The organism is Leeuwenhoekiella aestuarii, from assembly GCF_004104055.1.
In the GTDB taxonomy this organism is placed as follows: Bacteria; Bacteroidota; Bacteroidia; order Flavobacteriales; family Flavobacteriaceae; genus Leeuwenhoekiella; species Leeuwenhoekiella aestuarii.
Genome location: NZ_QOVJ01000005.1, coordinates 1 through 57,671, shown reverse-complemented (window position 1 = coordinate 57,671; position 57,671 = coordinate 1). Strand labels below are relative to the sequence as shown.

56 protein-coding genes, 2 tRNA genes and 1 riboswitch (1 of these 59 running past the window's edge) are annotated in these 57,671 nt (G+C 36.8%); of the genes, 22 read left to right on the top strand and 36 right to left on the bottom strand.

The window, feature by feature from the left end:
- The 3 genes in view from ffh to DSM03_RS13270 are tightly spaced (at most 45 nt apart) and all read left to right on the top strand, a layout consistent with a single transcriptional unit that may run on beyond the window.
- Positions 1–299 carry the end of a signal recognition particle protein gene (ffh, locus tag DSM03_RS13280; protein ID WP_128762252.1) on the top strand. Its footprint begins 1,030 nt before the window's first position, so only the last 299 of its 1,329 coding nucleotides appear in the window; its start codon lies off the left edge, out of view; it ends in the stop codon at positions 297–299.
- 45 nt (positions 300–344) lie between these two features.
- A complete protein-coding gene (locus tag DSM03_RS13275; protein WP_128762251.1) occupies positions 345–710 on the top strand; it encodes a four helix bundle protein in 366 nt (121 codons plus the stop codon).
- Between the two features lie 34 nt (positions 711–744).
- The gene (locus DSM03_RS13270) at positions 745–1,632 is read left to right on the top strand and encodes a bifunctional 5,10-methylenetetrahydrofolate dehydrogenase/5,10-methenyltetrahydrofolate cyclohydrolase (RefSeq protein WP_128762250.1); all 888 of its coding nucleotides are present in this window, start codon (positions 745–747) and stop codon (positions 1,630–1,632) included.
- 61 nt (positions 1,633–1,693) lie between these two features.
- Here DSM03_RS13270 and ppgK read toward each other — a convergent pair whose 3' ends face one another.
- The 11 genes from ppgK to DSM03_RS13215 form a co-directional block, all read right to left on the bottom strand.
- On the bottom strand, positions 1,694–2,434 hold the full coding sequence (gene ppgK / locus DSM03_RS13265) for a polyphosphate--glucose phosphotransferase (RefSeq protein WP_128762249.1): 741 nt from the start codon (positions 2,432–2,434) through the stop codon (positions 1,694–1,696).
- 80 nt (positions 2,435–2,514) lie between these two features.
- Positions 2,515–2,994, bottom strand: a complete 480-nt coding sequence (locus DSM03_RS13260; protein ID WP_128762248.1) for a thiol-disulfide oxidoreductase DCC family protein — start codon at positions 2,992–2,994, stop codon at positions 2,515–2,517.
- Entirely contained in the window at positions 2,969–4,027 is a 1,059-nt protein-coding gene (locus tag DSM03_RS13255; protein ID WP_128762247.1) for an AI-2E family transporter, read from the bottom strand. Before DSM03_RS13255 ends, DSM03_RS13260 begins: the two co-directional genes overlap by 26 nt.
- Complete coding sequence (locus tag DSM03_RS13250; RefSeq protein WP_128762246.1) at positions 4,027–4,446, bottom strand: VOC family protein; 420 nt, start codon at positions 4,444–4,446, stop codon at positions 4,027–4,029. The genes DSM03_RS13255 and DSM03_RS13250 overlap by 1 nt, the downstream gene beginning before the upstream one ends.
- Positions 4,447–4,470: 24 nt before the next feature.
- On the bottom strand, positions 4,471–4,716 hold the full coding sequence (locus DSM03_RS13245; RefSeq protein ID WP_128762245.1) for a DUF7218 family protein: 246 nt from the start codon (positions 4,714–4,716) through the stop codon (positions 4,471–4,473).
- 132 nt (positions 4,717–4,848) lie between these two features.
- Positions 4,849–5,643, bottom strand: coding sequence for a 23S rRNA pseudouridine(2604) synthase RluF (rluF, locus tag DSM03_RS13240; protein WP_128762244.1), 795 nt, complete (start codon positions 5,641–5,643; stop codon positions 4,849–4,851).
- 28 nt (positions 5,644–5,671) lie between these two features.
- Positions 5,672–6,511, bottom strand: coding sequence for an alpha/beta hydrolase (locus DSM03_RS13235; protein ID WP_128762243.1), 840 nt, complete (start codon positions 6,509–6,511; stop codon positions 5,672–5,674).
- A 48-nt stretch (positions 6,512–6,559) separates the two neighbouring features.
- Positions 6,560–6,763, bottom strand: coding sequence for a hypothetical protein (locus DSM03_RS13230; protein WP_128762242.1), 204 nt, complete (start codon positions 6,761–6,763; stop codon positions 6,560–6,562).
- Between the two features lie 147 nt (positions 6,764–6,910).
- Complete coding sequence (locus DSM03_RS13225) at positions 6,911–7,279, bottom strand: cupin domain-containing protein (protein ID WP_128762241.1); 369 nt, start codon at positions 7,277–7,279, stop codon at positions 6,911–6,913.
- A 10-nt stretch (positions 7,280–7,289) separates the two neighbouring features.
- On the bottom strand, positions 7,290–7,835 hold the full coding sequence (locus DSM03_RS13220) for a hypothetical protein (protein ID WP_128762240.1): 546 nt from the start codon (positions 7,833–7,835) through the stop codon (positions 7,290–7,292).
- Between the two features lie 26 nt (positions 7,836–7,861).
- Complete coding sequence (locus DSM03_RS13215; RefSeq protein WP_128762239.1) at positions 7,862–9,385, bottom strand: helicase HerA-like domain-containing protein; 1,524 nt, start codon at positions 9,383–9,385, stop codon at positions 7,862–7,864.
- 175 nt (positions 9,386–9,560) lie between these two features.
- Between DSM03_RS13215 and DSM03_RS13210 the strand changes: the two genes are divergently transcribed.
- Positions 9,561–10,193 carry a 7-carboxy-7-deazaguanine synthase QueE gene (locus DSM03_RS13210; protein ID WP_128762238.1) on the top strand — a complete coding sequence of 211 codons (633 nt, stop codon included), beginning with the start codon at positions 9,561–9,563 and terminating at the stop codon, positions 10,191–10,193.
- A gap of 51 nt (positions 10,194–10,244) precedes the next feature.
- Here DSM03_RS13210 and DSM03_RS13205 read toward each other — a convergent pair whose 3' ends face one another.
- A complete protein-coding gene (locus tag DSM03_RS13205; RefSeq protein ID WP_128762237.1) occupies positions 10,245–10,799 on the bottom strand; it encodes a DUF2911 domain-containing protein in 555 nt (184 codons plus the stop codon).
- A 256-nt stretch (positions 10,800–11,055) separates the two neighbouring features.
- Between DSM03_RS13205 and asnB the strand changes: the two genes are divergently transcribed.
- From asnB to DSM03_RS13185, 4 genes are all read left to right on the top strand, one after another.
- Complete coding sequence (gene asnB, locus DSM03_RS13200; protein ID WP_128762236.1) at positions 11,056–12,738, top strand: asparagine synthase B; 1,683 nt, start codon at positions 11,056–11,058, stop codon at positions 12,736–12,738.
- 374 nt (positions 12,739–13,112) lie between these two features.
- Positions 13,113–15,053, top strand: a complete 1,941-nt coding sequence (gene gyrB, locus DSM03_RS13195; protein WP_128762235.1) for a DNA topoisomerase (ATP-hydrolyzing) subunit B — start codon at positions 13,113–13,115, stop codon at positions 15,051–15,053.
- A 117-nt stretch (positions 15,054–15,170) separates the two neighbouring features.
- Complete coding sequence (locus tag DSM03_RS13190; protein WP_128762234.1) at positions 15,171–16,175, top strand: DUF6588 family protein; 1,005 nt, start codon at positions 15,171–15,173, stop codon at positions 16,173–16,175.
- 240 nt (positions 16,176–16,415) lie between these two features.
- Complete coding sequence (locus tag DSM03_RS13185) at positions 16,416–17,342, top strand: malate dehydrogenase (protein WP_128762233.1); 927 nt, start codon at positions 16,416–16,418, stop codon at positions 17,340–17,342.
- 70 nt (positions 17,343–17,412) lie between these two features.
- Here the strand turns inward: DSM03_RS13185 and DSM03_RS13180 are convergent, their stop codons facing one another.
- Positions 17,413–19,968, bottom strand: a complete 2,556-nt coding sequence (locus DSM03_RS13180; protein WP_128762232.1) for an adenosylcobalamin-dependent ribonucleoside-diphosphate reductase — start codon at positions 19,966–19,968, stop codon at positions 17,413–17,415.
- Between the two features lie 588 nt (positions 19,969–20,556).
- Between DSM03_RS13180 and secDF the strand changes: the two genes are divergently transcribed.
- Complete coding sequence (gene secDF, locus DSM03_RS13175) at positions 20,557–23,565, top strand: protein translocase subunit SecDF (protein ID WP_128762231.1); 3,009 nt, start codon at positions 20,557–20,559, stop codon at positions 23,563–23,565.
- A 169-nt stretch (positions 23,566–23,734) separates the two neighbouring features.
- Here secDF and DSM03_RS13170 read toward each other — a convergent pair whose 3' ends face one another.
- The 8 genes from DSM03_RS13170 to DSM03_RS13135 all read right to left on the bottom strand — a co-directional run bounded on the left by DSM03_RS13170 (position 23,735) and on the right by DSM03_RS13135 (position 31,508).
- Positions 23,735–24,652 (bottom strand): glutaminase, encoded by a 918-nt coding sequence (locus DSM03_RS13170; RefSeq protein WP_128762230.1) that lies wholly within the window; start codon positions 24,650–24,652, stop codon positions 23,735–23,737.
- Positions 24,652–25,134: a DUF192 domain-containing protein gene (locus DSM03_RS13165; protein WP_128762229.1), complete on the bottom strand. Its 483-nt coding sequence runs from the start codon at positions 25,132–25,134 to the stop codon at positions 24,652–24,654. Before DSM03_RS13165 ends, DSM03_RS13170 begins: the two co-directional genes overlap by 1 nt.
- Positions 25,135–25,140: 6 nt before the next feature.
- A complete protein-coding gene (gene lgt / locus DSM03_RS13160; RefSeq protein WP_128762228.1) occupies positions 25,141–26,076 on the bottom strand; it encodes a prolipoprotein diacylglyceryl transferase in 936 nt (311 codons plus the stop codon).
- Positions 26,077–26,124: 48 nt separating this feature from the next.
- Positions 26,125–26,388, bottom strand: coding sequence for a membrane protein insertion efficiency factor YidD (gene yidD, locus DSM03_RS13155; protein ID WP_128762227.1), 264 nt, complete (start codon positions 26,386–26,388; stop codon positions 26,125–26,127).
- Positions 26,389–26,400: 12 nt separating this feature from the next.
- On the bottom strand, positions 26,401–27,888 hold the full coding sequence (gene cysS, locus DSM03_RS13150) for a cysteine--tRNA ligase (RefSeq protein ID WP_128762226.1): 1,488 nt from the start codon (positions 27,886–27,888) through the stop codon (positions 26,401–26,403).
- 67 nt (positions 27,889–27,955) lie between these two features.
- A complete protein-coding gene (gene folE, locus DSM03_RS13145; RefSeq protein ID WP_420813143.1) occupies positions 27,956–28,636 on the bottom strand; it encodes a GTP cyclohydrolase I FolE in 681 nt (226 codons plus the stop codon).
- 172 nt (positions 28,637–28,808) lie between these two features.
- Positions 28,809–30,305 carry an OmpP1/FadL family transporter gene (locus tag DSM03_RS13140; protein WP_236638902.1) on the bottom strand — a complete coding sequence of 499 codons (1,497 nt, stop codon included), beginning with the start codon at positions 30,303–30,305 and terminating at the stop codon, positions 28,809–28,811.
- Positions 30,306–30,338: 33 nt separating this feature from the next.
- Complete coding sequence (locus DSM03_RS13135) at positions 30,339–31,508, bottom strand: hypothetical protein (protein WP_128762224.1); 1,170 nt, start codon at positions 31,506–31,508, stop codon at positions 30,339–30,341.
- A gap of 130 nt (positions 31,509–31,638) precedes the next feature.
- Here DSM03_RS13135 and proS point away from each other — a divergent pair, with 130 nt between their 5' ends.
- From proS to rpsT, 4 genes are all read left to right on the top strand, one after another.
- Complete coding sequence (proS, locus tag DSM03_RS13130; protein ID WP_128762223.1) at positions 31,639–33,111, top strand: proline--tRNA ligase; 1,473 nt, start codon at positions 31,639–31,641, stop codon at positions 33,109–33,111.
- Positions 33,112–33,187: 76 nt separating this feature from the next.
- Positions 33,188–33,259: transfer RNA gene (locus tag DSM03_RS13125), tRNA-Glu, on the top strand.
- Positions 33,260–33,304: 45 nt separating this feature from the next.
- A tRNA-Glu gene (locus DSM03_RS13120) sits at positions 33,305–33,376 on the top strand.
- Positions 33,377–33,398: 22 nt separating this feature from the next.
- On the top strand, positions 33,399–33,647 hold the full coding sequence (rpsT, locus tag DSM03_RS13115; protein ID WP_128762222.1) for a 30S ribosomal protein S20: 249 nt from the start codon (positions 33,399–33,401) through the stop codon (positions 33,645–33,647).
- A gap of 377 nt (positions 33,648–34,024) precedes the next feature.
- Here rpsT and DSM03_RS19350 read toward each other — a convergent pair whose 3' ends face one another.
- Both DSM03_RS19350 and rho read right to left on the bottom strand, forming a co-directional pair.
- Positions 34,025–34,177 carry a hypothetical protein gene (locus DSM03_RS19350; protein WP_476703243.1) on the bottom strand — a complete coding sequence of 51 codons (153 nt, stop codon included), beginning with the start codon at positions 34,175–34,177 and terminating at the stop codon, positions 34,025–34,027.
- Positions 34,178–34,765: 588 nt separating this feature from the next.
- Positions 34,766–36,508, bottom strand: coding sequence for a transcription termination factor Rho (gene rho, locus DSM03_RS13105; RefSeq protein ID WP_128762221.1), 1,743 nt, complete (start codon positions 36,506–36,508; stop codon positions 34,766–34,768).
- Between the two features lie 206 nt (positions 36,509–36,714).
- On the opposite strand from rho, the gene DSM03_RS13100 reads away from it, so the two are divergent.
- Positions 36,715–37,125 (top strand): DUF4293 domain-containing protein, encoded by a 411-nt coding sequence (locus tag DSM03_RS13100; protein WP_128762220.1) that lies wholly within the window; start codon positions 36,715–36,717, stop codon positions 37,123–37,125.
- Positions 37,126–37,200: 75 nt separating this feature from the next.
- Here DSM03_RS13100 and DSM03_RS13095 read toward each other — a convergent pair whose 3' ends face one another.
- The gene (locus DSM03_RS13095) at positions 37,201–37,692 is read right to left on the bottom strand and encodes a metallophosphoesterase family protein (RefSeq protein WP_128762219.1); all 492 of its coding nucleotides are present in this window, start codon (positions 37,690–37,692) and stop codon (positions 37,201–37,203) included.
- 50 nt (positions 37,693–37,742) lie between these two features.
- Between DSM03_RS13095 and truA the strand changes: the two genes are divergently transcribed.
- Together truA and DSM03_RS13085 are read left to right on the top strand one after the other, a co-directional pair.
- Positions 37,743–38,534, top strand: coding sequence for a tRNA pseudouridine(38-40) synthase TruA (gene truA, locus DSM03_RS13090; protein WP_128762218.1), 792 nt, complete (start codon positions 37,743–37,745; stop codon positions 38,532–38,534).
- On the top strand, positions 38,524–40,293 hold the full coding sequence (locus DSM03_RS13085; RefSeq protein ID WP_128762217.1) for an ABC transporter ATP-binding protein: 1,770 nt from the start codon (positions 38,524–38,526) through the stop codon (positions 40,291–40,293). The genes truA and DSM03_RS13085 overlap by 11 nt, the downstream gene beginning before the upstream one ends.
- Here the strand turns inward: DSM03_RS13085 and DSM03_RS13080 are convergent.
- The gene (locus DSM03_RS13080) at positions 40,290–41,144 is read right to left on the bottom strand and encodes a DUF3667 domain-containing protein (RefSeq protein ID WP_128762216.1); all 855 of its coding nucleotides are present in this window, start codon (positions 41,142–41,144) and stop codon (positions 40,290–40,292) included. The genes DSM03_RS13085 and DSM03_RS13080 overlap by 4 nt on opposite strands.
- 5 nt (positions 41,145–41,149) lie before the next feature.
- The gene (cdaA, locus tag DSM03_RS13075) at positions 41,150–41,932 is read right to left on the bottom strand and encodes a diadenylate cyclase CdaA (protein WP_128762215.1); all 783 of its coding nucleotides are present in this window, start codon (positions 41,930–41,932) and stop codon (positions 41,150–41,152) included.
- Positions 41,933–42,141: 209 nt separating this feature from the next.
- On the opposite strand from cdaA, the gene DSM03_RS13070 reads away from it, so the two are divergent.
- The 3 genes from DSM03_RS13070 to DSM03_RS13060 all read left to right on the top strand — a co-directional run bounded on the left by DSM03_RS13070 (position 42,142) and on the right by DSM03_RS13060 (position 45,096).
- Positions 42,142–42,501 carry a BlaI/MecI/CopY family transcriptional regulator gene (locus DSM03_RS13070; RefSeq protein ID WP_128762214.1) on the top strand — a complete coding sequence of 120 codons (360 nt, stop codon included), beginning with the start codon at positions 42,142–42,144 and terminating at the stop codon, positions 42,499–42,501.
- A 1-nt stretch (position 42,502) separates the two neighbouring features.
- On the top strand, positions 42,503–44,386 hold the full coding sequence (locus DSM03_RS13065; RefSeq protein ID WP_128762213.1) for a M56 family metallopeptidase: 1,884 nt from the start codon (positions 42,503–42,505) through the stop codon (positions 44,384–44,386).
- Positions 44,387–44,943: 557 nt separating this feature from the next.
- The gene (locus DSM03_RS13060; protein WP_128762212.1) at positions 44,944–45,096 is read left to right on the top strand and encodes an SsrA-binding protein; all 153 of its coding nucleotides are present in this window, start codon (positions 44,944–44,946) and stop codon (positions 45,094–45,096) included.
- On the opposite strand, the gene DSM03_RS13055 is transcribed toward DSM03_RS13060, so the two are convergent.
- Positions 45,093–45,605: an adenine phosphoribosyltransferase gene (locus DSM03_RS13055; RefSeq protein ID WP_128762211.1), complete on the bottom strand. Its 513-nt coding sequence runs from the start codon at positions 45,603–45,605 to the stop codon at positions 45,093–45,095. The genes DSM03_RS13060 and DSM03_RS13055 overlap by 4 nt on opposite strands.
- 155 nt (positions 45,606–45,760) lie before the next feature.
- Here DSM03_RS13055 and DSM03_RS13050 point away from each other — a divergent pair, with 155 nt between their 5' ends.
- A complete protein-coding gene (locus DSM03_RS13050) occupies positions 45,761–46,153 on the top strand; it encodes a DUF423 domain-containing protein (protein WP_128762210.1) in 393 nt (130 codons plus the stop codon).
- Positions 46,154–46,201: 48 nt separating this feature from the next.
- Here the strand turns inward: DSM03_RS13050 and DSM03_RS13045 are convergent, their stop codons facing one another.
- The 7 genes from DSM03_RS13045 to DSM03_RS13015 all read right to left on the bottom strand — a co-directional run bounded on the left by DSM03_RS13045 (position 46,202) and on the right by DSM03_RS13015 (position 53,145).
- Positions 46,202–48,202 (bottom strand): hypothetical protein, encoded by a 2,001-nt coding sequence (locus tag DSM03_RS13045; protein ID WP_128762209.1) that lies wholly within the window; start codon positions 48,200–48,202, stop codon positions 46,202–46,204.
- A gap of 135 nt (positions 48,203–48,337) precedes the next feature.
- Complete coding sequence (locus DSM03_RS13040; RefSeq protein ID WP_128762208.1) at positions 48,338–49,303, bottom strand: endonuclease/exonuclease/phosphatase family protein; 966 nt, start codon at positions 49,301–49,303, stop codon at positions 48,338–48,340.
- 250 nt (positions 49,304–49,553) lie between these two features.
- Positions 49,554–50,207 (bottom strand): thiaminase II, encoded by a 654-nt coding sequence (gene tenA / locus DSM03_RS13035; protein WP_128762207.1) that lies wholly within the window; start codon positions 50,205–50,207, stop codon positions 49,554–49,556.
- Entirely contained in the window at positions 50,194–51,027 is an 834-nt protein-coding gene (gene thiD / locus DSM03_RS13030; protein WP_128762206.1) for a bifunctional hydroxymethylpyrimidine kinase/phosphomethylpyrimidine kinase, read from the bottom strand. The genes tenA and thiD overlap by 14 nt, the downstream gene beginning before the upstream one ends.
- Positions 51,028–51,030: 3 nt before the next feature.
- Positions 51,031–51,696 (bottom strand): thiamine phosphate synthase, encoded by a 666-nt coding sequence (gene thiE / locus DSM03_RS13025; RefSeq protein ID WP_128762205.1) that lies wholly within the window; start codon positions 51,694–51,696, stop codon positions 51,031–51,033.
- Positions 51,697–52,491 (bottom strand): hydroxyethylthiazole kinase, encoded by a 795-nt coding sequence (gene thiM, locus DSM03_RS13020; RefSeq protein ID WP_128762204.1) that lies wholly within the window; start codon positions 52,489–52,491, stop codon positions 51,697–51,699.
- Between the two features lie 50 nt (positions 52,492–52,541).
- A riboswitch (TPP riboswitch) is annotated at positions 52,542–52,637 on the bottom strand.
- A gap of 49 nt (positions 52,638–52,686) precedes the next feature.
- A complete protein-coding gene (locus tag DSM03_RS13015) occupies positions 52,687–53,145 on the bottom strand; it encodes a Na(+)-translocating NADH-quinone reductase subunit F (protein WP_128762203.1) in 459 nt (152 codons plus the stop codon).
- A 111-nt stretch (positions 53,146–53,256) separates the two neighbouring features.
- On the opposite strand from DSM03_RS13015, the gene DSM03_RS13010 reads away from it, so the two are divergent.
- Positions 53,257–55,161 carry a tetratricopeptide repeat-containing sensor histidine kinase gene (locus DSM03_RS13010; protein ID WP_128762202.1) on the top strand — a complete coding sequence of 635 codons (1,905 nt, stop codon included), beginning with the start codon at positions 53,257–53,259 and terminating at the stop codon, positions 55,159–55,161.
- Between the two features lie 152 nt (positions 55,162–55,313).
- Here DSM03_RS13010 and DSM03_RS13005 read toward each other — a convergent pair whose 3' ends face one another.
- Positions 55,314–55,541 (bottom strand): hypothetical protein, encoded by a 228-nt coding sequence (locus DSM03_RS13005; RefSeq protein ID WP_128762201.1) that lies wholly within the window; start codon positions 55,539–55,541, stop codon positions 55,314–55,316.
- A gap of 160 nt (positions 55,542–55,701) precedes the next feature.
- Between DSM03_RS13005 and DSM03_RS13000 the strand changes: the two genes are divergently transcribed.
- Entirely contained in the window at positions 55,702–56,694 is a 993-nt protein-coding gene (locus tag DSM03_RS13000) for a family 43 glycosylhydrolase (RefSeq protein ID WP_128762200.1), read from the top strand.
- Here DSM03_RS13000 and DSM03_RS12995 read toward each other — a convergent pair.
- Positions 56,691–57,539: a BadF/BadG/BcrA/BcrD ATPase family protein gene (locus tag DSM03_RS12995; RefSeq protein ID WP_128762199.1), complete on the bottom strand. Its 849-nt coding sequence runs from the start codon at positions 57,537–57,539 to the stop codon at positions 56,691–56,693. The two genes, DSM03_RS13000 and DSM03_RS12995, sit on opposite strands and share 4 nt — an antisense overlap.
- Positions 57,540–57,671 lie beyond the last annotated feature (132 nt).

Genomic DNA, 57,671 nt, shown 5'->3' with positions numbered 1-57,671 from the left:
ATATGAAAGACCTTATTGGGATGATTCCCGGTGCTGGTAAAGCTCTAAAAGGTCTTGATATAGACGATGACGCTTTTAAAGGTATTGAAGCCATTATTCACAGTATGACTCCAGACGAGCGTACACAACCATCTATCATAAATAGTAGTCGCAAAAAACGCATCAGCAAAGGTTCTGGTACTTCAGTGCAAGAGGTAAATCAGTTGCTGAAACAATTCAATCAGATGAGTAAGATGATGAAAATGATGCAAGGTGGAGGCGGAGCCAAAATGATGCAGATGATGAATAATATGCGATAACACCAGTTTACAGTCTCAGCAAGCAGTACTTTTTTACTAATACTTATGGGTGTAGAAGATTTAATAGCATATCAGAAAGCATTTGAATCGGATATGGAAATCCTTGAGATTACTAAATCTTTTCCAAAAGAAGAGCAGTTTTCACTGACTGATCAAGTTAGAAGAAGTTCAAGATCAGTTTGTGCTAATATGTCTGAAGCGTATAGAAAAAGAAAGTACGAAAAACATTTTGTAAGTAAGTTAACGGATTGTGATGCTGAGAATGGAGAAACTCAAACTTGGTCGAAATTTTCACTCGCTTGTGAATACATTTCAGAAACTGACTATTCCTTAAAACTCGAAAAGAGTAGAGAAGTAGGGAGGCTATTAAATTATATGATCAATAATCCAGGAAGGTTTGGTTGTAACTGAAAACTGCCAGCTGATACTGCCAACTATATAGAGTATGACAATCTTAGACGGAAAAAAAACCAGTAACGATTTAAAAAATGAGATCGCCGAAGAAGTAAAAGCTATGAAAGCTAAAGGCGAAAAAGTACCTCATTTAGCCGCAGTTTTGGTAGGTAACGATGGTGCTAGTTTAACGTATGTAGGTAGTAAAGTTCGTGCTTGTGAGCGTATAGGTTTTGAATCTACATTGATTCAGTTGCCTGAAGAAACTACCGAGGAAGAGTTGCTCAGTCAAATAGATACGTTGAATAAAAATCCCGAAATTGACGGTTATATTGTTCAGCTCCCGTTACCGAAACATATAGACTCTCAAAAAGTATTACTGGCTGTTGATCCAGATAAAGATGTAGATGGTTTTCATCCTACCAATTTTGGTAAAATGGCTCAAGATATGCCGGTGTTTATACCTGCAACGCCGTTTGGTATTATGGAATTACTGAAGCGTTATAACGTAGAAACTTCAGGTAAACATACCGTTGTAATAGGTCGTAGTCATATTGTAGGCCGCCCGATGAGTATTTTGATGTCTCAAAAAGGAAATCCTGGAGACAGCACGGTAACACTTACGCATAGCCGCACTAAAAATCTTGAAGAATTAACTAAACAAGCCGATATAATTATCACCGCTTTAGGAGTTCCAGAGTTTTTAAAAGCTGATATGGTAAAAGATAATGTTACTATAATTGATGTAGGCATTACGCGTGTTCCTGATGAAACTAAAGAGCGCGGTTATAGAATTACCGGAGATGTAGATTTTGAAGCTGTGAGTAAAAAAGCATCTTTCATTACTCCGGTTCCTGGAGGTGTAGGACCGATGACGATCGCTATGTTGTTAAAAAATACATTGCTTGCACGAGCAAGACATAACGAACTTCAATCTTAAGACTCTGAAGTTTCTAACAAAAAAAGAGGTCAATATGACCTCTTTTTTGTTCTAATAAGAATTACAACAAATGTCTTGCTCCTAAAGCCGCACCAATAATCCCAGCGTGATTACGAGTGTGCGCAGCTACAATGGGTATATCTGTTTTTAGATATTTAATATACTCATCTAAGTTTTTACTCGCACCACCACCAATAATTATTAGTTCTGGTTGTGAAATTCTAGTAGTCAGCTGTATAAATTTATTGAAGCGTTTACCCCATTTTTTAAAACTCATGTTATTGTCCAAACGTACACGCCTGGAGGCATACTTCTCGATGATCTTATTTTTCTTATAGCGCATTTGCCCCAATTCAAAATTCGGGATGAGTTCGCCATTAAAGAAAACACCGCTTCCTATACCAGTTCCTACGGTAACAACGATTACAAGACCATCAACGCCTTTGCCTACACCAAATTCCATTTCGGCAAGTCCGGCTGCGTCGGCATCATTCATAACATTTACGGGTAATCCTATTTTTTGAGAAATCATATCATCAACCTGAAGGCCTAACCAGGACTTGTCCAGATTTCCGTGTTCAAGAGCTTTTCCTTTATGAATAACAGTAGGGAAGCCAATGCCTACGGGACCTTTCCAATCCCAGTGTTTAACAACATCAGCGATAGTGTTTACCATAGCTTTTGGCTCGCGTGGAACAGGAGTATCTAATCTAAAACGTTCACCTAAATATTCTTCTTTGTCGAGATTGACAGGAACCCCTTTTATTCCTGAACCACCTACGTCTACTCCTAGTATTTGCATAAAATATTGTTTGGTCTAAATTATAAATTACTCAAAATTCCTTATTGATTTTTGAGTAGCTAGTAATGCTGAAGGGCAATTTATTGAAAAACCACAAAAAACAATAGTATAATACCAAGAATATATAGAGCCCAGTAAGGTTTTAGACTCAGCGGGTTATTACCGAATAATATTTTGGTGATCTTAAACATCGCCGGGCGATTCTTAGCAAAATAGTTATATGAGTTATCGCTTATAGATCTAAATATCTTACTTGAAACATACCACTTGTGATACGGGTAATTTTTCCGCTTTGCGTAATCATAACAACGGTATGCAGAATCGGGACCACTATATACATTTCCGTTGGGTTCTATAAGTCGACTTGCTTTTTTAAATTCCTTCAGCGGAAAATCTTTATATTTTTTTGAAGTTTCTTGAAAGGTTTTGTAGTCTAGCGCATCGCCAGTTTTAGATTTCCATCTGGTTATCCAAAATCTACAGAAACCACAATTACCATCCCAAATGAGTACAGGTTTATCTGATGGTGGATATTTAGTCTTGATTATCTTCTGAAACATCAGGAGTTAAATTATCAAATTCGGTATCCGCATCGCCATATTCGTGTTTGTATATTTTCACAATCAGCAAAAACAAACTAATAAGTAACGGGCCAAAAATAAGTCCTATAAACCCAAAAAGAGGTACCCCCACAATCACACCAATTAGTGTTACTAACGGGTGTACATTGGCAAGACGTTCTAAAACATAAAGGCGTATTAAGTTATCTGTAGAACCTACTACTACAAGCCCATAAATTGCAATACCCACAGCCTGAAGATTATTTCCGCTGGCAATCATAAGAATCACTACAGGAACAATACCTAATAAAGTTCCCACAAATGGAATCATACTGCCAATAGCCGTGATTACAAACCAGAAAAAAGGATCTGGAACACCAAAGATGAAAAACCCGATTAAGGCAACAATACCTTGAGCTAAAGCAACCAGAGGTATTCCTAAAGCATTGCTTTTTACCATTGCAACACTCTCGTGACCTATTCGAGCGATATTTTCTTCGTTGAGTGGTATGAATGCATAAAGTGATTTGTGCATTTTATCATTATTGACTAACATATAATAGAGAATAAAATACATTATACCTATAGCGATAGAAACATTAAACGTTCCACCTGCAAAGTTTTGTAGATTCGTAGAAACCCAACTTGTAATAGAATTAGTATCTATAGAGTCACTTACGCTAAATCCTAGGTCTGATTCCCAAACCCCAACTTGATTTTTTACAACTTCAACAACACGTTCAGAATTTTTTACTGCTTTACCTATTTTGTTAGTGAGCATCATGACAGTTAGCCCTATAGGTACTAGGATGACGATAAACGAAATCAGCATGGCAGTACCTGCAGCAAGTCCTAACTTCCAACCTCTATTTACTAACCATTTAACAAATTTACGCAAGAGTACGTATAAGGTGATTGCGCCTAAAACACCAGATAAATAGGGAGTCATCTCTTCTACTATAAGTACAAAGAGAAAGAGTATTAAGATTATTAAAAAAAGTTGGCGTACTAATTCGGGTTTTAATTTGTTCATTATTTGGAGAATAGTTGAGAAATATCTTTAAAACTTTTAAACTCTAATGCATTTCCGCACGGATCGTAAAAGAACATCGTTGCTTGTTCTCCGGGAAGACTTTCAAAGCGAATGTAAGGCTCAATTGCAAATTCAATCTTTTTTGATTTTAGTTGTTTGGCAAAAAGATGAAAATCATCCCAATCCAGTACTACCCCAAAATGTGGAACCGGTACTTCTTTACCGTCTACGGCATTGTGATGTATGGATGCCTTTTCTTCTTTTGGCTTATAATGAATAACAAGCTGATGTCCAAAAAAGTCAAAGTCTACCCATTGCTCACTGCTGCGACCTTCAGAAAGTTCTAAAGTATCTCTGTAAAATTTGCGGGCTTTGGCTACATCATCAACAGGAATAGCTAAGTGAAAAGGTGCAGGCATAGTCGTTAAGGGTTAGTTCGTTTATTAGTTATTGCGTAAAGCGTTGATGAGTTCTTTTTTACTCATTTTAGATCTGCCGTCTATTCCTATGTTTTTAGCTTGCTGGTAAAGGTCATCTTTGGTGCGGTCTTCATATTTTTCTGCTTTACCGCCTTTTTTACCGGCATCTGGAGTATTTGCTATACGAGCAGACTTCTCTTTGCTGTAGCCTTGATCACGCAAAGCTTCATATTGTTCTTCATTTTTAACCGAAGGAATCTTATCTGCCATAATTCTTTAAATCTAAATAAGTGCTATTTAAAAATAAAAGGAATTATTCAGTTGTGGATGCTCCTTAACACAGGTTTAATGATTACTAAGCCTTTGTAATACATAAAATGATTTCTGGTACAGAAATAAGCTTTACATTCTTCGGCGTCTGGGGCCTGAAGGTTTTACAATAGGTCGTTTGCCAGGCTCAGTATTGGGGTCAAATTCACCGCTACTCTCAGAAAGAAGTTCGTTAAGTTGTTTGAGTTCTTCTTTGGTGAACTGGCGGTACTTCCCGACATTCAAATCAAGATTGATGTTCATTATACGCACGCGTTTCAATCTGGTGACATTATAGCCTAGATGCTCACACATACGTCTAATTTGGCGATTGAGACCTTGCGTTAAGATGATTTTGAAGCGTTTTTTGCCCAATTGTTCAACTTCACATTTTCGCGTAATTGTATCTAGAATAGGCACACCACCAGCCATACTTTTTACAAAAGAAGTAGTAATGGGTTTGTCAACTTCAACAATGTATTCTTTGTCGTGATTGTTGCGAGCACGTAGAATTTTATTTACGATATCGCCATCGTTGGTTAAAAAGATTAAACCTTCACTGGCTTTGTCAAGTCTCCCAACCGGAAAAATGCGAGTAGGATAGTTGATGTAGTCAATAATATTGTCTTTTTCTACCCGAGTGTCTGTAGTACAAACTATGCCAACAGGTTTGTTGAAGATTAAGTAAACTGGTGGGTCTTTTTCTTCGCCTACTAATTTACCGTCAACTCGTATTTCGTCGGCCGAGCTCACTTTAGTACCCATTTCTGGTACGCTTCCGTTAATTGTAATACGGCCGGCATCAATAAGTTTATCTGCCTCCCGACGTGAACAAAAACCTACTTCGCTTAAAAACTTATTTATTCGAGTTAAAGGAATTTCTGACATAGTGTTTGATTTAAATAAGAATGACTTCTTACTCTTTTAAAAAATTTATGATTTTTTCATTTACCTCATTATCGTAAAGCGAATGATTAAGACCTTTAGTCTCTATAAATTTAGATTTTTGTAATTCTGAATGAATGGCGTGTGAGCCAGAAGCCGGAGTAATAGTATCATCTTTATCGTGAATGACTAGTGTAGGCACAGTTATTTTTCTTGCAAAAGCGGAAGAAGAAAACTCAACAGTTTTAAAATTGAATTTATTTAGGAAAAAATTATCCAATGCTTTTAGCGCTCTATTGTTTAAGCCTAAAAGTTTTTGGTAATCTTTTAAGATGCTTTCTAATTTATCTGGAGCTCCCAGGATCACTAATTTTTCAGTTTTAAAAGTTTCTTCCTGCGACTGGTTGTATAAAACAGTCATTCCGCCCATAGAATGACCGATGAGGTAATCAGGCTGATACGTATTTAAAATTACACGTAGTGCCTTGTGATAAAGTGGAACATAAAAGTATTTACCACTACTGTAACCGTGTGCGGGTGCATCAAAGGCAATGATATTATAATCTTCTTCTTGAAACCGGTGAATCATATCTTTCCACCGATGTGTATGACTTTCCCAGCCGTGAACAAGGACTATGGTTTTGCCTTCACCTGGCCACCTGTAAGGTTGTATGGTATGCTCTTCAACAGTAACTTGTGGTTCAAGATTCGGTTTTAAAAAACCTTCGTGATGAGGTCCTATTTTGCCGCGTCTGGGTTTGCTAAAAACTTTAAAAGCTTTTTTTGCCGAAGCTCTGGGACTTACTAAAGCAAGCACGTTGATATATGAACCAATCGCTTTCGGAAGAATTTTTTTGACAATTTTATTCATAAAAAAACCCTCTTTTTGAGAGGGTCAAATATACGGGTTATCTGTGGCCTAATTTTTATTTTCGGCATCAATAACGTCTGTGTCTTTTCGATATTTTAATAGTGATATACCAGAAAGGAAAAAAATACCTCCCAATATAGCCAAGGCCCAAGGGCTAACACCGGTGCTCAAACTTCCAAAAACACCCATAATTCCTACTACAAGTGAAATTGCTCCTCCTATTACCATAACTATTGCTAAAATCTTAATCATAATTGTATAAATTATTAGGTTAGATTTTAAAAGTACAGCTATAGACTCAAGCTGGGTTTTAGATTAACGTGTCTTTAGGTAAGAATTAATAATTATTTACGAATTAGAATTTGATTCACAGTTGTTTGTGAGCTGTAGTGGGTTTGATTATTCTTCTCTATTAACTTTATTGAAATCAAAAGCAGGCTTGCAAATTGATATATAAGTACACGGTTTGTCAAAAGGATTACTATACTGCACACGTGTTCCTGCAGGAATTTTAATAGACTCTCCGGCTTCTAGAATAATCTCTTTCTCATCAATTAAAAACTGCTTTTTGCCTTCAAAAATAAACGTGTATTCATCAAAATCGGGAGTTTGAAAAGGTTCGCTCCAATGTGGAGGTGCGATCATATGAGCAATACTAATTTCAGAATTACCGTCGCTGGCTTTACCAAAATGTTCGCCAATATATTTGCCGTCATCAGTAGGGACTACAAAAGGCTTTTTCTGTATTTGAAATTTTTTATCAGACATCACATCGGGATTACCAGCCTATCATAAAATATTTAATCTTGGCATCACTAGGTATTTCTGCAGTAGAAACTTTAGCATCCATATTGAATTTAAGTTCTCCGGGAAGTTCATCACGATCTATTGTAAAGTAAGCGTTAATTTCATCTACAAAAATAACAATGCTGCTAATCAACGTTTCAACACGTGAAACTTCATAAGCATCAGTAATATCTTTAAAAGTGCTGTTGAGGTTTATACCCTCTTCAGTGGTATAACGCGCATCAAAAATCTGAATCGTTTTAATTGTTTTAGGAGACCCTTCTTTTGTAGGCATAAGGCTTAATAGCTGCTCACCGCCTTTCTCATAAATTTCAATAGCGTTTACATTGAGTTCTTCGCTTAAGCCTGAGTTTTGATCTACAACACTGTCTTTGCTAAACAAGGTTTTGAGTTCACTAACTTGAGTGTCTTTTGTCAACGGTCCTACTTGGTCTGCAGTAATTGTAAAAGCATTATCGCTGTTACAAGAGGTGAGTGATATACTTGCAATAAGGGCAATGAATAAAATACGTTTCATATAGAGTTTTAATTTAAGTCTGTTTTTTATTTAATTAGTTTACCTAAAATGCCCAAGACACCGCGTATAACCGTGGCGCTGGTGAGTACTTTAATAATAGCTTTTTCTGTTGAACTACTACGCGAAGAAGTACGAGAACTTCTTTTTACTGTTGCACGTTCTTGTTGCGCTTTTTCTTTAGCTTCTTCAGTCTCTGCTTTTTTAATTTTTGCATTGAGCAGCTCATAAGCACTTTCCCTATCTACAGTATCATTGTATTTAGGAGCGAGTGCAGATTTACGATTTATTTCTTCAATCTCTGCATCGGTTAGAATATCCATGCGTGACATTGGCGCGCGCATCATTGTTGCAGCAAGAGGAGTAGGGCGACCTTTCTCATCTAATGCAGAAACCAGAGCTTCACCAGTACCTAGACTGGTTAGCACTTCTTTTGTGTCGTAATATTCTGAATCAGGATAGTTCTCTGCGGTTAATTTTATAGCCTTTCGGTCTTTTGCAGTAAAGGCTCTTAGTGCATGTTGAATTTTTAATCCCAACTGACTCAAGACTCCTTCGGGAACATCAGTGGGATTTTGAGTTACAAAATAAAGTCCTACACCTTTAGAGCGAATGAGCTTTACGATACTTTCAATCTGACTGTATAATGCCTTTGAAGCTTCTTTAAAAATAAGATGCGCTTCGTCTATAAAGATTACAAGTTCCGGTTGATCGCTATCTCCCTGCTCTGGGAATGTGCTGTAAATTTCAGCAAGAAGGCTCAACATAAAGGTTGAAAATAATTTAGGCCTATCTTGAATATCTGTTAACCGAATGATGTTTATTTTTCCTCTTCCGTTATCATCTAAGCGTAAAAGATCATCTACATCAAAAGATTTTTCGCCAAAAAAAACATCTGCACCTTGCTGCTCAAGCTGAACGATTTTCCGCAAAATAGAACCCGCCGAAGCTGTAGAAATTCTTCCATATAAGTCCTGAATTTCTTCTTTTCCTTCGTCAGTAGCATATTGCAAAACCTTTTTAAAGTCTTTTAAATCTAGTAGCGGTAGGCTTTTGTCATCACAGTATTTAAAAAGTATCGCTATAATACCAGTTTGTGCATCGGTCGCATCAAGAATACGGGAAAATAAAACCGGGCCAAATTCACTTACTGTAGCTCGCAGGCGTACACCATTTTGCTCAGAAAGTGTAAGTAGTTCTACGGGAAAGTCTTTGGCTTCAAAAGGCAATCCTATTTTTTCATGACGTTCATCAATTTTAGGATGACCTTCACTGGCTTTTGCGATACCACTAAGATCTCCTTTCATATCCATCAACAGAACCGGGACTCCTTTTTCTGATAGATTTTCGGCCAAAACCTGTAGCGTTTTAGTTTTACCCGTACCGGTTGCCCCGGCAATAAGACCATGACGATTCATAGTCTTAAGTGGAATTTTTACGTGTGCACCTGTGATGGTCTGACCTTCTAACATAGCAGCTCCTAAAGTGATACTTGCTCCTTTAAAAGTGTTGCCTTGTATTATAAGATCTTTAAATTCTTCAGTTTGATTCATCAGTCAAAATTTGGAATAAAAATAAGGATTAATGCCAAAAGGCAACCGGATGATAAAACTATTCTTTTTTTGATTTTAATATTCTGTGTGTATGAGTTGTAATCTTATTTCTTCCATAGAAAATAAGGTAGCTAAGCTTTGGCAACGATTTTATTGAGGTGTATCTTTGCGCCCTATGACAAAAGAGGCAACAGCAAGCCGGGTAGAGCTCGGTGAATTACTTCCGTTAATGGAAGAATTTTATACCATACAGGGTGAGGGCGCTCATACCGGTACTCCTGCATATTTTATTAGAGTAGGTGGTTGTGATGTAGGCTGTCACTGGTGTGATGTTAAAGAAAGCTGGGATGCAGCGATACATCCTCCTACAGAGGCAGCTGCGATTGTAGCTAATGCAAAAAAATACAGTAAGACTATTGTAATTACGGGTGGTGAACCATTAATGTGGGATATGAATCACTTAACCAGTATGCTCAAGGCTGAAGGGTTGAATGTACATATTGAAACTTCTGGTGCTTATGAATTATCTGGGCATTGGGATTGGATTTGCCTTTCTCCAAAAAAGAGAATGTTACCAAAGCCTCGTATCTATGATGAAGCTCATGAATTAAAAGTGATCATATATAATAAAAATGATTTCGCTTTCGCGGAAGAACATGCTGCAAAGGTTAATGATAAATGTGAATTGTTTTTACAACCCGAATGGAGTGTACGAGAAAAAATGACTCCGTTGATAGTAGATTATGTTATGGCAAACCCTAAATGGAAGGTAAGCTTGCAAACCCATAAGTATCTTAATATACCTTAAACAAAAAAGGCTTCCAGATGGAAGCCTATTTTGTTTAATAAACGCGGAAAATTACATTTCAACTTCTTCAATTGGAATTTGAATATATAGATCATCCCACCCTAAGAACATATCAGAACCGTCTTCTGTAGGTTGAAACGAAATAGAAAATGCTTCGATAGGTGCTGCTGTTTTGTGAGCTGGTATTTTAAAACGAACTAAGTCGCGTTCTTCTTTGTATCCGTAAGCACCCCAGGTGTCCAGGTCTTTGTTAAGAATTACTGTCCATTCATCTTCTGTAGGGATAGTGAATAAAGTATACGTTCCAGCAGGTACTTTAGTGTCACCTACCATCATGTCTTTGTAGAATTTAATTTCGGTTGATTCATTAGCTCCGGTTCTCCATACCTCACCGTATTTTTCCATTCCATCCTTTTCAGCAAAAACATCGCGCCCTTTTTTCTGAGGTCTGCTATAAATAACACGCACTCGGGGCGCTTTATCCTGACCGCGAAACATAGCGATATCTAACGGACTTTTATCGAGTTCGCTAAACTTTTGAGCTGTAGCAGTGCTGCCAAAAACAAGAGTTGCTACTAAGATACTTTTAAGTATAATGGATTTCATAACTATTTTTTTAATAATTGAGTGTCAAAATTTTATACAAATGTACAATGCTGCAAAACCTACAATTGTTAAGACTTTATTAAAATGATTGAAGTTTGCACTTATAAATTGAAATGTCAAAAATCATATTTATAAACTTTTATTTTTAGAGTGATTTAATTTTAAAAGTTTTAATATGTAAGCATATTTGTATTTTTTGTTTGTGAATTAAAATGCGTGTTGCATCTTTGAACCAACAAATTAAAACAATACGATTATGTGTGGGATAGTATGTGCCTATGAATTGAAGCAACCAGCTGAGGTCTTAAGACCACAGCTTTTAGAAATGTCAAAAAAAATACGTCACCGTGGCCCAGACTGGAATGGTGTTTATAGCGATGAGAAAGCTATTCTAGCTCACGAGCGTTTATCTATAGTTGACCCTGCATCAGGGAAACAACCTTTATTAAGCCCTGACGGAAAATTAATTCTTGCGGCGAATGGTGAGATTTATAACCATCAGGAATTGCGTAAGCAATTAAAAGGGAAATACGAGTTTAAAACACAATCTGATTGCGAAGTGATCTTAGCACTTTATCAAGAGGAAGGCCCTGGATTTATTGATAAACTGAACGGGATCTTTGCATTTTCATTATACGATTCTGAGAAAGACGAGTATTTTGTAGCTCGTGATCATATGGGTGTAATTCCACTTTATATGGGTTGGGATGAGCACGGTACTTTCTATGTGGCTTCAGAACTGAAAGCTTTAGAAGGAACATGTACTAAAATTAAGTTATTTCCTCCGGGACATTATTTACACAGTGCAGAAGGGGAGTTGAAAAAATGGTACGAGCGTGATTGGATGGAGTATGATGCTGTTAAAGATAATGAGACTAGCATAGAGAAGCTAAGAGATGCTTTAGAAGCAGCAGTGCACCGTCAGTTGATGTCTGATGTGCCTTATGGAGTATTACTTTCAGGAGGTTTAGATTCTTCTATTACTTCTGCAGTAGCAAAGAAATATGCAGAAAAGCGAATAGAGTCTGGAGATACAGATGGAGCGTGGTGGCCAAGATTACACTCTTTCTCTGTAGGTTTAGAAGGTTCACCAGATTTAGCCGCAGCCCAAAAAGTAGCAGATCATATCGGCACGGTACATCACGAGATTAAATTTACAATTCAGGAAGGTCTGGATGCGATTAAAGATGTAATCTATAATCTGGAAACTTACGATATTACTACGATTAGAGCTTCTACTCCTATGTATTTGATGGCTCGTGTAATTAAGTCTATGGGTGTTAAAATGGTTCTTTCCGGAGAAGGTGCAGATGAGGTTTTTGGAGGGTATCTTTATTTTCACAAAGCACCCGATGCTAAAGAATTTCATGAGGAGACTGTACGTAAGCTGAGCAAACTGCATATGTATGATTGTCTAAGAGCAAATAAATCTCTTGCTGCCTGGGGTATTGAAGGTCGCGTTCCATTCTTGGATAAAGAATTTATGGATGTAGCTATGAGTATTAACCCACAAGACAAAATGATCAATGGGGAGCGAATGGAAAAATGGGTGTTGCGTAAAGCATTTGAATCCTATCTTCCTGAGAGTGTTGCTTGGAGACAAAAAGAGCAGTTTTCTGATGGCGTAGGCTATAGCTGGATCGATACTCTAAAAGAAATGGTTAACGAGAAAATTAGCGATGAGCAATTAGCTAACGCTAAATATAAATTCCCTATTCAAACACCAGGTAATAAAGAAGAGTATTACTACAGAAGTATATTTGCTGAGCATTTCCCAAGTGATGCAGCGGCAATGAGTGTTCCTCAGGAAGCATCTGTTGCGTGTAGTACAAAAATTGCATTAGAATGGGATGAGGCGTTTAAGAACATGAACGATCCGTCTGGTAGAGCTGTTGCAAACGTACACAGTGATGCCTATAAAAAGAAAGAATTGGCATAGTCCGGTTTGCATAATTTGTTTAGAAAACGCCTTCTCAAAAAGAAGGCGTTTTTTAGTTTTAATAGCTAATCTCAATTATTCTTTAGAATACTGAAATTTCACTGCTATTTTTCCACAATTTGTTGATAACTTAAGCTGTTTGGCGCGGCTTTTGACACATTATCGCGTAGCCTTTTTTTATATTTGTTAGCTAGTCGTAATGAGGGTTTTTTAACCTGATTTATGGGGTTTAGATTTGAAGCTTTAGCTTGATCTAACTAAATTTTTTCAGATTGAAATTGTAGCTTTTCAGCAAAAAAAAAAGAGGTCTAAGATTACTGATACAATTAGGGGTTTTAGATCGTAAAACAGGAAATTTAACTTAATAAAGATATATGAGCGAAGAAGCCAATAAAAAACAATATTCGGCAGACAGCATTCAGGCGCTGGAAGGAATGGAGCACGTACGTATGCGTCCATCGATGTATATTGGGGATGTAGGAGTGCGTGGTTTGCATCATCTGGTTTATGAGGTTGTTGATAACTCTATAGATGAGGCTATGGCTGGTCACTGTGATGCCATAGATGTGATTATAAATGAAAATAACTCGATCTCTGTAAAAGATAACGGTCGGGGTATTCCGGTAGATTTACATAAGAAAGAAGGTGTTTCTGCACTTCAGGTTGTAATGACCAAAATTGGTGCCGGGGGAAAATTTGATAAAGATTCGTATAAAGTTTCTGGAGGTTTACATGGTGTTGGTGTGAGTTGTGTTAACGCACTTTCAGATCACTTGAGAGCAACAGTTTACCGGGATGGTAAAATTTGGGAGCAGGAGTATGAGAAAGGTAAAGCCATGTACCCTGTCAAGGGAATAGGTGATACAGATGATCGCGGTACTGCGGTAACTTTCTTGCCAGACCCCACCATTTTTCAGCAAACAACAGAATTTAATTACGACACGCTTGCTAGTCGTATGCGTGAGCTTTCATATCTGAATAAAGGAATTACTATCACCTTGATGGATAAACGCCAGAAGGATGATAAGGGAGAATTTCCTGTTGAAACTTTTCATTCTGATGAAGGGTTGAAAGAATTTGTTCGTTTTATGGATGGTAACCGTCAGCCAATCATTAGCGAGGTTATATCTATGGAAGGGGAGAAGAATGATATTCCTGTTGAGGTTGCAATGATCTATAACGACAGTTATGCAGAGAATTTACATTCATACGTGAATAATATCAATACACACGAAGGAGGTACACATCTTGCTGGTTTTAGACGAGGTTTAACGAGTTCGCTTAAAAAGTATGCAGATGCTTCTGGGATGTTAGATAAACTAAAATTTGAGATTGCCGGTGATGACTTTAGAGAAGGTCTTACTGCGATTATTTCTGTGAAAGTTGCAGAACCTCAGTTTGAAGGTCAGACAAAAACAAAACTTGGTAACCGGGAAGTAACTTCCGCTGTTTCGCAGGCGGTTTCTGAAATGGTTGAGATTTATCTGGAGGAGCATCCAGATGATGCAAAAACAATTGTGCAGAAAGTTATACTTGCTGCTCAGGCACGCCACGCTGCTAAGAAAGCACGCGAGATGGTGCAGCGTAAGACGGTGATGAGTATAGGTGGTTTACCTGGAAAATTAGCCGACTGTTCTGAAACAGACCCTAATGCTTGTGAAGTATTTCTAGTAGAGGGTGATTCTGCAGGTGGAACTGCAAAAATGGGTCGTGATCGTAACTTTCAGGCGATTCTTCCGCTTCGCGGAAAAATTCTGAATGTTGAGAAAGCGATGCAACATAAGGTTTTTGAAAACGAAGAGATCAAGAATATTTTTACAGCTTTAGGTGTTACTATAGGTACGGAAGAAGATAGTAAAGCATTAAATCTTTCAAAACTGCGTTATCACAAAATTGTGATTATGTGTGATGCCGATGTAGATGGTAGTCACATTGCTACATTGATTTTAACCTTCTTCTTCCGTTATATGCGTGAGCTGGTTGAAGGGGGTCATGTTTATATAGCTACGCCTCCACTTTACTTACTCAAAAAAGGTAAAAAAATGCGTTATGCCTGGAGTGAGAAAGAGCGTGATGAGTATAATGAGCAAATGGGTGGAAGCGCCGGTGTACAGCGTTATAAGGGTCTTGGTGAGATGAATGCAGAGCAATTGTGGGATACCACAATGAACCCTGAATTTAGAACGCTTCGTCAGGTAACTATAGATAACGGTACAGAAGCAGATCGTATTTTCTCTATGCTGATGGGGGATGAGGTTCCGCCACGTCGAGAATTCATTGAGAAAAATGCAGTTTATGCTAATATTGATGCATAAATTTTGCTAAATAAATTTTTAAAAGCCCGATAATTATTTATCGGGCTTTTTTAATAGTGTAGCCTTGTGTCTTTCAGGGGTTTTGTTATTTTTGAATAAACCAAATCAATCAATTAAATGAAAAAACTACTACTATTTTTAAGTGCAGTTACGCTTTCTGCTAATGCCTTTGCTCAGGACGATGATGGCTTTGAAGCAATCATTGTAGCGGGAGCAGCAGATGCTAATACTTTAATGGGAGCCTATATTGCGCCAGCAATGGAAGGCTTAGTTTATAGCATGTCCGGCGGCTGGTATCATACCGCAAAAACGCATAAAAAGTTAGGTTTTGATATTACTATTGGAGTTAATGCAGCAATTGTGCCTACTGAAAAGGAACTGTTTTCTTTTGCTGATTTAAATTTTGAAAACACCATAACAGCATCTCCGGGAACCACACCTACAGTTGCTGGTAGCGGAAATCCTGCAGAAGTAACGGTTGTTACTCAGGATGGGGATACTGGTACTTTTACCATGCCTGAAGGGATTAAAGATGATTTACCTCTCAACGCAATGCCGGCCCCGACGCTTCAGGCAAGTGTTGGGCTTATTTATGATACCGATTTAATGGTTAGAGCGACCCCAAAATTAGGGAGCGACGATGTAAAAGGTAGCTTATTTGGAGTGGGGTTGAAGCATAATCTAATGCAATACTTAGGTCCTTTAGATAAGCTCCCGCTTAATGTTGCAGTTATGGGGGCATTCACGTCTATGAATGTTGATTATGATATTGAGGACGGATCTTCTGTAGATGGTGTAAATCAGGCTGCAGAATTCAAATTAAACTCTTATACATTTCAAGGTGTAGCCTCGTTAGATTTTCCTTTTATTACTGTGTATGGTGGTTTAGGGTATACCGGAGGTAAGTCTGAATTGAATGTTTTGGGTACTTATAATGTAGATTATAATGGAGGCGCTGACAGGACTACCTTAACAGATCCCATTGCACTTTCTTACAGTCCGTCTAGCGTTAGAGCTTCATTAGGCGCACGTTTAAACCTGGCATTTTTCAAAATTTATGCGGACTATACAGTTCAGGAGTATAATAACTTAAGCGCAGGTATTGCGTTTAGCTTTAGATAAAGACTACTTTTTCAAGTTGCCAGAGCCACTTTTAAGCATATAGCTTATAAGTGGCTTTATTTATACTGTGGAGTTTGAGGAAGCCGAATATAGAGTCTATGATGCAAATCATAACCTAATTTTAAGTGTTAAGAGTCTTAAAAGATTAAATGAAGTCGTAATTTTAAAGCCGCAATCGATAACTTAGTTGTTTTGCCGGTTGTGATAAACTTATTTAATAAATCTTATAAATACATACCCATGAAAGTTACCGTAGTAGGAGCAGGAGCTGTAGGTGCAAGTTGTGCCGAATATATAGCTATGAAAAATTTTGCCTCAGATGTTATTCTTCTTGATATTAAGGAAGGTTATGCTGAAGGTAAAGCGATGGATTTGATGCAAACCGCTTCTTTAAATGCTTTTGATACCCGTATTACCGGTACAACCGGAGATTACTCTAAAACTGCTGGCAGCGATATAGCAGTTATTACAAGTGGTATTCCGCGAAAGCCAGGTATGACCAGAGAAGAGCTTATAGGTATCAACGCAGGTATTGTAAAAGATGTTTCTTCAAATTTAATTAAGCATTCTCCAGACGTTACCATTATTGTAGTGAGTAACCCAATGGATACGATGACTTATTTAGTTCATAAAACTACCGGACTTCCTAAAAATAGGATTATAGGAATGGGGGGCGCTTTAGATAGCGCACGTTTCAAATATCGTTTAGCTGAAGCTTTAGAATGTCCTATTTCTGATGTTGACGGAATGGTTATAGGTGGTCACAGTGATACCGGAATGATTCCTTTAACACGTCTTGCAACTCGTAATAGTGTTCTTGCTTCAGATTTTTTAGCTGAAGATCGTCTAGAGCAAGTGAAAGAAGATACAAAAGTAGGTGGAGCTACACTTACTAAGTTATTAGGCACTTCTGCCTGGTATGCTCCCGGAGCTGCTGTTTCTGGATTGGTGCAGGCAATTGCTTGTGATCAGAAAAAGATGTTCCCTTGCTCTGCTTTATTAGAAGGAGAGTATGATCTAGATGATATTTGTATCGGTGTTCCTGTTATTTTAGGAAAAGGAGGTATTGAGAAAATCGTACCTGTAGATCTTACAGATGCTGAAAAAGCAAAACTTCAGGAGAGTGCTGCTGCGGTGAAGAAAACCAACGGATTGTTAGAGTTGTAATCTGATTTTTATACAGAAAAAGAAAAGCCGCTCAATGAGCGGCTTTTTTTATTCAGTTTGCTTCGAAATATTATCCGCATTTAGAAGAGCCGCAGTCCTTACATGTAAGACAACCTTCCTGATAAATCAATTCTGAAGAATTACAGTTGTCACATTTTTGTTTGCGAGCTACTGTGCCATCTGCAACATATCGTTTTAAAGCACGTGCTACACCATTTTTCCAGGTATTGATTGAAGCGCTATCTAACTGTAAACTGTTAGTTAGTTCGACAGCTTTTTCAATAGGCATTCCGTAGCGAAGTGTGGTAGAGATTAATTTTGCATAATTCCAATACTCTGGATCAAACTTGTGAGAGAGCCCTTCAATAGTGGTTTTATAGCCTCTTTTGTTTTGATATTGAAAATCATAACGAGAGCTTCCGTCATCATTTCGATTTTTAATGATCAGCCCTTTTTCAACCCAGCGGGGTAGTAAAATTCCATCTTCATCATCAGCAATACCGGTAAAGATCTCATAAGGCTTTCCTTCTATAAGTCCTATAAAAGCGATCCATTTTTCCTTATTATTTTGAAAACGTACGATATCTGCCTCTAAGATTTGTGGTCTCTTAGTAGGGAAAGCGGTTAGTGTTTCATTGTCTTCCTCCTCTTTATTCTCCTCATTAGAAATCAAAACTCCAGAGCGTGAGCCATCGCGATAAACGGTGACACCTTTGCAGCCTGCTTGCCAGGCTTCAAGATATAAATCGCCCACAAGCTCCTCGTTTACATCATTAGGCAGGTTGATAGTGACGCTGATGCTGTGATCTACCCATTTTTGTACAGCACCTTGCATGCGTACTTTATTTAACCAGTCAACATCATTGGAAGTTGCTTGATAATACGGAGATTGAGCAACAATTTCATTCAGTTCTTCCTGGCTGTAGTTTTTGTCAGTAGCAATCCCGTTGATTTTCATCCATTCTTTAAAGCGGTGATGAAAAACCACATATTCTTCCCACGAATCTCCTACTTCGTCAACAAAATCTACACGAGCGTCTTTGTCATTAGGATTTACTTTACGACGGCGCTTGTAAACAGGAAGAAACACGGGTTCTATTCCAGAGGTGGTCTGTGTCATTAAGCTCGTCGTTCCGGTAGGGGCGATCGTGAGCAGCGCGATGTTACGACGACCGTATTCCAGCATATCGTAATATAATTTTTCATCTGCTTCTTTCAGTCTCAAAATAAACGGATTTTCTTTCTCGCGTTCTGAGTCGAAAATAGGAAAAGCACCCCGTTCTTTTGCTGCGTAAACCGAAGCTCGATACGCTTCAATGGCGATAGTTTTATGAATTTCTACAGAAAATTCATTCCCTTTTTCGCTTCCGTATTTGATGCCTAAAGCAGCCAGCATATCACCTTCTGCAGTAATGCCTATTCCTGTACGGCGACCTTCCTGAGCTTTCTTTTTGATATTTAACCACAGATTGTGCTCTACATTTTTGACTTCTTCGCTTTCTGGATCGCTTTCTATTTTTGCAAGTATAGCATCTACTTTTTCCAACTCTAAATCGATGATATCATCCATAATACGCTGCGCTTTTGCAACATGTTTTTTAAACAGATCAAAGTTGAAAGAAGCATTTTTAGTAAAAGGTTCTTCAACATATGAAAATAGGTTGATAGCTAATAAGCGACAAGAGTCATAAGGGCACAAGGGGATTTCACCACACGGATTTGTTGAAACCGTTTTGTAACCTAAATCTGCATAACTATCGGGTACAGATTCACGGGAAATCGTGTCCCAGAAAAGAATGCCGGGTTCTGCAGATTTCCAAGCATTATGAACAATTTTTTTCCAAAGTTTTTCAGCTTCGATCTCTTTTTGGTTTAGCGGGTTTTTGCTGAAAATGGGATATTTCTGTGTATATTTTTTTTGATCTTTTACAGCTTGCATAAACCCATCATCAATACGAACTGAAACATTTGCGCCGGTCACTTTGCCTTGCTCCATTTTAGCATCGATAAAATCTTCTGCATCGGGATGATTTATAGAAACTGAAAGCATTAAAGCTCCACGTCTTCCGTCTTGAGCAACCTCACGGGTAGAGTTAGAGTACCGCTCCATAAAAGGGACAAGCCCTGTTGAGGTTAATGCTGAATTTTTTACACCAGAACCTTTAGGTCTTATATGAGAAAGATCGTGACCTACACCTCCACGACGCTTCATAAGTTGAACCTGTTCCTGGTCTATCTTCATAATTCCGCCGTAAGAATCAGAAGCACCATCGTTTCCTATGACAAAACAATTAGATAAAGAGCCTACTTGGTACGGATTGCCAATTCCTGCCATTGGACTACCCTGAGGAACGATATATTTAAAATCTCTAATCAAGTCAAAAACTTCCGCTTCACTCATAGGGTTGGGATAACGCGCTTCTATACGTGCCAACTCTTTTGCAATACGACGGTGCATGTCATCGGGGGTTTTTTCGTAGATATTACCGTCAGAATCCTTAAGAGCATATTTATTGACCCATACGCGGGCTGCAAGGTCGTCTCCTTTAAAATATTTTAGTGAAGCTTTAAAGGCTTCATCTTGTGAATACGTTTGCGAAGCAGGAGCGGTAACTTGTGTAGCCATCGGTTTAATTTTAAAGAATTAGATCTGGTTTTAATGGTGTGAAGGTAGTTGAAAAATAAACACAAAAAAATTTGATGTGCTGTAAAGTTGCTTATAGATAATTTTAAATATCTGAAATTCAAATACTTAAAAATTTATCAACACTTAAAAGTTGAAAAATTTTATAATTTTTATATGAATTTTTTAATTTATGGCATCACCGGTTTTTGGTTAAAATAGTTGCATAAATCTTATAAAAGTGGCTAATTAAATATGAAAAAAATAGTATTTATTTTTCTCATATTAACAAATTTTATGAAACGCTATTTAATTAGTATTTAGTTATTTAATGCGGAAAAAGTGTCGCTAGGTGTTAAATTAAATAGGAGATGGTTTGATTTGTTCAATTCTATAGCCTCCTTTTTAACATATAAGATTAAGTCTGGAACTGTATTAAAAGTAAACTAAACATATGATTTTCAGTAAATTAAAAGGTTAAAGAAATCAAAAAGATATTTATTGGCATTTCTGCATTGAAACCCTATATTTGCACGTTTTACAAAATCGCCTGAAAAAGGTTCGGGAAGAATTAATAAATATTAAAGAGTAATGCAAAATAAAGGACTCATTAGAGTATTTGCGATTTTATTTGGGTTGGTGAGTTTATACCAGCTTTCGTTTACGTACTTCACAAATCAAACAGAAGACAAAGCAGCTGCTTTTGCTGAGCAAAAAGTACCCAATTCTGTTGAGGATTATGTAGACCGAAGAGGTGAAGTTGAGCGTCAATATTTAGACTCTATAGGTAATGATCCTATAGCTTTAGGTATTACGTATAATGATGCAAAAGATAAAGAGCTTAACAAAGGTCTGGATCTTAAAGGAGGTATGAATGCTATTCTTGAAATTTCTGTTGCAGATATTTTGAGAGGTTTGAGTAATAACAGTACAGATCCTGCTTTTAATCAGGCTATAGATCAGGCTGCAGAAGCTCAAAAGGATTCTCAAAATAGCTTTTTAGATGATTTTTTTGATGCTTTTGAGGCTATTCCTGGTGATAATAAATTGGCTTCTCCAGATATTTTTGCGAATACCACTTTAGGAGAGAAGATCAACTTTAATATGACCAATGCAGAGGTAGAACCTATCATAGCTCAGGAAATTGAAGGATCTATCAATTCTGCTTTTGAAGTATTGCGTAATCGTATTGATAAATTTGGTGTTACACAACCTAACATTCAGCGTTTAGACAATCAGTCTCGAATTTTAATTGAGCTTCCCGGAGCTACTGATATAGAGCGTGTAAAATTTCAATTAGAAAGTACTGCTCAATTAGAGTTTTACAAAACGCACTACGCTTCTCAGGTTGCACCTTATTTATTAGAGGTAAACACTGTTTTAAAAGATATTGTTGCTCCTGCTGAAGAGCAAGAGACAACAGCAACTGTTGATTCTACAGATACAGATGATTCTATCGAAGACTTGCTTGCAAGCGAGGAAGATTCAATAAGTCCTGCTGCACAAAATAATCCTTTATTTGAGGTGTTTAGTTTTAACCCAGCTATTCAGCAATATGCTCAGGCTCCAATTGTAGGTTATGCTCAGGTAAAAGATACTGCTACTATTAATGGCTATTTAGGAAAGCCTGAAATTGTAAGGCTTCGTCCACAAGAATTACGTTTTGCAAAATTCAGATGGGGAATTACTGAGGGAGAATCTGATGTTGTTCCACTCTATGCGTTAATGTCAGACCGAAGTGGTTCTGCTGCAATGGATGGTGATGTTGTGCAAGATTCACGTCAACAATATACACAAGCCGGTCAGCCATCTGTAGGTATCGATTTTGAGGGGCAGGGTCCCGGTCAGTGGGCTAAATTAACCGGAGAGGTTGCAAGTGAAGGAAACGCTATTGCAATAGTTCTTGATGGTACGGTTTATTCTGCTGCTACAGCAAAAGCAGAAATTAAAAATGGTGCTACAGAAATTTCAGGTAGTTTCACAGTTGCAGAAGCTCAGGATTTAGCGAATGTATTGAAAGCGGGTAAACTTCCTGCTTCTGCAAAAATTATATCTTATGATGTTGTCGGGCCTTCATTAGGGCAAGAGGCAATTAATAGTGGTTTGATGTCATTTGTGATCGCACTTTTATTGGTGCTGGTATGGATGGTGTTCTATTACGGTAAAGCAGGTCTTTTTGCAGATGTTGCTTTAGCGGTAAACATCTTATTTATATTTGGTATACTTGCGGGTCTTGGAGCTGTACTTACCCTTCCTGGTATTGCAGGTATCGTTCTTACGATAGGTATGTCTGTGGATGCAAACGTGCTGATTTTTGAGCGTATTAAAGAAGAGATTGCAAAAGGAAAGTCTCAAAAAGATGCTATTAAAGACGGCTTCAATAATGCATTGTCGTCTATTCTTGATGCGAACATTACTACGTTCTTAACGGCATTAATATTATTCTTATTCGGTACAGGACCTATTCAAGGTTTTGCAACAACCTTGATGATAGGTATTGGTACGTCATTATTCACAGCAATCTTTGTTACCCGTTTATTTATTGATGGTTATGGTAAAAACGGTAAATCTCTTGCATTCTCTACGGGTGCAACAAAAAATCTGTTTACCAATTTCAACAGAGATTTTCTTGCGAAGAGAAAAGTTGCATATATCATAAGTGGTGTTTTAATAATTATAAGTTTAATCTCCTTATTTACGAACAGTCTTGATCAGGGTGTTGACTTTGTAGGGGGGCGTAATTATACAGTTCGTTTTGAAGCTCCTGTAAATGCAACAGAAGTTGAAAATAAATTGATTGCAGAACTAGAAAGTGCACAAGCAAAAACATACGGTGAAGCAAATCAGTTAAAAATCACCACGAAGTATAGAATTGATGAGGAAGCTTCTGAAGTAGATGATGATATTCAGCAGAAATTATATGCAGCCTTAAAAAGCTATTTACCTGCAGATTTAACTCTTGCGCAGTTTGTAAAAGGTGGTTCTACTGAAGAGAAAGTAGGTATTCTAGAATACAACAAGGTAGGTCCTACTATCGCAGATGACATTAAAAGAGATTCCTTCTGGGCTGTTTTAGGATCATTGGTAGTTGTGTTCTTATACATCTTACTGCGTTTTAGAAGATGGCAATTTTCACTGGGAGCTGTTGTTGCAGTTTTCCATGATGTGTTAATTGTGTTAGGTATTTTCTCGTTGACCTATAAGTTTATGCCATTTAATATGGAAATTGATCAGTCTTTCATCGCTGCGATACTAACCGTTATTGGTTACTCGTTGAATGATACTGTGGTTGTATTTGACCGTATTAGAGAGTTTATGAAGGAGTACGGTACAGATCGCAAGATGGGTGTTATTATCAATCAGGCGATTAACAGCACTATTAGCCGTACCTTAAATACGTCTATGACTACATTGATTGTATTGCTTGCGATCTTCATTTTTGGTGGGGCAAGTATAATGGGCTTTATGTTTGCATTGATTGTAGGGGTTGTAGTAGGTACATACTCTTCGATCTTTATCGCAACACCGGTTATGTTTGATACGATCCAGAAGAAGGCGTTAAAGCCAGAAAAAGTAGAAGAAGAGGAGACTGTAGCGTAATTTTTAGTTAAATTTTAATCTATAAAAAAGGGTCTGATTTTAAAAGCAGACCCTTTTTTATTGGCTTTGCTAAAGGGTTTAATTTCCCGAGGCTTGCCTCTAAATGAAAATTTACTTCTAACGCCTGTCTCGTGGACTTGCTCTGAGGTAGTTTGCGATTAATTATTTTTTAAAAAACAGAGATTTCTGTTTTGGAGGTAAGGAGTTCAAGTACTTTCATTCCGAGTTCAGAATTGCCATTTTTATTTAGTGGAGGGCTCCAAACGGCTATACTGTAATATTTAGGATGTAACGCGACAATGCCTCCGCCTACACCGCTTTTTCCGGGTAAGCCTACAGAGAATGCAAATTCTCCAGATTCGTCGTAAAAACCACAGGTAAGCATCAAGGCATTAATTCGTTTTGCGAGCATAGTATCTAATACTGCCGCTTCTTTACTTAGATCGTATTTACCGTAGTTTAGGAAAATAGTGAATGCCTGAGTCAGCTGCTTACAGTTCATCGCTATAGAACACTGGTGGAAATAAAAGTCCAGTACATCATCTACGTTGTTGTGGATGTTTCCAAAGTCTTTCATCAAATGAGTAAGTGAAGCATTGCGAAATTTATGCATCATTTCTGAAGCTGCTACGTTTTCATCGTAATCGATAGTTTGATCTTCTGCGATGTCGCGTACAAATTGTAAGAGTTCTTCTTTAGGATTTTTTAATTCTGAAATTAGAATGTCTGCAACCACAAGAGCACCTGCATTTATAAACGGATTTCGGGGAATTCCCTTCTCGTATTCAAGCTGTACTAAAGAGTTAAAAGGATCTCCTGAGGGTTCTACGCCTATGCGTTTCCAGACCTCTTTTCCTTTGAGCTTAAGAGCTAGAGAGAGGCTGAGTACTTTTGAGATACTTTGAATTGAAAAACGATCTAGAGCATCTCCTAAGCCGTATCCGCTTCCGTCAGTACATTGTAAATACACTCCAAACTTTGAGGGATCAACTTTTCCGAGTTCGGGGATATAGGTTGCAACTTTTCCGGTATTTTTAAAGGTTACTATTTCCTCTTTAATTTCTTGTAATACCTTGGAGTAATCCATTATCTGCGTTTCCAACTGATTGAATCTCCTTCTTTTATATCCCAAAGTTCAGCAATACCTGCATTGGTTTCTAAAACGTAGGTTACGGGTACTTCAGAAGGAAGGCTGGATTCATCTAAAGGCTTTGCGTTTTCAATTATAGTAGCAATTTTCATTTCTTTTGTAATGAAAAATAAATCCAAAGGAATGTATGTGTTCTTCATATAAAAGCTATGCGGTCTTTCGTTTTTAAAAACAAAAAGCATCGCCTGATTTTGCTCCATAAATTCCCGATACATCAGTCCGGTTTCGGTCTCATAATCAGTATCTACAATTTCTATATTGAAGTAGACTTTCTCTTCGTTCTGCTTAATTATTTGAAGTTTTCCTTCTTGTGTAAAGGCTATTTGTTCCTGCGGAATCTCTGTAGGTTCTGATTCTTGATTTTTACACGAAATAATTGTGCTAAAGCCTAAAGCGAGAAAAACTAGTTTCTTAAACATAATAGATTAATATTGAGGTTCTTTTTTCTGACCCAAGGCGCGTACGATCATAAAAATACCAATTAATATAAACGGAATGCTTAAGATCTGACCGGTATTAAAACCAAAAATCCAATCCTCGCGGCCCTCAACTTGGGCGCGTTTAAAATATTCTACGATAAAACGAACCGTCCATAAAAGCACTAAGAAAAGACCAAACAGGAAGCCTTCTTTTTTACGCAAACCTGTTTTCCAATAGACAAACATTAAAATGAGGAACACAAATATGTAACCGAATGATTCCATTAATTGACCCGGAAAGCGATAGGGAATTTCGGCAATATAATTTGCAAATTGAGGATCATCTGTTAAAGCGCTATATGCTTTATGTTCATTAGGAATACCAGTTAAGCGTTGTACTTCGTATTTGTTGTATTGATCCTGAACAAACTTAATTCCCAAATTTGAGTCGGTAACTTTACCTACCATTTCAGAGTTGAAAAAATTACCAATACGTACAAAGATGGCGCCTAATGAAACCGGCAAAATCACGCGGTCTAAAAGCCAAAGAACACTTTTCTTTAAGATCTTTTTATTGTAAAGATACATTGCAAAGATCATCCCGATAGCTGCACCATGACTTGCTAACCCCTGAAAGCCGGTATATTCAATTTCAGGAACAAAACGAAAAGGTAAAAACACAGAAAGTGGGTCTTGCCAAAGTAATTCTGTCTGATAGAAAAACACATGACCCAGTCGGGCTCCTATTAAAATCGCTAACACCGAATATATAAACAGCGGATCTAGCTTTTCTTCATCAACACCTTCGTTTTTATATACTTTTTTCATCAGGTACCAACCTAATGAAAAAGCAATAACAAACATTAAGCTGTAATAATGAAGGGTGAAAAATCCTAAATCGAGACCCGTTGAAGGGTTCCAGGTCATTTTTAAAGGGAGCATAAGCTGTGTGAATTTTGTGCTGTAAATATAACAAAGCCAAAAGGCTTCTTAATCTTTTTTAGAATTTTTATGTGAGTTTTCACCTTTTATGGGAGGGACGGGATCGTAGCCAGATCCACCCCAAGGATTGCAGCTGGCAATGCGTTTTATAGAGAGCCATGTCCCTTTTATAGGGCCGTGTTTTTCTATCGCCTGTACGCTGTAGTGTGAGCAAGTGGGCTCATACCTGCAAGCAGGTGGTAATAGGGGAGAAATGAATTTCTGATAAATACGAATGGGAAAAATCAGTATTTTTTTTGCTAGACTTTTCACCGTTTTCAGATTTTAAGATAGGGTATACGTTGTTCCTTCTCGACCATCTTTTAGTTGAATTCCCAATTCTAAAAGTTGATCTCTTATCTGATCGCTAGTAGCAAAATCCTTATTGGCTCTAGCTTCTTTTCTAAGCTGGATCAATAGCTCTATCGCTCCATTCAGCTTGTCAGTATTAGCTTCAGCTACTGCATTAACATCTTCAAGACCTAAAATGTCAAAAACAAATGCATGAATACTTTCTTGAAAGAGTTCGAGATCTGCTTGAGATATCTTTGCTTTGCCATCTTTTATCTGATGAATAAACTTTGCTGCCTCAAAAAGTTGAGCGATTAAGATGGGTGAATTAAAATCATCGTTCATCGCATCGTAGCAAGCTTGCTTCCAGCTTGATATATCCAGTGAGCTTATTTCAGAAACAGGGAGCGACTCTAGTAAATTCACGGCTTCCATAAGGCGATTAAACCCTTTTTCGCTAGCTAATAATGCATCATTGCTGAAATCTAAAACACTTCGGTAATGCGCCTGCATGATAAAAAATCGGGCAACGCTAGGGGAGAAGCCTTTAGTTAAAAACGGACTGTCACCCGTAAAGATTTGTGCAGGAAAAATATTGTTTCCGTCACTTTTAGACATTTTCTTTCCATTCAATGTAAGCATATTAGCATGTAGCCAATAATTCACCGGATTTTTACCATTTGAAGCTTCAGACTGTGCGATCTCACACTCGTGATGCGGGAATTTCAAATCCATGCCACCACCGTGAATGTCAAATTGTTCACCGAGATATTTGGTGCTCATTGCTGTACACTCCAGATGCCATCCCGGGAAACCATCCCCCCAAGGTGATGGCCAGCGCATAATGTGCTGGGGTTCGGCTTTTTTCCAAAGAGCAAAATCCTGAGCGTTTTTCTTTTCGCTTTGCGCAGTCAATTCACGCGTATTTGAGATCATATCTTCCAGATTGCGACCACTTAACTTTCCGTACTCATGATTCTCATTAAACTTGAGTACATCAAAATAAACTGAGCCATTTTTCTCATAAGCAAAATCATTATCAATGATCTCTTTAATGATCTCGATTTGCTCAATTATATGACCGGTTGCAGTAGGTTCTATACTGGGAGGAAGACAATTGAATTTTTGTAAAATTGTATGGAAATCTATGGTGTACTGTTGTACAACTTCCATAGGTTCTATTTGTTCTAGGCGTGCTTTTTTTGCAATTTTATCTTCACCTTCATCGGCATCGTCTGTAAGGTGGCCTGCGTCTGTAATGTTTCTTACATAACGTACTTTATATCCTAAATGCTTCAGATATCTAAAGATCATATCAAAAGACATAAAGGTGCGTACATTGCCCAGATGTACATTGCTGTAGACCGTGGGGCCACAAACATACATCCCAACATTTCCGTCCAAAAGAGGTTTAAAAGTTTCTTTTTGACCGCTTAGAGAATTGTAAAGTGTGATGTTTTGCTTTTGGTATAAGGTCGACATAGGTTATTTGTTATGCGTGCTTTAAAGCGTATTATTTATGAAACAAGTCTGAAACTAAAATCCGTAATTAGAATGGGGTGTCAAGTTTAATATAATCCAAAAATTCGCGTCTTACCGCTTCTTCTTTGAATTTACCGCCAAACTCACTGGTTACTGTGCTGCTCTCAATATCGCGAATTCCGCGGCTGTTTACGCATAGATGTTTTGCGTCAATAACACAAGCAACATCCTGTGTGCCTAATACTTTTTGAAGCTCCTGAACTACTTGCATCGTAAGCCGTTCTTGAACCTGAGGTCTTTTTGCATAATAATCTACCACGCGATTCATTTTTGAAAGTCCAACGACACTGCCGTTTGAAATATAAGCAACATGCGCTCTACCTACGATTGGTAATAAGTGATGTTCGCAAGTAGAATAGACCGTAATGTTTTTTTCTACAAGCATCTCACCATACTTGTAATTGTTGTCAAAAGTAGAGGCTTTGGGTTTGCGGGCCGGGTTTAGACCGCCAAAGATTTCATTTACAAACATCTTGGCAACACGGTTAGGAGTGCCTTTTAAACTATCGTCTGTAAGATCTAGTCCTAGTGTTTGCATGATGTGTGAAACATCTTCTTTTATAAGTTCAATCTTCTCAGAATCACTTAATTTAAAAGCATCATCTCTTAGAGGGGTTTCTGCAGATGTACTGTGATGATTATCACCTATTTCATCGATTGCTTTCAATTCTTCGTTCTCAAAATTCATTTTCATAAAGCTATTAGTCGCCGCTTGGGCTAAAGGCTTGCAAAGATAGTTAAATTAACAATTTAAATAGCTTAACAAGTCTATCTCATTTATTGATTTGATTATTATTTTTATCAATAAAAAAAGCCCTCTAAATCAATGACTCAGAAGGCTTTTCAAGTGTGTTGTTTTATTATAACTGAAATGTGAGGGTAGCTAAAATATTTGTGTTTATGTTATCTATAAAAGCAGTGTTTGTAAAAGCTCCTTCGTAAAGAGCGGGGTTTTGTTCTTGTTTTGCCCAGTCATAAGCAATATCAATTCGTGCATTGCCAAGTATGTATCCTAATCCTAAAGAATAGCCTGTCGTGTTACCCAGTGTTTCTTCATTTTTATACGGACTTTCAATAAATCGATATCCACCTCTGAAGCTCCAATCGCCAACTAAAAATTCACCTCCCAATTTGTAGCTTGAAACAGCTTTTAGTTGGTTATTGATTTGATTATTCATTTGCTGAAAAAATGAATCTTCATCAGGAGAGTATTTCATCGAAGCATAATCCTGGTATGAATAATCAAAACTTAAGAAGCCAGAATTGCCGAAGATATAAGCGATGCTACCCGTAGCTTTTCCGGGTGTGCGTAGGTTGTAATCTTCATATATATTTACAACATTAGGGTTTAGTACAACTTCTCCACTTACGTCTGATGTGGCCAAGTATTGCTCAGTTTCTTCTGAGATGGTAAAATAAGTAGGTGTGTCGTATGTAGCACCAACTCTTAGGGAAGGTGATACATGGTAAATACCACCTATTTGAGCAGAAACACCAGAGCCGTATGCTCTATATTCATTGTCAAAACGCAAGCTGCTCACTGCATTATTTATGTTATCAGTATCTTCAAAGAATACAGTATTTCTTGTGAAATTAAATGTATGCGCATTAAGATTTAAGCCTAAATACAAGTTTTCGCTAAATTGACCTGCAGCATTAAATGTGAATTTGCTGTTATTTCCTCGGGTTGTGTACTGATATTCCTGATCAAAAGAATTTCCATTTTGAGCGCTTACATAATCTGTGTTATCAAGATCTGAAGAGACCGGATCAATTAAGTAACCTTGATAACCTAAAAAAGCTTGTTGGGCTGCAAAACTTTCATTTTCACCTAAAAATTGATATAAATCTGCATTAGTCTCGCCAGGTTGTAATTCTAAAAGATCTAAAGGCGTGCCTTGTGCATAACCTAAAAAGTAATCAGCAACAGAGTTATTGCTGACCCCTGAAGCGATGTAAGCATTGTCAAAATCATTGGTTCTGTCATAATTAAAGCCGAATGCGAATTTGCGAATTTTACCAATTCCATTAGAAACAAACACCCCGCCAAATTGATTGAGATCTATATCAGAAGCTTTGTTTACTGTAATGCCGTCATTGTAATAAGTCTGGTTGTCATAAGCTCCAGAAGACAATGTTAGAGCAACTGTGCTGTTATTAAAAATAGCAGATCCTGCAGGGTTATTATTAATGGCAGATATGTCGCCACCCAATGCTCCAAAAGCGCCACCCGCACCACGATATCTTGCGGTACCGGTAATATTCTGTGAACTGTAACGCACTGCGTCTGCTACTGTTTGGGCAGTAAGGTACTGCATACTTAAACCTATAAATAGGAGTATGAATATTTTTTTCATCTTAAAAATAAATAATTGAATTATGTTTTAATTCTATCTGCCGCCACCGCGTCTTGAAGATCCTCCGCTGCTGCGGCTACCCCCACTACTTCGACTACTACCACCGCTAGAGCGAGCGGGTGATGCGCTTCGGGTAGGTGCGCTTCTTGATACAGAACTGCGCGATGAAGAACTGCTTCTTGAATATGTGCTAGATCTGTTTGTCGTTGATGGAGAAGATCTTCTAATAGAACTATTAGAATTAGAACTTCTGCTTATCGTGTTGCTATTGGTTCTGCGTGCTGTAGAATTATAGATAGAATTAGAACTTCTACCTGAAGCTCTATTGCTGTTTGTAGATGAACTTCTGCTGCTTCTTCTAGAAGGATTTACGCCTACATTATTTCTGCTATAGGTACGACTTGTGCGTGCATAATTAACGTCAGAAGATCTGCGAGAGCTGGTTCTAGCAGCGCTTGAGTTTGCTGTTCTGCCTCTTGAATAAGAATTATTAGATCTGCGACTATTAGCATACGCAATTCGGTCGTTATTGTATCTAGAATAGTAGTTGTTTCTGTACGCATTACGGTATCCCCAACCATAATACGTGTTTAGGCCGTAATAACCGTAAAAAGGACTGAATCCAAATCCCCAGCCATTATATGGGTAACCCCATCTTCCGTAGCCCCAGCCGTTGTATGCGTAACCGTAACCCCAATAAGGATTACCCCAGCCATAACCTCCGTAAGGGTTGCCCCAAACGCCAAAACCTCCGTAGCCCCAACCGTTATTCCAGAAGGGTCTTGCGAATCCATATCCCATATTTGGATAAAAATTAGAATAGGAGTTAATTATAACTTCATCGTAGGTGTCTCCCCAGCCCGGTTGAGCATTGTAAGTCAAGCTTTCATTTAAAATAGCTTCATCATTAGTATATTCTGAGTTTGAAGAATATGAATCAATATCGGTAAAAATTTCACCAGATTGTTGAGCAGCATCTAGATCTTCAGCGCCTTGATTGAAATAATTAGCATAAACGCTTCCATTTTCAGTTGATGCAACTTCTTGCTGCTGAACATTATCATTGTATACGCGAGTGCTTCTTCCGTAAATTCCATCATTCATAGCATATTGTGAAGGACCACAAGAAACTAATCCTGCAAGAGCAAGAAGACCAAGTATAGGTTTAATAAATATTTTCTGAGTTATTTTCGAGCCGCGCATATCATCCGTATTTTATTGTTGTACATTGTAAATTTAGTTAGTTTTGCCGTCAATTTTATGCATTTAACAAAGATGTAGCAAAACTTTAAAACACTTATAAAGACACAATATTTGTGCCAAATAAATATATATGGGAAAGAATTTAACCACTCGAGCAGAAGATTATTCAAAATGGTATAACGAACTCGTTGTTAAAGCTGATCTTGCTGAGAATTCAGGAGTTAGGGGTTGTATGGTGATCAAGCCTTACGGCTATGCAATATGGGAAAAAATGCAGGCAGAACTAGATCGTATGTTTAAAGATACGGGGCATGAGAATGCGTATTTTCCATTATTTATACCAAAATCATACTTCAGTAAAGAGGCAAGTCATGTGGATGGTTTCGCAAAAGAATGTGCAGTAGTTACTCATTATAGATTGAAAAATGATGAAGATGGAAGTATTATTGTAGATCCTGATGCAAAGTTAGAAGAGGAATTAATTGTTCGTCCAACTTCAGAAACAATTATATGGGATACCTACCGAAAATGGATTCAATCGTACCGTGATCTCCCTATAAAAGTAAACCAATGGGCAAATGTTGTGCGCTGGGAGATGCGTACGCGTTTATTTTTACGTACCGCAGAATTTCTTTGGCAAGAAGGTCATACTGCTCATGCGACTCAAGAAGAAGCTCTTGAAGAAGCGCAACAAATGATGCGTGTTTATGCTGACTTTGCTGAAAACTTTATGGGTATGCCGGTTATTAGAGGTACAAAAACCGAAAGTGAACGTTTTGCCGGAGCTTTAGAAACCTATTGTATAGAGGCTTTAATGCAAGACGGTAAAGCGCTTCAGGCTGGTACTTCTCACTTTTTGGGTCAGAATTTCGCAAAAGCCTTTGATGTTAAATTTGCGACTAAAGAAGGCTCGCAAGAACATGTTTGGGCAACTAGTTGGGGAGTTTCTACACGTTTGATGGGAGCTTTAGTGATGACTCATAGTGATGATAACGGTTTGGTTTTACCTCCAAAACTGGCTCCAATACAAGTTGTAATCGTCCCTATATATAGAGGAGAAGAGCAGTTAGATGCTATTTCTCAAGTAGCAAAAGAGTTAAAGCGTGAATTGCAGCTATTAGGTGTTAGTGTGAAATTTGATGATAGAGATACGCATAAGCCGGGATGGAAGTTTAACGAGTATGAATTGAAAGGTGTACCGTTGCGTATAGCTATAGGTCCTAGAGATCTTGAAAAGCGTACTGTTGAATTGGCTCGTAGAGATACCTTGACTAAAGAGACGGTTTCTAAAGATGATATTGTGGCTCGTGTGCAAGATTTACTGGTTGAGATGCAAAAAGCTTTATATGATAAGGCAAAGAATTTTAGAGATACACATATCACAGAGGTAGAAACTTATGATGAATTCAAAGATATTTTAGAAAATAAAACAGGTTTTGTAAGTGCTTTTTGGGATGGCAGTAAAGAGACGGAAGAGCGTATTAAAACAGAAACTAAAGCTACTATACGTTGTATTTCTTTGAATTACAAAGAAGAAGAAGGTGTGTGTATTTATAGTGGAAAGCCTGCTAAAATGCGTGTACTTTTTGCTAAAGCATATTAATTTAAAAAAAGTTTGTTTTGCTATTGTGTGATAATAAAATATGTGTATTTTTGCATCCGCAATTGAGCGAAATACCGGTCCGTTCGTCTAGGGGTTAGGACGCCAGGTTTTCATCCTGGTAACAGGGGTTCGATTCCCCTACGGACTACAAAGGTTGGTTATGCACCTTAAAAGCATAAATATTTGACATAATGGCCCGTTCGTCTATCGGCTAGGACGCCAGGTTTTCATCCTGGTAAGAGGGGTTCGATTCCCCTACGGGCTACAATTTAAAACAGAACAAGATAATGGCAAATCATAAGTCATCTTTAAAGAGAATAAGAAACAGTGAAGTTAAGCGTTTAAGAAATCGCTACCAAAGTAGAACTACGCGTAATGCAATGAAGAAATTGCGTGAAGCTGATAAGAAAGAAGCAGAGACTTTGTTTCCTTCTGTGGTTTCTATGATTGATAAGTTAGCTAAAAATAATATCATTCATGATAACAAAGCTTCTAACTTAAAATCTCAGCTTGCTAAGCACGTAAACGCGCTTTAATAAGTTCGTTTTAAAAATATTTTAAAACTCCCACGTGAATCACGTGGGAGTTTTTTTGTTGATACTAAGTTTGCGTTTTATTGGATCAAGCGTGAATATCGCGGTTGGGGAAATAGAAATAGATCATTTTAACCAGAAACCTCCCTATGAACTTTATTTAAAGCCAACCGGTAGTTATGTTGTTAATGAAATCTTAAATTTAAGCTTTGCGAAAGCTGTTTTCATACACTCTTCATACACTATCCTAGGCTTTGCCTGGGGGATGCCTAGGAGTTGATATACTTTTGACCCGTTTTAACCCGTCTTAAAATAGCTGTACAGATTAATAAATAAATCCTGTTATAGCTATACGAAGCTAATTTTTAATCCTAAATAAACTATACAGCCACAACTTGAGGATTAAAATCTCTTTTATAGTTTTTCCATCTTTTGTTTAAGCTACCAGATTTAAGATGAGCTTGTTTTGGAGTTAGGTAATCACAACTCGAATGAGGTCTTAGTTCATTATAATTCTTGATACTTTTTGCTATTAGAGTTATAATGTTCTCAAAGCCTAATGGACTTGAGTATAGATTGAATTCTCATTTGATAATACTATTTATTCTTTTGGCTAGTGTGTTTTTGTAAGGATCTCCATTCTCAGTCGTGCTAATTGCAATGTTATTTTTTGGTAATAAATCAACGTATATATGAGGGCCATATTGAGGCTTTCTTTCGGAGTGACTCTCACTGTCTTGATATTGTTATAATTTTAGAATCTCTAATCGTTATTTGGCTTTTTCGATTGCTATAACAATTGTATGCTTCTGTAAATTATTAAATTTTTACGCTAGAGGTGAAATCCCGCATCCAAGGGTCTAAGGTTACTTTATCTAATCCGTAAATACGATTAGCTTCTTTTCGAGGGAGTTCATTTTTAACTTCTTTGATAACTTTTTCGATCAAATGCTTGTCATAGCGACTCTGCTTGTTTTCCCGACTGTCATAAACTTTTTGTTCTTTACTTTTCGTAAGCTTTTGTTTAGTGTATAGCTGTTTTAGGGCAAGACAAGGTGTGGCGAAAAAAAAGCGACATCATTTGATGTCGCTTTTTTTATTGTTAATATGAATTAGATTTTTTACCCGTTCATAGATATTAAGAATTCTTCATTGTTTTTAGTCTGTTTAATACGATCGCTAATGAATTCCATTGCTTCAATAGGATTCATGTCTGCGAGGTATTTGCGCATTACCCACATACGCTGTATTGCGTTATCACTCAGTAGTAAATCATCACGTCGTGTACTTGAAGAGGTAAGGTCTATAGCGGGGAAGATTCTTCGGTTTGCAATCTTACGATCTAACTGAAGTTCCATGTTACCGGTACCTTTAAATTCTTCAAAGATTACTTCATCCATTTTAGATCCTGTTTCAGTTAAAGCTGTGGCTATAATGGAAAGAGATCCTCCGTTTTCGATATTTCGGGCAGCACCAAAGAAGCGTTTTGGTTTATGTAAAGCATTTGCATCAACACCACCGCTTAATATTTTGCCAGAAGCTGGCTGTACGGTATTATATGCTCTCGCAAGACGTGTGATAGAGTCAAGAAGTATTACAACATCATGACCACATTCTACAAGACGTTTTGCTTTTTCAAGAACGATATTGGCTACGCGAACATGCTCGTGAGCTTCTTTATCAAAAGTCGAAGCTACCACTTCACCTTTTACGTTGCGTTGCATGTCGGTGACTTCTTCAGGACGCTCATCGATCAGTAAAATCATTTGGTATACTTCGGGGTGATTTGCTGCGATAGCATTGGCAACATCCTTGAGCAACATGGTTTTACCCGTTTTTGGTTGCGATACAATCATACCACGCTGTCCTTTTCCTATAGGAGCAAAAAGATCCATTATGCGTGTTGAAATTGTGCTTTGACGCTCTCCGATATTGAATTTTTCTTTCGGAAATAAAGGTGTTAAGTGCTCAAAAGAGACGCGATCACGAACTACACTTGGGTCAAGGCCGTTAATTTTTGAGACCTTAATAAGGGGGAAATATTTTTCACCTTCTTTCGGAGGGCGAATGACTCCGAGAACAGTATCTCCGGTTTTTAAACCAAATAATCTTATTTGAGACTGAGAAACATAAATATCATCTGGAGATGATAAGTAATTGTAGTCTGAAGAGCGCAAGAAACCATAACCGTCTTGCATAATATCTAATACACCTTCACTTTCTATTAAACCATCAAACTCATAATCTGGCTCTCTGTAGCGATTACGGGTATCTTTATTTCCGTTATCGTTATTGTTAGAGTTGCGATTATTATTGCGGTTATTGCTGTTGTTACGGTTGTTATTCGAGCTGTTGTTAGAGTTAGAATTACCGTTTGTATTGTTGTCTTTGCTAGGGCGATTTTTTGAATTGCCAGCATTAGAATCTTTTTGAGGTCTAGGCTTAGATTGCTTAGCGTCAGGTTGTTTGTTGTCAGGTTTCTGAGAATTATCTTTATCAGATTTCTGATTTCTAGGTTTACGCTGTGTGTTTTCTGACTTTTCTTCTTTCTTAGCAGAAGCAGCCTGAGTATTTTTTGTATCCTGTTTTTTATCGCTATTGCTTTCTTTAGCAGGACGTGTACTTTTTTTATTGGTGCTCTTCGGTGCAGATTTGTTTTCTGGAGCTTTTGCTTTTGCAGGAGTTTCAGATGAAGTTTCTTCTATAACTTCTGCAACCGCCTTAGGATCTGCGGCTTGTTGATCAAGAACTTTATAGACCAGATCCAGTTTTTTAAGCGATCTGTATTTAGGGATGTCTAAGCCTTTAGCGATTTCCTGTAATTCAGGTAGCTTTTTGGCTTTTAATTCTGAAATATTAAACATTAACTATAAGTATGAATTTCTGTATTGAATTGATTTGAATGCGATCAAAAAATTTTGAGAGAAGATCTGAGAAATTTTTTGGCGAGTAAGTAACCAACTTAGAAGCGGTTACACTTTCTATTGCAATTATACAACAATATTTTTTATTAAAATGAGTATAGTCTGAAAGAAGTTTATATTTTTGTCGCTCTCAACTAAGGAAAGAAATGATTCAACGTATACAAAGTGTTTACTTAATTCTTGCAGTTATTGTGTCTGCCGGTTTACATTTTGCAATACCGGTTTACAGCACATCATCAGGAGAACCTGTTTATGCAGTAGCACATTTAGAGTTGGTTGCTTTGTTTTTTGGAAGTGCTCTTCTTTCTTTAATAACAATTTTTTTATTTAAAAACAGGAAGCTTCAGTTTGTTCTGGGCAGATTGAATATAATATTGAACTTTATTTTGCTAGGTGTATTGGTTTACCAGTCGCAAATCTTATCTGGAGGGGCGGCGGCCCCGGAGAAAGGTATTGGGATGCTAATCCCCATCATTTCTATCGTTTTTATCGCTTTGGCTAACAAGGCAATTAAGCGGGATGAGGATCTTGTAAAATCTGTTGACCGGTTGCGATAGACCTAATATCTTAGTTAATTAGTGCGAAAGCCCTGCTAGTATGCCAACTAGCAGGGTTTTTTAGTTGTCGCGTGGTTAGCGTTTCATCTCTATAACCTCTAGATTATCTATTTTACCTTTATCTACGGTAAAGCGTAGCATTGTACGTACTTTATGAAAACCATGTTTTCCTATCGCGCCAGGATTCATATGGAGTAAGTTGAGTTTGCGGTCTGGCATTACTTTTAGAATATGAGAATGCCCGCATATAAATAATTTTGGCGGATTGGCTCTTAGCTCTTCTCGAATTGCGGGAGAATACCTTCCGGGGTATCCGCCGATGTGGGTTATTAAAACATCTACCTCTTCACAAATAAAGCGATTGTTCAGTGGGAACTCTTTTCTTATTTCGTGATCATCAATATTCCCAAAAACAGCTCTTAGAGGTTTTACTTTCTGCAGCGCTTCAGTTACAGCCAGATCCCCTATGTCACCTGCATGCCAGACTTCATCGGCTTTTTCGGCGTAAGCCAGAATACGTTCGTCAATATAACTATGGGTATCACTAAGAAGCAGTATTTTTTTCATATCAGATAAAGAATTCTCAAAATTAGAAGACCTCTTGCAAAGATGTATCTTTGCAACTTCAATCACAAACAGAACGCTTGCGGTATTTTATAGACATAGCTTATGATGGCGGGCCTTACCACGGGTGGCAGCGTCAACCTCAGAGTATTACAGTTCAAGAAGTTTTAGAAGGGGCACTTTCTACATTATTGCGCAAAGAACTTAGTCTAGTAGGAGCAGGCCGTACCGATGCCGGTGTTCATGCAGCACAATTGTATGCACATTTTGATTATGAAGCAGCCTGGACCCCGGAAGAAATGAAGCACTTGCAGTTTAGATTGAATCGTTTTTTACCGGAAGCAATCGCGGTCAATTCCATACTTCGAGTAGGTGATGAAGCACATGCGCGTTTTGATGCTACAAGAAGAAGTTATGTGTACAAGGTGCACACATTTAAAAATCCTTTTATGGTAAATCAATCTTATTTTTTTGAGAAAGAATTAGATTTGAATAAGATGAATGAAGCGGCTCATTTTCTTTTAGGTAAGCAGGATTTTAAGTGTTTCAGTCGTTCTAATACAGACGTTAAAACTTACCTTTGTGAGATTTTAGAAGCGCAGTGGATCAAGCAAGAAAATAGCTTGCTTTTTAAAATTAGTGCAGACCGTTTTTTACGCAATATGGTGCGGGCGGTGGTAGGAACTTTGCTTGAAGTAGGTTTAGGCAAGTTAAATCCTCAAGATTTAAAAACGATTATAGCAAGCAGAACGCGTTCTGAAGCTGGAGCTTCTGCTCCAGCACATGGTTTATACCTTACAGAAGTACGCTATCCTGAAGAAATATTTTTACCCTATGGCAAGTAGTAAAGGAAATGCATTTGATTTTGGCTTGTTTAAAAAACTCTTGAGTTACACAAGCCCTTATAAAATGCGCATGTATTTTGTGGCAATATCAGCGATTCTCATTTCAATTTGTGCAGTATTACGTCCTGTATTTATCGAATATGCGATGGACGAAGGTATGCAGCCTAAAGATATGGATACGCTGATCTATTTCATAGGTTTAAGTTTTCTGGTGCTTATAGGAGAATCCCTTTTTCAACTGCTTTTTATCTACTTCGCAAACTGGCTGGGACAACAGGTGGTACTTGATATCAGAACCCGACTCTTCAAGCATATGATTTACTTTAAAATGCAGTATTATGATAAATCTGCTGTAGGGCGTCTGGTAACCCGTGCGGTGAATGATATCGAAACGATTGCGAGTATATTCAGTCAGGGACTGTTTATGATCATAAGCGATTTGCTTAAAATGCTGGTTATTGCCGGGGTTATGTTGTATAAAAGTTGGCAATTATCGCTTATTGTTTTTGTGATCCTTCCGTTTATACTTTATGCAACGCGGGTATTTCAGAAGAAAATGAAGGTTGCTTTTGAAGAAGTACGTACGCAGGTTGCTAATCTCAATTCGTTTGTACAAGAGCGGGTAACGGGTATGAAGATCGTACAAATTTTTTCACGTGAGGAAATTGAACAGGATAAGTTTAATGAAATCAACAAAAAGCACATGGCTGCGTGGAATAAAACCGTGTGGTATAACTCTATTTTCTTCCCTATTGCCGAAGTTGTAACTTCAATAACCATAGGATTACTCGTATGGTACGGTGGTTTACGAGCGGTAGAAAGCGATGTGATCACAATAGGTTTAATTACTGCATTTATTCAGTTTTCTCAAATGTTATTTACGCCGCTGCGTCAGATCGCAGATAAATTCAATACCCTGCAGATGGGAATGGTCGCTGCAAATCGTGTTTTTGGAATTTTAGATACAGATGCACGTATTGATGATGAAGGAACTCACGTATTGAGTAACATCAAAGGAGATTTAAGTTTTGAAAATGTACGTTTTAGTTATGTTGCTGATGAAGAAGTTCTTCGCGGAATAAATCTAGAAGTTAAAGCTGGAGAAACCGTTGCTATTGTAGGTTCTACCGGTGCAGGGAAATCTACAATTATTAACCTCTTGGGGCGTTTTTATGAAATAGACAGTGGTGTAATTAAAATTGACGGGATTGATATAAAAGATGTTGAAGTCGCTTCGTTGCGATCTGAGATAGCAGTCGTTCTACAAGATGTATTCTTATTTGCAGATTCGATATTAAATAATATTACTCTCAATAACCCGAATATCACCGAAGCAGATGTTATAGCCGCTGCCAAGGCAATAGGTGTAGATTCTTTTATATCTAGTTTACCTAACGGATATCATTATAATGTAAAAGAGCGAGGAGCAATGTTATCTAGTGGTCAGCGTCAACTTATAGCATTTTTGAGAGCTTATGTGAGTAACCCAAGTATTTTAGTACTTGATGAAGCAACCTCTTCTGTAGACTCTAACAGTGAGCATTTAATTCAGAAAGCGATTAATAAAATTACAAAAGGGCGTACTTCAATTGTGATAGCTCACCGTTTAGCAACTATTAAAAAAGCTGATAAAATCATTGTGATGGAAAAAGGTCAGATTGTAGAAATGGGAAGTCACAAAGAATTGCTCAATGTAGAAAATGGTCATTACCGTAATCTGCACGAAGTACAGTTTGCTGCAAATAAACAGCCGGCTTAGGTTTTTGCTTGGTTAGCAGTTTTAATATTTTCGATGAGTTCGTCAAACATTCCCATTTTAAACATTATAATTCCTACTATTATTGAAATTATAAAGAAGAACAGGCTGCCTATAAGAGCAAAAAGTGAGGTTTTTAAGATTAGCTTTTTAAAATTTAAGCCGTAAAGCCTTTTAAGTACGTAGCATAAATAAATGACGTAGCCTATCGTTCCCACAAAACTGAAAAAGATATAGATTGAAGGTGACCAGATAGTAAGAATTGCTAAAATGTAAACTGTAAGGTTGATGTGGCTAAACGCATAAAGGTAAATTACCACATGCTCCAGATAATTAAATTGTTTATAATTCCAGAAAACAATTCGTGAAATAAAGGCTAGAATAGGAATGCTGAGAATACTTAATAATGCCTGATATTCATTGATGCCAGTAGTTAATTGTTTAACAAAATCTAATTGAGCCTTATCTTGATTTTGAATCGTTTCAGATGAGATGTTTTCAAAAATAGAATCCATAAAATATTCTCTTAGGATAAAAACATAAATACCAGCTATTGAAAGAGATAATGCAAAATAACCAAATGCAGACATATACTTCTTTCGCACGCCATTTATATATCCACCTATGACATCTTCAGGATTTCGATAAAGTGCTATAAAGGTTTTAGGGAATGCACCATCAATACTCAAAAATCTATCGTTAAAATCTTCAAGTAGATTTTTTGTGGTAATTCTGTTCTTAATAATTTTCCCACCACATTGATCACAAAAAGCAGCATTAGGGTTCAGATTTTTTGAACAATTTCGGCAGTAATCAACTACGACAAGTGTACTTTTTGATTTTTCAGTATTCATAGTTTTTAGCTGAGATCCTTTCTTAAGATCTCAATAAGTTCAGTTAAGTCTTTGAAAAGTACAAATTCGCCATCTTTCAAATAACTGATGTTTCCGGTTTCTTCACTTACAACGAGTGCGACAGCATCAGTTTTTTCTGTAATACCTACAGCAGCTCTGTGACGCAGACCAAAACGTAAAGGTATATTTCGCTCATTAGAGACTGGTAAAATTGCACGTGTAGCAACTATGCGGTTGTCTTCAATGATTGCGGCACCATCGTGAAGCGTAGAGTTTTTGAAAAAAATACTTTCCAGAATGGGGCGGTTTACTTCAATACTCATCTCATCACCTGTTTGCTTAACAAAATCAAGGTGCGTTGTGCGTTGAATAACAATTAGAGCACCGGTACGGGTCTGTCCCATTTTTTCACAGGCATCAACGATCTCTTCAACTTTGGTGTCAGAATTGTCTTTTGCTTCGTCCTGAAGGAATTTAATATGCTTAAGAAAACCTGTTTTTCTGCCAATATTCGTAGAGCCAATCATCAGTAGAAACTTTCTGATTTCTTGTTGGAAAACTACAATCAAAGCAAACATACCTGCTCCGATGAATTGCCCTAAGATGGTACTTAGCATTTCCATCTGAAGCAATTGTGTGATTTTCCAGATGACCCAAATAATACAAATTCCCAGAAAAATATTAATTGCTACGGTCCCTTTTACCAGTTTGTACAGGTAATAGAGTAGGGTAGCAACTAATAAAATATCGACTAAATCGAGTATCCTAAAATTTTCAAGAATGTCCAAAGGTCAAGCTGTTTTTGTAAAAATAGGGCAAAATATGCGGTTCTCTTAGTTAATATAAAGGATAATATAGAAGCTCAAAAAATAATACACTCAATAAAAACTATAAAAATAGTTGTTTAACTAGATTTTTCGTTTTATGTTTGTTGTAAGCTAATAGTTAGGATGTTAGTTGTTAATAGTTTTTAGATTCAGACTTGTATAAAAAAAACATGGAAAAGTTAACTAATAAGGAAGAAGAGGTAATGCACGTCATATGGAAACTTGAAAAAGCTTTTGTAAAAGAAGTGCAAGCAGACTTAGAGGAAGAAAATCTGCATTATAATACAGTTTCTACAATAGTGCGTAATCTAGAAGAAAAAGGTTACGTAGGTCACAAAGCCTTTGGTAAAACACACCAGTATTACCCTCTTATAAATAGAGATGCGTATGGAAAGAAGTTCTGGAACGAGGCTACCAGAAGATTTTTTGATAGTTCCTATAAAAACATGGTTTCATTTTTTGCTAAAGAAGAAAAAATAACTGCAGACGAGCTTCGGGAAATATTAGAAATTATCGAAAAGAAAAATTAATATGGCTGTATTAATTTACATATTTAAAAGTGCTGCTATTCTAAGCTTGTTTTTTATGGCTTATGTTTTTTTGTTAAAAAATGAGACTTTTTTTAAAACAAACAGGCAGTTTTTATTGGCAGGAATAGTAGCTGCTCTCATTGCACCAGCATTGGTTTTGACTAGAACTATTTATAAAGTACCTGTTGAAGATTTTGATATTCCAGAAGAATTACTGCTTCAAGCTCAGGCTTCACCTGTGGTAGAAGAAACTTTTGACTTTTGGCAATTGGGTGTCTTCATTTATACACTAGGAGTCGCTGTGATGTTTTTTATTTTCATTAAAAAACTGATTCAGATTTTTTCTTTTTTAAAGAATACTCGTCAACAAACAAGCAATGGCTATCATTTTGTGCAGATAGACGGTCTGGATGCTCCTTTTTCATTTTTCAATTATATTGTATTAGATGCGCAAGCGCATAGTGAAGAAGAGTTGGAAATGGTCCTATTACACGAGAAGGCTCACGCTAATCAGCGACACAGTTTCGATATGTTTTTGGTACAATTTGTTATCATTATACAGTGGTTTAATCCTTTAGCATGGTTGTATAAAAATGTAGTTGTACAAAATTTAGAATACCTCGCAGATGCTACCACAGCCAGACAAATAGAGAATAGAAAAAATTACCAGCTTGCTCTGGTAAAGGTTGCAGCGCCTAAACTGGTGCCGGCACTGGCCCATTCATTTTATCAATCATTCATCAAAAAACGAATAGTTATGTTAAATAAGCAATCATCAAGCGAATTTAGAAAGTGGAAGATTCTCCTTATTGTGCCTGTGCTCGGTGCATTTATGTGGAGTTTTAATGTAAAAGAAGAGGTTAAATTTAAAGTTGAACCACTTTCACACTCTGAAGTAAAAGAATCTGAGACTGCTTTAATCATATCACCTTCTCAAACAGAAAACCAAAACCAGAAAAATCTTTCTGAAATTATTAAAGATCATCCCAAGCAACTAGTCACAAAAACCGAACAAACCTCTCCGAAAGCTTTTAAGAAGGTTATCACTCCTAAAATGACAAAAGGAGATATTGAGCAACTTGTAAAAGAGTTAGATTCTGATTATAATATAGAAATGGATTTCTCTAAGTTGAGTTATAACAACAACGGAGAGATTACTCAAATTTCAATCTCTGTTAAAGATCGTAAGACCGGAAACAAAGCTACCGCAACTTATAATACAAATGATAAGGCATTAACAAATATTGTAGTTTACCGAACCGAAGATGGAACATTTGGCGTAGTATCTGGCCATAATACGATAGTTCAACGTTCAAAATTGAGTGCGGCAGAATTGCAAGAACGAGAGCAGGAAATGCAAGAGCGCAGACAAGAGATGGAAGAACGTAAAGCTAAAATTATGGTGCGTAGAGAAGAAATGAAGAATAGACTTAATGATTCTACTAGTGTGACTGAAAAGATCAAAGAGCGTATGGTAGAGATGGAATTGCGTAAGGCTGAAATGCAATCCAGAATGGAAGAACGTAAAGCAGAAATGGAATTACGCAAAGCAGAAATAAAGAAGCGAAGAGCGGAAATGTTGAATATGTCTGATGATAGTGTTTTTTTTCAAAGAAGACCAATTAATGCTTCTGAATATAAATCAAGTGATTCTAAGTATCACATAACTTATAGAGGAAAAGGAAATCTAAACGCGAAGGCTTTATTTATTATTGACGGAGAAGAGGTTGATGAATATGAACTTAAAAATATAAACCCTGACGACATAGAATCTATAGATGTTATAAAGAGTGATAATGCAATAGAGCTGTATGGTGTAGAAAAAATGAAAGGTAAGAAGGGGGCTATTTTAATTACTACCAAAAAGGCAAATAACAAAAAGTAAATAATCTCCATCAATCAAATCTAAAAAATCCGCTATAACCTTTTTTACAGCGGATTTTTTGTATTAGATAATCTTTATTAAAATACTCAAAAGCTTTCACCAGACCTGGTCTAAAAAGATGAAAATTGAAATTTGGTTCTATTTTCATTCAAATATTCTCTACGATTTTATAAAAGTATCTAAAATGCATCTACAAAAGTTACAGTTGTTAGGTTATTTTGATAAATTAGTTTCACTTATAAATAGAGTTTAAGAGTTTATGGTTTCAGTATTTATGATAAATCATTTTCTAACTTACGATTGTGTAGTCAATTACATTAATATCTAACTAAAACCTTGTAGGACTGATTTTTACTCCCGTAATTGTGATCAAATCAATTATTAACAATCAAAAATCACAGTTATGGTCACATTAATTTTAACAATCATCGAGACAATTTTTGGATAATCACAAATTAGTCTTAACACCTTCTGTAAGCGCGCGCAGAATCGTGTTAAAACCTTAAATTTGAGAGAATATCAAAAAAAAAATGTAGAAATTAAAGGACTCTTAAACTATGAAGAAAAGTTTTTTTAAGGCATTAGCTAAAGTCAATAAAAAGATACTTCCCAGCTTTACCAAAAAAGAAGTTGATTTGGCAAAAGCCAGCAAATTACAATTGGCACTTTTTGGCTATAAACTTTGGGTTACTAAAAATGCTTTAGATTAGTAATGAATAAGACTGTGTAATGCATAGTTTCCAAGTTTTTTACGTCCTTCTAAAAATCCCAGTTCCATTAAAAAATTACACTGAACGACAGTTCCTCCACATTTTTCAATCAATTCACAAGCAGCAGCAGCGGTACCACCGGTAGCTAATACATCATCATGTACAATTACCAGATCACCTTCAGAAATGCTGTTCTGTTGAATTTCTATTGAATCTTCACCGTATTCTAGCGCATAAGTTTGTTTTTCAATTTTTCCCGGTAGTTTTCCAGGTTTCCGAATGGGAACAAATCCCAAACCCATTTTTTGAGCTAGCAAGATACCCAGTAAAAAACCACGACTTTCTATTCCTACAATTTTTGTGGCATTAAAACCGTACAAACCTTTGGCTAATAGATTAATCGTTTGGGCAGTTGCCTCGGGATTAGCAAGTAGCGGATTGATATCTTTAAAGATTACTCCAGGTTTTGGGAAGTCTGGAATGTCTTGAATATATTTTTTTAAATTCATTTTTTGAAGATATAGCATTTAAGCTGAAAATAAATATAAATACGCAGTATTAGAAAAATTATAACTTCTCTTTAGGTTAGGAAGGCTACTAAACTTAACAAAGGTTTTAGCATTTCGAGTTGTAGTTTTGTGTCAAATTAGAATTAAGAAAATTTATGCAGGTTATATTACTAAGTCAAATATTCGCGTCATTTTATGGATTTTTAGGAATCGTTTTGGGTGCTTTTGGAGCTCACACGTTAAAGAAAAAATTTACATCTGAGCAGATGGCCAGTTTTGAAACCGGGGTAAAATATCAAATGTATCACGCTATTGTGCTTTTGGTTCTAAGTTTCAATTTAGGTTTTAATAATACATTAGATCAAACGATTATTATCTTCTTTATAGTGGGTACTTTTTTGTTTTCTTTCTCCATTTATGGTTTATGCTTAAGCGGAGCATTTGGTAAGAAATTGAGATTACTTGGGCCTGTAACCCCTTTGGGTGGTTTGTTTTTAGCTACCGGCTGGTTATTACTGCTCTATTCTTTCCTTGAAAATTTCATATAAAAAAAGACCTCATAAGGAGGTCTTTTTCAATGATTTGGGATCAAAGGCTTAATTATTATACAGATACAGCGAAGATGCTGACGTAAGCGCATTGTTTACACTAGGAGCAACGTTACCACTTGTGCTAAGTGCATTGCTAAACCCTAGTACTGCTCCAGTAGCTATATCGGATACAAATACAGTTTTTGTTTTGTGATCATAAGCCACATCAATAGGATTATTCATTAAAGTACTTAGCCCTTCAATAATATTTTGATCGGTAAGACCTATTGTCCCGCCATCTGCAGTAGCTTCGATCACGGTACTAAAATCTTGTATTACATTAATACCACCATCTAGAGCTCCACCTGCTGCAAGACCTATATCTGTCATTACTAAAACATCATCAGCTGCACTATATGTGATACCATGTGTTCTGGTAATACCGGCTATGCTTACTCGTTTTGTAGGCATAATGCTTCCATCCATAGTATTTGTAAAGAAGTCTTCAAATATTGCTAAATCGCTAGTTGTATCTACGACAGCTAGTAAGTCATCCCCTTTAAATGTTATCCCCCAAACCGGGAAACCAGGGTCAAAAGTATTTTCTAATGTGAAAGAGCTTCCTGTATAAGAATATACATAGAACATATTTGCAGGGTTATCTGCAACAACTACTTTATTACCATAAACAGCTATTTCTCGTGGACTGGAAGTTGCTAAATCACCTGTAAAAGCTGCAGTAGCAATTGCTCCACTCATCACAGACATAAAGTCGCTGTAGTATTGAATTTCACCTTCAGATCTAGAACCTTGTAATAATGCGTCACTTAATGCATTATAATAAATTCCCTCAGTAGAAGATGAAGCAGTGGTAACCGTTTTAAGCATTGCACCAGTACCGTCATAAACAGTTACATCACCATTAGCAGTTGATGTAGTATACAATCTTGTAGTTTGATTCATAGAAGCCATACCGGTATTACCGTCAGTTTCTTCACTCGAGAAATAAATTGAAGAAGCGGCTGCAAGGTCCATATTAAATGAAGGAGTCAGGTTTCCTCCATCGCCTATATCTGTAAATCCAAGAACTTTCCCGTTTCCTACTTCAGCAATATAAATAGCACCAGTTTCTGAATCGTAAGCTACATCAATAGGATTGCCCATCAATGTAGAAGAACCTGCCACGCGAGTTTGCATACTTACCGGCAAAACATCACCATCAGAAAGTGCATCAAATTTTGTTGAAAAGTCATTGATCACATGAAAACCACCATCGTCTGTTGCATTAGATGCAGCGCCAATATCTGTCATTATCATAACGTCATCAGAGCCGTTGTAGGTTAAACCGTGAGTTCTCACGATACCTTCAATGGTAACACGTTTAGAAGGTCTCATAGTGCCATCCATCGCATTAGCAACAAAGTTTGAAAATACGGCAAGGTCGCTAGAGCTATCCACTACAGCATACAAATCGTTTCCTTTAAAAGTGATTCCCCATACAGGAAATGGAATATCAATTGTATAATAAAGAGAAAAACTGTTTCCCGTCTTATAGTATACAAAGAACTTATTTTCACCGTTATCAGACACCACATAATAAGCGCCATTTACAGCCAATTCACGAGGACTATTTAAGTCTGCAAATGTGCTGAAAGAGCTATTAATAGTAGCGTTTCCTAGCGTACTTGTGCCCGCATATGCGTCTAGCATCAAACCCGAGCGTGAAGCTTGTACAAGAAGATCAGACTCCGCGTCATAGTAAATACCTTCTGCAGCAGTTGATGCAGTAGTGTAAGTAACTAGAGAATCTCCAGAAATACTATACTTAAATATATTACCATCATTATTGTTAGTAACATAAAGATCAGCACGTCTTCCAGGGTTAGATACTACCTCACACGGTCCACAAGTACCACCGCAGTCTACGCCGGTTTCATCACCGTTCATAATACCGTCTCCACAGGTAGGTTCTACCACTACCACTGTGCCGTCATCATCATTATTACAAGCGGTTGCTAAAAATAGCAACATTGTGAAAATGCTAATTTTTGTAAAAATTGTTTTCATAAATTGTTGATTTGATTAGAAATTTTAATAAATCTTTTGTCAGATTCATCAAAATATACGGAATCAACAACTCATTAGGTTTTCTTAAAAATGCTAAATAATAGTTAAAATATTTAAAAACAGTTATTTACCTTTTCAATCAATTTGGAATTCAGCCCAAAGCGGGTAATGGTCAGAAAGGATGTAAGAAAGGCTTCTTTTGCTCAAACCTCTGTTTGATAATGCATAGGGTAAAAAATTATAATTACCACCAGAACTAAAATTCATAGATAAGTTGCTGTTAGCCGTAGCGTCTCTAAACCAACCAATCTGATCGTAGTATTTTGTTTCATTAAAGATAGATCGGGTAACACTGTTATCCTGCAGTTGAGGAGGTACGTATAACCCTTCAGATAGAAAGGTTTTATCTAAAAGGTCACTACGTTCATCAATGTTAAAATCTCCCAGTACAATCATATCTTGATGATAGGCATTCAGATTATTTGTCCATTCTGAAAGCCAACGAGCAATTGCTTTAAGTTCAGGTATACGTTCAGAAACTTTTTTACCATATAAAATATGCAAGGTCACGAGAATAAAAGTTTTGTGATTTGATTTAAAACTTACAGCGTAAGGTGTGCGTGCAAATTGTTTTTTTAGAGCATTGTCACTTATCTCATCGACCCAATCTTCAGGAATCACCAACTCACAAGCGAGACCAGAAAGTTGTACTCTGCGAGTATCAAAGATAAATGCGATACGTTCATCATTACCGGGGTTACCACGTGTGACATCGGTTAAAATTAGTGACCAATGACTTCCTAAAACTTTGAGCGTATCTCGCAGAGCCCTAAGATTAGATTTTACTTCTTGAATGGCAATAATATCAAATCGTTTTAAAATGGCTGCTATACACAAGATGGCACTTAGATCTCGTTTAGGACTATCATCAGATTCACTGTACCATTTTCTTGTGAGGCTTCCAAAATGTCTAATGTTCCACGTTGCGATTAGTAGGTTTTGATCTAGTTTTTTTGCAGGAATTTTTGCTGATAAATCAAAGTTAAGAGCGTTGAGGTTCTCTTGAACTTCAAAAGGAGGTATATCATAAATTGCAGGCATAAGATTTTTTTAAATCTAAATTACTGAATTTAAGAAGTTTGTGTATTTTTTTTGAAATAAAAAATCCCTGAGCAAATGCTCAAGGATTTAAATGTATATAATTTAACGTTGAATTTTTCACTATTGAAGGCGGCTAATCCAAATAAATAAATGAAAACATTTTTTCAAACGCTACTATTATAATAGACGATAGTATTTTTGAAGTGTTACAAGTATTTTTGAATTAATGTAAAATTAACGTTTAAAAATTTTAGAAAGGCCATTTCCTTAAGTTTGAAGCACTGTCCCAAAACATAAATTCTAGTTTAGTTGCTGCTAAAAAAGCTTCGTGCATGCGTTCTTGTTGCGCAGTGGTACAAGTTGCTGCTACACGGTCACAAGTGTTGATTGCTTGATTGACTAGGATTTCAAATTCTTCTCCAGAATAAGTTTCAATCCATTTTTTATACGGGTTTTCTAGGTCACTCTGATTGTTATAAATAACATCACCAACAGCTTTATAGATCCAAAAGCAGGGGAGGACGGCTGCCATTGCTACTTCTACCTGATCAAGAGCAGCGGTACTTTTTAAGTAATGCGTGTAATGATGCGTTACCGGACTTATTTCAGTATTTTTCTCAATATTATATTCTTTAAAAAACGATTCGTGCAATGCATTTTCTACTACAATTGCGCCTTCTGCAAAACGGCTAAAGCTAAGTATGTCTTCGACTTCGTGAGCTCTTGCAGCGATAAGAGATAAAGCTCTTCCGAAGTTTTCAAGATAGGCAGAATCTTGTCTGATATAATATTGAAATTGCTCCAAAGGGAGACTGCCGTCAGTCAATTGTTTAATAAACGGCATATCTAAAATTTTAGAATATATGGGTTGAATACGGCGCCAGGTGGTTTCACTCCATTTCATTTTTAATAAGCTTTTGAGGATTAAAAAAGTGATTTAACGGTCCGTTGCCTTTACCTATTTTCACATCTTTTGAATGAAAAATAGCCTGATGCACATAATCTTGACCAAGCTTTACGGCTTCTAATAAAGATTTTCCTTGAGCGATATAAGAAGCAATTGCTGAAGAAAGTGTACATCCTGAACCATGCATATTTTGGGTTTCAAATTTTTCAAACTCAAACTCGTGAATGTTTCCAGAAGTGTCAAAATATAGAGAGGTGAGAACATTGGTTTTTAAATGTCCGCCTTTTAATAGAACAGATGTACAACCTAACTCCATGATCTTTTGGCCGGCCTCGCGCATATCCTTTAGATTTCCAACATTCATTTTAGCCAGAATAGCAGCTTCATCCATATTAGGAGTAATGACCGATGCTAAAGGAAATAAATCGTCAACCAGCTTTTTAATAGTAGGGTTTTCAATAAGTTTATGACCACTTGTAGCCACCATTACCGGGTCAAAAACAACCGGAATATTTTGAAGTTTCTTTAATTTTTCGGCAATAGTAGTTACCAATTGTGGAGTATGAACCATTCCTATTTTTATTGCGGAAGGGATAATATCGTCAAAAATAGAATCCAGCTGTTCTTTAACGACATCAGTAGGAATTGAGAAAATAGATTGAACGCCTTGTGTATTTTGAACCGGAAGAGCTGTGAGTACCGTAGTTGCATAGCAACCTAATGCAGATATTGTTTTAAGATCTGCCTGTATACCAGCACCACCGCTTCCATCAAAACCCGCAATACTTAAAACAGATGGGTATTTATAAATACTCATAAATTAAATTTTATGAGTTGCAGCTCTATTATTAATTCCTTGATCAATTTCCTGCTTGAGTAGTTGTGCAGCCTTAAGCGGATTTGAATCGCTACAAATAGCCGAAACCACCGCGATACAATCTGCACCAGCTTCAACTACTTTTTTAGCATTTGAAGCTTTCATATTTCCTATTGCTACCAGCGGTTTTTCTGTTTTTGAACATATACTTTGAACTCCATCGATCCCCCAAGTTGTTACGGTGTTGGTTTTAGTATCAGTATTGTAAACCGGACTGATTCCTAAATAATCTGAAGAATAGGTTTGCTCATTATATAGTTGTTCCAGATATTCAATAGAGTAGCCTAAAATCTCACATTGAGGCCATTGCTTTCTAATTTCAGTAGGAGTTAGGTCTGTATTTCCTACGTGAATTCCTGCTGCACCACTTTTTATAGCAACCTCAAGATTATCATTAATTATTAACGGAATCTGATAGCGATCTAAAACCTTTTTCAGCTCTACCGCTTTCTTTAGAAACTGTGATGAAGCGTCTTTTTTTTCGCGGAGCTGAATAATATCAACCCCACCTTTTATAGCTTCTTCAGCTACTTTTATAAAGTCATAATGGGGACAAGCTTCTTCAGAAATCACAAGATATAAACGATAAGGAAAAGATTTTACGTTCATTTAAATTGAAAATTTTAAGGTTTCCTCAAACTCCTGTTCTTTTATTGAATGCAATTTATCTAGAATATTCACCTGAAGACTACCCGGCCCGTTACTGGATTTAGCAGCTAATTCTCCAGAAACACTCATCAAAGCTGTAGCAGCAACAGCAGCTTCCGTTTCGTTAGGTATAACTCCTATAAAAGCTGCGAGGATAGCCGTTGCTGAGCAGCCCATTCCTGTTATTTTTGTCATTAAGGCATTTCCATTATGAATTTTAACCTGTTGATCTCCATCAATAATAATATCGGTTTCTCCAGAAATCACAATAATGGCTCCGTAAGTTTTATTTAGAATTTGCCCTGCATGCACTGCTTCGGTACTGGCTGATGTACTGTCTACACCTTTTGTTTGTGTTTTATTCAGCTTAGCTAAAGCTTGTATTTCAGAAGCATTTCCGCGAATTGCTGCAGGTTTCAGTTCAATAAGTCTGCTTAAAACTTCGTCGCGATAAGGAGTTGCTCCTGCACCTACAGGATCTAGTATCCAGGGTTTGTTATTATGGTTTGCTTCAGTAGCAGCGATGAGCATAGATTCTACCCAGTATTCATCTAGTGTGCCTATGTTGATAACCAGTGCATTGCATATTTTTTGCATTGCAGCCATTTCAGGGTGCGCGTGCGCCATGATAGGTGATGCGCCAACAGCTAATAATGCATTAGCAGTATTATTCATCACTACATAATTAGTAATGTTTTGCACTAATGGTGCTTGTTTTCTAACTGTTAATATGTGTGAATAGAGTAACTCTTTCATTAAGTATAATTTTTAAAATGATACGGCTAAAGAGTTCCTCTAAAAAGGAAGTTAAATACAATACTTTTCCCTACGCCGGTGTTAACCATACAGGTTCAAAGGGACTGTCTCAATTCTAAAAAATTAGAATACCCCTAAAGCCAAATCAAAGATAAAAGTTCTTTTCAGAACTTAAGTAAATGAATTCTTGTTATTTTAATATGTGTAAGCTAATTCATTGACGGGTTGGTTGTCTTCAAACTCAAATAATCTAGAATAATCCATCACATTAGATATTCCGTCTAACTTGCACAGTACAGCAACCGCTTCGCACATTCCATTAAACATAACTTCTTTAGAATTGCGGTCAACAAGCTTATTTGTTTTGTGGGATAAGGGGAGTGTATAGCCACAGCCTTTTAAAAATGCAGATTCAATTTGAAGCAACTCAAATGGAGTATAGCCATTTAATTTCTTACCAAGCGCTTCATTTACCTTGCCTACGTAGGAGAGTTTTAAAGAACCATGACCATCTGTAAGATGTTTCCAGATATCTGTATTGTTTAGAATGTTACCCACAGCACAACTCTTACAACATTCAGGATTGAGAGAATCGCTGTGAAAAGCTAAGTAGAGTTTATTTATTGCCTGTTCGAGGCGAGGTGGAGTTTTCATAACAAACATTTTATATAAAATTACAAAATAAGCGGCTAGGGATTTGGTATAAAATCAATAGAATTTTTTGTACAGTAATTTATTTTTTTAGCTTTAACATAAATATAACAAATGAAGTTTAGAATGGCTAAAAAGAAATACACCTTAGTTTTTTTCTTTCTTGCATTCAGTATTTCTACTTCTCTTTCCGCAAACATTTTTCGGCAAAACATTGATCGAGAACTTATTTATAAACAAATAGAAGAATCAAAAGAGCTCGTATACAACGATTATTCTGGGGCTTTAGAATTATTAAGTAAGGCTTATAAGGAATCTCTTGAGCTAAACGATTCTTCGCTAACTGCTGAAGTTTTATATGCTGCTGGATGGATCTATTATATCAAAGGTGAGTACGATGATTCTCTTACACATTTTTTAGATGCTTTAGATTTATACAGAAAGTCAAATAATGATGAAGGTATTGCTAAATCCTTGAAAGGGCAGGGATTAGTAGTTCAAGCGATAGATAGACATACTGAGGCGCTAAAGATATTCGAGCAAGTTTTACGCATTTATGAAAAAATTGAAAAACCTCAATTGACGGCCTCCGCGTATATAAATCAGGGGATTTCTTATTTGGAATTGAATGATTATGCGAATGCAGAAAAAGTACTCAATAAGGCTTTTGTAGTCGCAAAGCGTTATGATCTAACCGGGATTAAACATCACTATTACAATAAATCTGGAGAGGTTGCATTTCAACAAAATAAGTATTCTAAAGCTTTAAACTATCATCAGGAGGTTATAAAAGATAGCATTAATGCTAATGATTGGGAGAAATCTTACGCTTATGCCGGGGTAGCTCAAGCTTACCTAAAACTTGGGGAAATAAATCTTGCGGAAAAATATGCTCTGCGAGCTGTAGCCTTTGCTAAAGGCTCAGAATCAATATGGGATTTAGAAAGAAATACGGCAATACTATCAAATATTTACAAAGCTCAAAATGATCTGGAAGCGGCATTTGAAGCGCTCAGTTTAAACCAAAAATACAGGGATTCGCTATATAATATAAAAACAGCACAGCAGGTTAATATTATGCATCTTGAAGAAAAAGAGTTAGAAAATAAGCGACTAAATGATGAGGTCATTTTAAAAGAAAAAGAACTTGTACTTACACGATTACAACTTTTTGGAGTTATAATCTTGACGATTCTACTTGTAGTAATCCTTTTTCTAATTTGGAAAAACTCAAGGCAGAAAGAAGTTTTTTCTGAAGAATTACGTCAAAAGAATGAAGTTATTGAACGAAACCACGAGATCATTCTCAAGCGCAACATAGCTTTAGATAGTCTTAATGCAAATAAGGATAAACTTTTTGCGATAATATCTCACGATTTAAGATCTCCCATACTTTCCATTCAACAGTTACTAGCTATGAATGAATCTGAGATGATAAGTCCGGAGGATTTTAAAATTCTTAACAGTAAGTTGAAAGAACAGGTCAATGCGACTTTAGTTATGATAGACAATTTATTACAGTGGTCTCATTCACAATTAGACGGAGTTTTGGTAAATCCCGTTATGGTAGATTTACACCCTAGCGTGTTGACAGTCATAGAAATTTATAAAGCAGGAGCAAACTTTAAAGACATAAAAATTAACGTTGAACAACCAGAGTCTATACCTAAAATAAAAGTTGATAAGGGACATTTATCTGTGATTTTACACAATTTGATCTCAAATGCGCTGAAATTCTCTTACAGCGGTAAGGATATTTTTATAAAATATCTTGTAGATGAAAATTTTGTTACCCTTATCATTATTGATCAAGGGACCGGTATCTCAAAAGAAAAGATTGAAGAATTAAAGTTGTCGCAAGATCAGGTTCTATCTAAGTTAGGTACGGGTATGGAAACTGGTACTGGGCTTGGCCTTATGATGGTTAAGCAATTTTTAGAGCTTAATGAAGCTAAATTAGATATCAAAAGTAACCCGGGAAAAGGAACAGAATTTAGGATATCATTCAAAAAAGACTAAGTTTCAGCTTTCTTGAATTTGTTATTAATAGTTCGCGGTTGTTTATCGTTTTGAACCAGAATTACTGAGCGAAAAGAAGAGTATAGTTTGGGCAGATTTATAAAGCCTTTAGTATAAAAATTAAATGTAAAAATAAGTTTTAATTGTCTTCCTTACGGAAACATATCGCAACGACAGGCGTACCACTGTTTTGTGAATTTTTCAAGCTCGTCAAGATATTTATTAATAGCTTCTAAGCCTTCCGTGATATGTTTATGGTCCTGTAATTTAGGATATACTAGTGTTGAAACAACGCTGATTTCAGAAGGAATGAGCATATTTTTGACACGTTCTTCTAAGATATTAAACTCATTATGATTGGGTATTTGTAGCTGAAGCATTTTTTTAATTCTGAGTGAAGCTTAAAGGTAATTAATCAAAAGCGTTTAAAAAAAGGATACGTATCGCGATTGAAAATCTTAACGAGATCATTTTTAAATTATGTACTACATATTAGATTCTTTTTATTTATTTTTAGAAAAAAATATCATTTCAATTCTTATGAAGCAGATTATCATCGCTTTACTGATCACAAATATATTAGCTGGTTGTAAAACTGAAAAAAAGGAAGAAAAAGAATCACAAGTTGTCACTGATGCTATAATTGCGAATCCCATCCTTGATGGCTATTATGCAGATCCTTCGATAATTCAGGAAGATGGCAAATTCTACATATACGCTACTAAAGATCCTTGGGGAAAAGACGATTTAGCTTTTTTAGAATCTTCAGATTTTAAGAGTTGGGAATTAAAAGAATTGAACTGGCCTACTAAAGAAGCCTGTACAAGTCCTACTTCAAACGGATCTATGGTCTGGGCACCTTCGGTTGTTAAAGCTAAAAATGGGAATTACTATATGTATGTTTCTGTAGGTAGTGAAGTCTGGGCAGGAGTGGCTAAAAGCCCCGAAGGACCTTGGAAAAACGCAAAGGATGATAATACACCTCTGATTACACGAGATCTATTTCCAGAGTATCATATGATAGATGCGGAAGCATTTATTGATGATGACGGACAAGCTTATTTATACTGGGGCTCTGGGCTAGATTGGGTAAACGGTCATTGTTTTGTGGTTAAGCTCAAAGAAGATATGATCACATTTGATGGAGAGATTAAGGATGTTACACCAGAAAATTATTTTGAAGCTCCAGTAATGATAAAAAGAAATGGTACCTACTACCTAATGTATTCTGACGGAAAAGTGATTGAAGACACCTACAAAGTGCGTTATGCAATAGGGGATAATCCATTTGGTCCATTTACGGAGGCTGAAACAAGCCCTATTTTAAGTACGGCTTCAGATTCTATAACCTATAGCCCTGGGCACCATACGGTATTTTCGAAAGGAGGGCAGGATTATATCCTATATCATAGGCATTCTGCAAACTCACCGGAATCTACAGATTTGCTTCGAGAATTGTGTGTTGATAGTTTAAACTTTACTAAAGACGGACTTCTTAAAAAAGTAAAACCATCAGGTATAGCTCCCTTTTAATACTGAATAATGGACTGGGTTAATTGATCTATAGGACTTTTAATAAATATACCTATCTGATAATCCCTATTTTTAAACTCCTCGATAATAAGATCTTGAGTGTAATACGCTATAGATCCTATAAAGTGCGTAGGGTATTTTTTGAGCTCTTTCTGATAGGCATACAGTTGCTTATCCATAAATTTTTTAAGTTCATGGTTTAACATCACGTTTATAAAAGGCTCATTCCTGTTTTCTATAGCAAATCTCGCAAACCCTGCCAGATATTTATTGGGAAACGGTCTCTGATATAAGTGTATCAAAACCTCTTCCAATTGCGGAGTAAAAGTGGTTTCAAATTTAGCTTGAAGTGTTACAGGCATCAACTGGTTAAAATAGGCTTTAAGTAAAGCTTTACCGATTGCGTTTCCGCTACCTTCGTCGCCTAGCATATATCCTAAAGAAGGGTTTTTCTGAATTATTTTGGTTCCATCAAAAAAGCAGCAGTTAGATCCCGTTCCTAAAATACAAACGATGCCGGATTGGGTAGTAGCTGCTTCTACAGCAGCATCGAGATCACCTCTTATCTGAATTTGGATATCAGGACTGAAAAAATCTTGAAGAATCTTTTTTAGTTTTTCGTCGGTCTCCGGCGTTCCGCAACCGGCACCAAAAAAATAGATTTTTTCAATTTGCTCCTTATTATTAGCTAATGCTTTTTCGTTTTCTAAGACCTTTTTAAGTTCTCTAGAATCCAATACCATAGGGTTAATGCCCAAAGTCTGAAATTGATGCAGGACTGATTTAGTTTTATCAATTATCCGCCAGTCACATTTGGTAGATCCACTTTCAGCAATTAAAATCATTAAAGAAAAATTAGATTAATAGTAAAAGGGCGCCGTTTTTTGTAGACGCCCTATTTTCACCAGAAACAATTTAAAAAAACTCAAAAAACTCTCGTTTTAATTCGCTGCCATAGTTTCACCAGAACTACAGTT

Bases quoted from the DNA above. Each gene is read 5' to 3' on its own strand.
- DSM03_RS13275 (WP_128762251.1), top strand. From the start codon at position 345: ATGGGTGTAGAAGATTTAATAGCATATCAGAAAGCATTTGAATCGGAT.
- DSM03_RS13270 (WP_128762250.1), top strand. From the start codon at position 745: ATGACAATCTTAGACGGAAAAAAAACCAGTAACGATTTAAAAAATGAG.
- ppgK (WP_128762249.1), bottom strand. From the start codon at position 2,434: ATGCAAATACTAGGAGTAGACGTAGGTGGTTCAGGAATAAAAGGGGTT.
- DSM03_RS13260 (WP_128762248.1), bottom strand. From the start codon at position 2,994: ATGTTTCAGAAGATAATCAAGACTAAATATCCACCATCAGATAAACCT.
- DSM03_RS13255 (WP_128762247.1), bottom strand. From the start codon at position 4,027: ATGAACAAATTAAAACCCGAATTAGTACGCCAACTTTTTTTAATAATC.
- DSM03_RS13250 (WP_128762246.1), bottom strand. From the start codon at position 4,446: ATGCCTGCACCTTTTCACTTAGCTATTCCTGTTGATGATGTAGCCAAA.
- DSM03_RS13245 (WP_128762245.1), bottom strand. From the start codon at position 4,716: ATGGCAGATAAGATTCCTTCGGTTAAAAATGAAGAACAATATGAAGCT.
- rluF (WP_128762244.1), bottom strand. From the start codon at position 5,643: ATGTCAGAAATTCCTTTAACTCGAATAAATAAGTTTTTAAGCGAAGTA.
- DSM03_RS13235 (WP_128762243.1), bottom strand. From the start codon at position 6,511: ATGAATAAAATTGTCAAAAAAATTCTTCCGAAAGCGATTGGTTCATAT.
- DSM03_RS13230 (WP_128762242.1), bottom strand. From the start codon at position 6,763: ATGATTAAGATTTTAGCAATAGTTATGGTAATAGGAGGAGCAATTTCA.
- DSM03_RS13225 (WP_128762241.1), bottom strand. From the start codon at position 7,279: ATGTCTGATAAAAAATTTCAAATACAGAAAAAGCCTTTTGTAGTCCCT.
- DSM03_RS13220 (WP_128762240.1), bottom strand. From the start codon at position 7,835: ATGAAACGTATTTTATTCATTGCCCTTATTGCAAGTATATCACTCACC.
- DSM03_RS13215 (WP_128762239.1), bottom strand. From the start codon at position 9,385: ATGAATCAAACTGAAGAATTTAAAGATCTTATAATACAAGGCAACACT.
- DSM03_RS13210 (WP_128762238.1), top strand. From the start codon at position 9,561: ATGACAAAAGAGGCAACAGCAAGCCGGGTAGAGCTCGGTGAATTACTT.
- DSM03_RS13205 (WP_128762237.1), bottom strand. From the start codon at position 10,799: ATGAAATCCATTATACTTAAAAGTATCTTAGTAGCAACTCTTGTTTTT.
- asnB (WP_128762236.1), top strand. From the start codon at position 11,056: ATGTGTGGGATAGTATGTGCCTATGAATTGAAGCAACCAGCTGAGGTC.
- gyrB (WP_128762235.1), top strand. From the start codon at position 13,113: ATGAGCGAAGAAGCCAATAAAAAACAATATTCGGCAGACAGCATTCAG.
- DSM03_RS13190 (WP_128762234.1), top strand. From the start codon at position 15,171: ATGAAAAAACTACTACTATTTTTAAGTGCAGTTACGCTTTCTGCTAAT.
- DSM03_RS13185 (WP_128762233.1), top strand. From the start codon at position 16,416: ATGAAAGTTACCGTAGTAGGAGCAGGAGCTGTAGGTGCAAGTTGTGCC.
- DSM03_RS13180 (WP_128762232.1), bottom strand. From the start codon at position 19,968: ATGGCTACACAAGTTACCGCTCCTGCTTCGCAAACGTATTCACAAGAT.
- secDF (WP_128762231.1), top strand. From the start codon at position 20,557: ATGCAAAATAAAGGACTCATTAGAGTATTTGCGATTTTATTTGGGTTG.
- DSM03_RS13170 (WP_128762230.1), bottom strand. From the start codon at position 24,652: ATGGATTACTCCAAGGTATTACAAGAAATTAAAGAGGAAATAGTAACC.
- DSM03_RS13165 (WP_128762229.1), bottom strand. From the start codon at position 25,134: ATGTTTAAGAAACTAGTTTTTCTCGCTTTAGGCTTTAGCACAATTATT.
- lgt (WP_128762228.1), bottom strand. From the start codon at position 26,076: ATGCTCCCTTTAAAAATGACCTGGAACCCTTCAACGGGTCTCGATTTA.
- cysS (WP_128762226.1), bottom strand. From the start codon at position 27,888: ATGTCGACCTTATACCAAAAGCAAAACATCACACTTTACAATTCTCTA.
- folE (WP_420813143.1), bottom strand. From the start codon at position 28,636: ATGAATTTTGAGAACGAAGAATTGAAAGCAATCGATGAAATAGGTGAT.
- DSM03_RS13140 (WP_236638902.1), bottom strand. From the start codon at position 30,305: ATGAAAAAAATATTCATACTCCTATTTATAGGTTTAAGTATGCAGTAC.
- DSM03_RS13135 (WP_128762224.1), bottom strand. From the start codon at position 31,508: ATGCGCGGCTCGAAAATAACTCAGAAAATATTTATTAAACCTATACTT.
- proS (WP_128762223.1), top strand. From the start codon at position 31,639: ATGGGAAAGAATTTAACCACTCGAGCAGAAGATTATTCAAAATGGTAT.
- rpsT (WP_128762222.1), top strand. From the start codon at position 33,399: ATGGCAAATCATAAGTCATCTTTAAAGAGAATAAGAAACAGTGAAGTT.
- rho (WP_128762221.1), bottom strand. From the start codon at position 36,508: ATGTTTAATATTTCAGAATTAAAAGCCAAAAAGCTACCTGAATTACAG.
- DSM03_RS13100 (WP_128762220.1), top strand. From the start codon at position 36,715: ATGATTCAACGTATACAAAGTGTTTACTTAATTCTTGCAGTTATTGTG.
- DSM03_RS13095 (WP_128762219.1), bottom strand. From the start codon at position 37,692: ATGAAAAAAATACTGCTTCTTAGTGATACCCATAGTTATATTGACGAA.
- DSM03_RS13085 (WP_128762217.1), top strand. From the start codon at position 38,524: ATGGCAAGTAGTAAAGGAAATGCATTTGATTTTGGCTTGTTTAAAAAA.
- DSM03_RS13080 (WP_128762216.1), bottom strand. From the start codon at position 41,144: ATGAATACTGAAAAATCAAAAAGTACACTTGTCGTAGTTGATTACTGC.
- DSM03_RS13070 (WP_128762214.1), top strand. From the start codon at position 42,142: ATGGAAAAGTTAACTAATAAGGAAGAAGAGGTAATGCACGTCATATGG.
- DSM03_RS13065 (WP_128762213.1), top strand. From the start codon at position 42,503: ATGGCTGTATTAATTTACATATTTAAAAGTGCTGCTATTCTAAGCTTG.
- DSM03_RS13060 (WP_128762212.1), top strand. From the start codon at position 44,944: ATGAAGAAAAGTTTTTTTAAGGCATTAGCTAAAGTCAATAAAAAGATA.
- DSM03_RS13055 (WP_128762211.1), bottom strand. From the start codon at position 45,605: ATGAATTTAAAAAAATATATTCAAGACATTCCAGACTTCCCAAAACCT.
- DSM03_RS13050 (WP_128762210.1), top strand. From the start codon at position 45,761: ATGCAGGTTATATTACTAAGTCAAATATTCGCGTCATTTTATGGATTT.
- DSM03_RS13045 (WP_128762209.1), bottom strand. From the start codon at position 48,202: ATGAAAACAATTTTTACAAAAATTAGCATTTTCACAATGTTGCTATTT.
- DSM03_RS13040 (WP_128762208.1), bottom strand. From the start codon at position 49,303: ATGCCTGCAATTTATGATATACCTCCTTTTGAAGTTCAAGAGAACCTC.
- tenA (WP_128762207.1), bottom strand. From the start codon at position 50,207: ATGAAATGGAGTGAAACCACCTGGCGCCGTATTCAACCCATATATTCT.
- thiD (WP_128762206.1), bottom strand. From the start codon at position 51,027: ATGAGTATTTATAAATACCCATCTGTTTTAAGTATTGCGGGTTTTGAT.
- thiE (WP_128762205.1), bottom strand. From the start codon at position 51,696: ATGAACGTAAAATCTTTTCCTTATCGTTTATATCTTGTGATTTCTGAA.
- thiM (WP_128762204.1), bottom strand. From the start codon at position 52,491: ATGAAAGAGTTACTCTATTCACACATATTAACAGTTAGAAAACAAGCA.
- DSM03_RS13015 (WP_128762203.1), bottom strand. From the start codon at position 53,145: ATGAAAACTCCACCTCGCCTCGAACAGGCAATAAATAAACTCTACTTA.
- DSM03_RS13010 (WP_128762202.1), top strand. From the start codon at position 53,257: ATGAAGTTTAGAATGGCTAAAAAGAAATACACCTTAGTTTTTTTCTTT.
- DSM03_RS13005 (WP_128762201.1), bottom strand. From the start codon at position 55,541: ATGCTTCAGCTACAAATACCCAATCATAATGAGTTTAATATCTTAGAA.
- DSM03_RS13000 (WP_128762200.1), top strand. From the start codon at position 55,702: ATGAAGCAGATTATCATCGCTTTACTGATCACAAATATATTAGCTGGT.
- DSM03_RS12995 (WP_128762199.1), bottom strand. From the start codon at position 57,539: ATGATTTTAATTGCTGAAAGTGGATCTACCAAATGTGACTGGCGGATA.